Annotated in this window: 50 protein-coding genes (1 of these 50 running past the window's edge); 20 read left to right on the top strand and 30 right to left on the bottom strand. The window is 67.2% G+C overall.

From position 1 onward, the window contains the following. The first annotated feature begins 149 nt into the window (after positions 1-149). Positions 150-704 (top strand): heme NO-binding domain-containing protein, encoded by a 555-nt coding sequence (locus ACO06P_RS14130; RefSeq protein WP_420345875.1) that lies wholly within the window; start codon positions 150-152, stop codon positions 702-704. 16 nt (positions 705-720) lie between these two features. Next, positions 721-2,040: a sigma-54 interaction domain-containing protein gene (locus tag ACO06P_RS14125; protein ID WP_420345874.1), complete on the top strand. Its 1,320-nt coding sequence runs from the start codon at positions 721-723 to the stop codon at positions 2,038-2,040. Between the two features lie 42 nt (positions 2,041-2,082). Here ACO06P_RS14125 and ACO06P_RS14120 read toward each other — a convergent pair whose 3' ends face one another. From ACO06P_RS14120 to ACO06P_RS14105, 4 genes are all read right to left on the bottom strand, one after another. Beyond that, a complete protein-coding gene (locus ACO06P_RS14120; RefSeq protein WP_420345873.1) occupies positions 2,083-3,060 on the bottom strand; it encodes a quinone oxidoreductase family protein in 978 nt (325 codons plus the stop codon). Between the two features lie 15 nt (positions 3,061-3,075). Further along, the gene (locus ACO06P_RS14115; protein WP_420345872.1) at positions 3,076-3,768 is read right to left on the bottom strand and encodes a dienelactone hydrolase family protein; all 693 of its coding nucleotides are present in this window, start codon (positions 3,766-3,768) and stop codon (positions 3,076-3,078) included. A gap of 101 nt (positions 3,769-3,869) precedes the next feature. Continuing rightward, positions 3,870-4,358: a methylated-DNA--[protein]-cysteine S-methyltransferase gene (locus tag ACO06P_RS14110; protein ID WP_420345871.1), complete on the bottom strand. Its 489-nt coding sequence runs from the start codon at positions 4,356-4,358 to the stop codon at positions 3,870-3,872. Next, positions 4,355-6,463: a thioredoxin domain-containing protein gene (locus ACO06P_RS14105; protein WP_420345870.1), complete on the bottom strand. Its 2,109-nt coding sequence runs from the start codon at positions 6,461-6,463 to the stop codon at positions 4,355-4,357. Before ACO06P_RS14105 ends, ACO06P_RS14110 begins: the two co-directional genes overlap by 4 nt. Positions 6,464-6,789: 326 nt before the next feature. On the opposite strand from ACO06P_RS14105, the gene ACO06P_RS14100 reads away from it, so the two are divergent. From ACO06P_RS14100 to ACO06P_RS14075, 6 genes are all read left to right on the top strand, one after another. Next, positions 6,790-7,047 carry a DUF6489 family protein gene (locus tag ACO06P_RS14100; RefSeq protein ID WP_420345869.1) on the top strand — a complete coding sequence of 86 codons (258 nt, stop codon included), beginning with the start codon at positions 6,790-6,792 and terminating at the stop codon, positions 7,045-7,047. A 67-nt stretch (positions 7,048-7,114) separates the two neighbouring features. After that, positions 7,115-8,623 (top strand): tRNA uridine-5-carboxymethylaminomethyl(34) synthesis GTPase MnmE, encoded by a 1,509-nt coding sequence (mnmE, locus tag ACO06P_RS14095; protein ID WP_420345868.1) that lies wholly within the window; start codon positions 7,115-7,117, stop codon positions 8,621-8,623. Between the two features lie 129 nt (positions 8,624-8,752). Further along, positions 8,753-10,669: a tRNA uridine-5-carboxymethylaminomethyl(34) synthesis enzyme MnmG gene (mnmG, locus tag ACO06P_RS14090; protein ID WP_420345867.1), complete on the top strand. Its 1,917-nt coding sequence runs from the start codon at positions 8,753-8,755 to the stop codon at positions 10,667-10,669. A 43-nt stretch (positions 10,670-10,712) separates the two neighbouring features. After that, positions 10,713-11,357: a 16S rRNA (guanine(527)-N(7))-methyltransferase RsmG gene (rsmG, locus tag ACO06P_RS14085; protein ID WP_420349642.1), complete on the top strand. Its 645-nt coding sequence runs from the start codon at positions 10,713-10,715 to the stop codon at positions 11,355-11,357. Between the two features lie 38 nt (positions 11,358-11,395). Then, the gene (locus tag ACO06P_RS14080) at positions 11,396-12,208 is read left to right on the top strand and encodes a ParA family protein (protein WP_420349641.1); all 813 of its coding nucleotides are present in this window, start codon (positions 11,396-11,398) and stop codon (positions 12,206-12,208) included. A gap of 165 nt (positions 12,209-12,373) precedes the next feature. Next, complete coding sequence (locus ACO06P_RS14075; protein ID WP_420345866.1) at positions 12,374-13,303, top strand: ParB/RepB/Spo0J family partition protein; 930 nt, start codon at positions 12,374-12,376, stop codon at positions 13,301-13,303. A 233-nt stretch (positions 13,304-13,536) separates the two neighbouring features. Here the strand turns inward: ACO06P_RS14075 and holA are convergent, their stop codons facing one another. From holA to ACO06P_RS14050, 5 genes are all read right to left on the bottom strand, one after another. Beyond that, the gene (gene holA / locus ACO06P_RS14070; protein ID WP_420345865.1) at positions 13,537-14,577 is read right to left on the bottom strand and encodes a DNA polymerase III subunit delta; all 1,041 of its coding nucleotides are present in this window, start codon (positions 14,575-14,577) and stop codon (positions 13,537-13,539) included. A 33-nt stretch (positions 14,578-14,610) separates the two neighbouring features. Next, a complete protein-coding gene (lptE, locus tag ACO06P_RS14065) occupies positions 14,611-15,135 on the bottom strand; it encodes an LPS assembly lipoprotein LptE (protein ID WP_420345864.1) in 525 nt (174 codons plus the stop codon). Positions 15,136-15,138: 3 nt separating this feature from the next. Further along, positions 15,139-17,703, bottom strand: a complete 2,565-nt coding sequence (gene leuS, locus ACO06P_RS14060) for a leucine--tRNA ligase (RefSeq protein ID WP_420345863.1) — start codon at positions 17,701-17,703, stop codon at positions 15,139-15,141. Positions 17,704-17,888: 185 nt separating this feature from the next. Then, entirely contained in the window at positions 17,889-18,458 is a 570-nt protein-coding gene (locus ACO06P_RS14055) for a DUF3576 domain-containing protein (RefSeq protein WP_420345862.1), read from the bottom strand. A gap of 169 nt (positions 18,459-18,627) precedes the next feature. Further along, positions 18,628-19,677, bottom strand: a complete 1,050-nt coding sequence (locus tag ACO06P_RS14050) for a porin (RefSeq protein WP_420345861.1) — start codon at positions 19,675-19,677, stop codon at positions 18,628-18,630. Positions 19,678-20,214: 537 nt separating this feature from the next. Here ACO06P_RS14050 and ACO06P_RS14045 point away from each other — a divergent pair. The 3 genes from ACO06P_RS14045 to ACO06P_RS14035 all read left to right on the top strand — a co-directional run bounded on the left by ACO06P_RS14045 (position 20,215) and on the right by ACO06P_RS14035 (position 22,695). Next, positions 20,215-21,042 carry a sulfotransferase domain-containing protein gene (locus tag ACO06P_RS14045; RefSeq protein WP_420345860.1) on the top strand — a complete coding sequence of 276 codons (828 nt, stop codon included), beginning with the start codon at positions 20,215-20,217 and terminating at the stop codon, positions 21,040-21,042. 76 nt (positions 21,043-21,118) lie between these two features. Further along, entirely contained in the window at positions 21,119-21,946 is an 828-nt protein-coding gene (locus ACO06P_RS14040) for a sulfotransferase domain-containing protein (protein WP_420345859.1), read from the top strand. A gap of 68 nt (positions 21,947-22,014) precedes the next feature. Next, positions 22,015-22,695, top strand: coding sequence for a YggS family pyridoxal phosphate-dependent enzyme (locus ACO06P_RS14035; RefSeq protein ID WP_420345858.1), 681 nt, complete (start codon positions 22,015-22,017; stop codon positions 22,693-22,695). A 71-nt stretch (positions 22,696-22,766) separates the two neighbouring features. On the opposite strand, the gene ACO06P_RS14030 is transcribed toward ACO06P_RS14035, so the two are convergent. From ACO06P_RS14030 to ribA, 4 genes are all read right to left on the bottom strand, one after another. After that, positions 22,767-23,387 carry a hypothetical protein gene (locus ACO06P_RS14030; protein WP_420345857.1) on the bottom strand — a complete coding sequence of 207 codons (621 nt, stop codon included), beginning with the start codon at positions 23,385-23,387 and terminating at the stop codon, positions 22,767-22,769. 116 nt (positions 23,388-23,503) lie between these two features. Further along, complete coding sequence (locus ACO06P_RS14025; RefSeq protein WP_420345856.1) at positions 23,504-24,022, bottom strand: L,D-transpeptidase family protein; 519 nt, start codon at positions 24,020-24,022, stop codon at positions 23,504-23,506. A gap of 110 nt (positions 24,023-24,132) precedes the next feature. Continuing rightward, on the bottom strand, positions 24,133-25,284 hold the full coding sequence (locus tag ACO06P_RS14020) for a hypothetical protein (RefSeq protein WP_420345855.1): 1,152 nt from the start codon (positions 25,282-25,284) through the stop codon (positions 24,133-24,135). A gap of 216 nt (positions 25,285-25,500) precedes the next feature. Continuing rightward, entirely contained in the window at positions 25,501-26,670 is a 1,170-nt protein-coding gene (ribA, locus tag ACO06P_RS14015; RefSeq protein ID WP_420345854.1) for a GTP cyclohydrolase II, read from the bottom strand. Positions 26,671-26,880: 210 nt separating this feature from the next. Between ribA and ACO06P_RS14010 the strand changes: the two genes are divergently transcribed. Together ACO06P_RS14010 and ACO06P_RS14005 are read left to right on the top strand one after the other, a co-directional pair. Then, on the top strand, positions 26,881-27,789 hold the full coding sequence (locus tag ACO06P_RS14010) for an alpha/beta hydrolase (RefSeq protein ID WP_420345853.1): 909 nt from the start codon (positions 26,881-26,883) through the stop codon (positions 27,787-27,789). Between the two features lie 71 nt (positions 27,790-27,860). Continuing rightward, the gene (locus ACO06P_RS14005; protein ID WP_299395485.1) at positions 27,861-28,556 is read left to right on the top strand and encodes a response regulator transcription factor; all 696 of its coding nucleotides are present in this window, start codon (positions 27,861-27,863) and stop codon (positions 28,554-28,556) included. On the opposite strand, the gene ACO06P_RS14000 is transcribed toward ACO06P_RS14005, so the two are convergent. Next, on the bottom strand, positions 28,553-29,887 hold the full coding sequence (locus ACO06P_RS14000; RefSeq protein ID WP_420345852.1) for an MFS transporter: 1,335 nt from the start codon (positions 29,885-29,887) through the stop codon (positions 28,553-28,555). The genes ACO06P_RS14005 and ACO06P_RS14000 overlap by 4 nt on opposite strands. 154 nt (positions 29,888-30,041) lie before the next feature. Between ACO06P_RS14000 and ACO06P_RS13995 the strand changes: the two genes are divergently transcribed. Next, positions 30,042-30,875, top strand: coding sequence for an MBL fold metallo-hydrolase (locus tag ACO06P_RS13995; RefSeq protein WP_420345851.1), 834 nt, complete (start codon positions 30,042-30,044; stop codon positions 30,873-30,875). 560 nt (positions 30,876-31,435) lie between these two features. Beyond that, positions 31,436-32,761 carry an adenylate/guanylate cyclase domain-containing protein gene (locus ACO06P_RS13990; protein WP_420345850.1) on the top strand — a complete coding sequence of 442 codons (1,326 nt, stop codon included), beginning with the start codon at positions 31,436-31,438 and terminating at the stop codon, positions 32,759-32,761. A gap of 12 nt (positions 32,762-32,773) precedes the next feature. Here the strand turns inward: ACO06P_RS13990 and ACO06P_RS13985 are convergent, their stop codons facing one another. The 10 genes from ACO06P_RS13985 to ACO06P_RS13940 form a co-directional block, all read right to left on the bottom strand. Then, positions 32,774-33,949 (bottom strand): ABC transporter permease, encoded by a 1,176-nt coding sequence (locus tag ACO06P_RS13985; protein WP_420345849.1) that lies wholly within the window; start codon positions 33,947-33,949, stop codon positions 32,774-32,776. Then, the gene (locus ACO06P_RS13980; protein WP_420345848.1) at positions 33,946-34,944 is read right to left on the bottom strand and encodes an ABC transporter permease; all 999 of its coding nucleotides are present in this window, start codon (positions 34,942-34,944) and stop codon (positions 33,946-33,948) included. The genes ACO06P_RS13985 and ACO06P_RS13980 overlap by 4 nt, the downstream gene beginning before the upstream one ends. After that, the gene (locus ACO06P_RS13975; RefSeq protein ID WP_420345847.1) at positions 34,938-36,890 is read right to left on the bottom strand and encodes a dipeptide ABC transporter ATP-binding protein; all 1,953 of its coding nucleotides are present in this window, start codon (positions 36,888-36,890) and stop codon (positions 34,938-34,940) included. The genes ACO06P_RS13980 and ACO06P_RS13975 overlap by 7 nt, the downstream gene beginning before the upstream one ends. Before the next feature lie 34 nt (positions 36,891-36,924). Further along, the gene (locus ACO06P_RS13970; protein WP_420345846.1) at positions 36,925-37,449 is read right to left on the bottom strand and encodes a hypothetical protein; all 525 of its coding nucleotides are present in this window, start codon (positions 37,447-37,449) and stop codon (positions 36,925-36,927) included. Next, a complete protein-coding gene (locus ACO06P_RS13965; protein WP_420345845.1) occupies positions 37,446-38,261 on the bottom strand; it encodes a polysaccharide deacetylase family protein in 816 nt (271 codons plus the stop codon). Before ACO06P_RS13965 ends, ACO06P_RS13970 begins: the two co-directional genes overlap by 4 nt. Continuing rightward, complete coding sequence (locus ACO06P_RS13960) at positions 38,258-39,511, bottom strand: glycosyltransferase family protein (protein WP_420345844.1); 1,254 nt, start codon at positions 39,509-39,511, stop codon at positions 38,258-38,260. Before ACO06P_RS13960 ends, ACO06P_RS13965 begins: the two co-directional genes overlap by 4 nt. Positions 39,512-39,533: 22 nt before the next feature. Next, the gene (locus tag ACO06P_RS13955; RefSeq protein ID WP_420345843.1) at positions 39,534-40,151 is read right to left on the bottom strand and encodes a histidine phosphatase family protein; all 618 of its coding nucleotides are present in this window, start codon (positions 40,149-40,151) and stop codon (positions 39,534-39,536) included. Beyond that, positions 40,148-41,212 (bottom strand): glycosyltransferase family 4 protein, encoded by a 1,065-nt coding sequence (locus ACO06P_RS13950; RefSeq protein WP_420345842.1) that lies wholly within the window; start codon positions 41,210-41,212, stop codon positions 40,148-40,150. The genes ACO06P_RS13955 and ACO06P_RS13950 overlap by 4 nt, the downstream gene beginning before the upstream one ends. A gap of 85 nt (positions 41,213-41,297) precedes the next feature. Continuing rightward, a complete protein-coding gene (locus tag ACO06P_RS13945; protein WP_420345841.1) occupies positions 41,298-42,632 on the bottom strand; it encodes a glycosyltransferase family 4 protein in 1,335 nt (444 codons plus the stop codon). After that, positions 42,629-43,855, bottom strand: coding sequence for a glycosyltransferase family protein (locus ACO06P_RS13940; protein WP_420345840.1), 1,227 nt, complete (start codon positions 43,853-43,855; stop codon positions 42,629-42,631). Before ACO06P_RS13940 ends, ACO06P_RS13945 begins: the two co-directional genes overlap by 4 nt. Positions 43,856-44,118: 263 nt before the next feature. Here ACO06P_RS13940 and ACO06P_RS13935 point away from each other — a divergent pair, with 263 nt between their 5' ends. From ACO06P_RS13935 to ACO06P_RS13925, 3 genes are all read left to right on the top strand, one after another. Then, positions 44,119-46,827, top strand: a complete 2,709-nt coding sequence (locus ACO06P_RS13935; protein WP_420345839.1) for an ATP-binding cassette domain-containing protein — start codon at positions 44,119-44,121, stop codon at positions 46,825-46,827. A 70-nt stretch (positions 46,828-46,897) separates the two neighbouring features. After that, complete coding sequence (locus tag ACO06P_RS13930; protein ID WP_420345838.1) at positions 46,898-47,347, top strand: cyclic nucleotide-binding domain-containing protein; 450 nt, start codon at positions 46,898-46,900, stop codon at positions 47,345-47,347. A 112-nt stretch (positions 47,348-47,459) separates the two neighbouring features. Continuing rightward, positions 47,460-47,948, top strand: coding sequence for a class I SAM-dependent methyltransferase (locus ACO06P_RS13925; RefSeq protein ID WP_420345837.1), 489 nt, complete (start codon positions 47,460-47,462; stop codon positions 47,946-47,948). A gap of 54 nt (positions 47,949-48,002) precedes the next feature. On the opposite strand, the gene xth is transcribed toward ACO06P_RS13925, so the two are convergent. After that, positions 48,003-48,794: an exodeoxyribonuclease III gene (gene xth, locus ACO06P_RS13920; RefSeq protein ID WP_420345836.1), complete on the bottom strand. Its 792-nt coding sequence runs from the start codon at positions 48,792-48,794 to the stop codon at positions 48,003-48,005. A gap of 492 nt (positions 48,795-49,286) precedes the next feature. Beyond that, on the bottom strand, positions 49,287-50,096 hold the full coding sequence (locus ACO06P_RS13915; RefSeq protein ID WP_420345835.1) for a gamma-glutamyl-gamma-aminobutyrate hydrolase family protein: 810 nt from the start codon (positions 50,094-50,096) through the stop codon (positions 49,287-49,289). A gap of 160 nt (positions 50,097-50,256) precedes the next feature. Between ACO06P_RS13915 and ACO06P_RS13910 the strand changes: the two genes are divergently transcribed. Further along, complete coding sequence (locus tag ACO06P_RS13910; RefSeq protein WP_420345834.1) at positions 50,257-51,087, top strand: sterol desaturase family protein; 831 nt, start codon at positions 50,257-50,259, stop codon at positions 51,085-51,087. Positions 51,088-51,283: 196 nt separating this feature from the next. Next, on the top strand, positions 51,284-51,733 hold the full coding sequence (locus ACO06P_RS13905) for a CARDB domain-containing protein (protein ID WP_420345833.1): 450 nt from the start codon (positions 51,284-51,286) through the stop codon (positions 51,731-51,733). An 81-nt stretch (positions 51,734-51,814) separates the two neighbouring features. On the opposite strand, the gene ACO06P_RS13900 is transcribed toward ACO06P_RS13905, so the two are convergent. The 4 genes from ACO06P_RS13900 to amt all read right to left on the bottom strand — a co-directional run. Beyond that, complete coding sequence (locus tag ACO06P_RS13900) at positions 51,815-52,534, bottom strand: LolA family protein (protein ID WP_420345832.1); 720 nt, start codon at positions 52,532-52,534, stop codon at positions 51,815-51,817. Next, positions 52,531-55,035: a DNA translocase FtsK gene (locus ACO06P_RS13895; RefSeq protein WP_420345831.1), complete on the bottom strand. Its 2,505-nt coding sequence runs from the start codon at positions 55,033-55,035 to the stop codon at positions 52,531-52,533. Before ACO06P_RS13895 ends, ACO06P_RS13900 begins: the two co-directional genes overlap by 4 nt. A gap of 3 nt (positions 55,036-55,038) precedes the next feature. Next, a complete protein-coding gene (locus tag ACO06P_RS13890; protein WP_420345830.1) occupies positions 55,039-56,292 on the bottom strand; it encodes an aminotransferase class I/II-fold pyridoxal phosphate-dependent enzyme in 1,254 nt (417 codons plus the stop codon). 366 nt (positions 56,293-56,658) lie between these two features. Continuing rightward, positions 56,659-57,085: the 3' portion of an ammonium transporter gene (gene amt / locus ACO06P_RS13885; protein ID WP_420345829.1), read on the bottom strand. 944 nt of this gene lie beyond the right edge of the window; the window shows 427 of its 1,371 coding nt (coding positions 945-1,371); its start codon lies beyond the right edge, outside the window; the stop codon is at positions 56,659-56,661.

Raw genomic sequence — 57,085 nt, 5'->3', positions numbered from 1 at the left:
TTCCAGCGATCAGGCGCCGCCGCGGCACCGCAGGATTTTGCGGTTTCACGGAGTCTTGCGGTGAGGCCGCAAGATCCTGCGGTTTGTGATAGAGTGCAGAGGCCGCATCCGGCCTTCGCCGCAGGCTCAGACCGAAAGGAGATCCCGCCATGCTGGGATATCCCTTCAGGCCGCTGCTGCAGGCGATAGAGGCCGAGGGCGGAGCGGCCGCCGTCGCCGAGGTGAGGCGCCGGGCCGATGTGCCCGTCGATCGCCGCTATCGCATGAGCGAGATCTACGCCGACGCGGAATGCCAGCGCCTGCTGACTGCGGCCGGTGAGGTGCTCGGCCTTCACGACGAAGAGATCTGCGACCGCTGGGCGGCGGCCTTTCTCAAGGACACGCAGAAGCGGTTTCCCGCGTGGTACGCGATGTGCTCCACGGCGCGGGCGCTGCTGGAACAGCATCCCGAGATCCACAACGGCTTTGCCGCGGGCCTGTCGGACCCGGAAGCCAGCCGTGCGGTCACGCAGAAGTTCCGCATCGAAAAGCAGGGGCGGGAACTGGTCGTCCACTACCGCTCGCCCAACCGTCTCTGCCGGCTGTACCGCGCACTGGCGCGGCGCGTGATCGCCCACTACGGCGATGTGGCCGAAGTCGAGGAAACGCGCTGTCTGCACCGGGGCGACCCCGAGTGCGAATTCCACATCCACTGGACATCGTGAAGGGAGGAGCGGGTCTATGGCGACGAACATCCCGACCTCGAACATCCCGACCTCGAACATCGCGGCCTCAAACATCGCGGCTTCCACTACCCGGGCTTCCGACGAGACGGAGTTGCGCAGCCTCATAGAGCAGATCGCCGACCAGCTCTGCCTGACCGTCGGCGGCCGCTTCGATCTGCTTGTTCGGATCGACGGCGAGGACGACACCGCCGAGAAGCTGCAGATGCTGACCAACTTCGTACTCGCCACGGCGCGCCGCTCGATCGAAGAAGTCAGGCGGGTGAAGGACGCCCTGCACGAGGAACTGGAGGAACGCCGCCGCGCCGAACAGCAGATCGTCTACCTGCAGGAAGAGGTGGAGAGCGCCAAGGCGCTGGGTCCCATGGTGGGCAAGAGCCAGGCCCTCAGGAAGGTGCGCGAACAGATTGCGGTGGTGGCGCCGACAGACGCGGGCGTTCTGATCGTCGGGGAGTCAGGGACGGGAAAGGAACTGGTCGCCCGTGCCATCCATGCCGGCAGCCGGCGCGGCGACAAGCCGATGGTCAGCGTCAACTGCGCATCGATCCCGCCTGAGCTGTTCGAAAGCGAGTTCTTCGGCCACCGCAGGGGCGCCTTCACCGGCGCGGGGCAGGACCGCATGGGCCGCTTCGAACTGGCCGACGGCGGCACGCTGTTTCTCGACGAGGTGTCGGAGATTCCCCCGGCGCTGCAGAGCAAGCTTCTGCGCGCGCTGCAGGAGGGGGAGTTCGAACGGGTCGGCGAGAACCGCACCCGCCGGATCGACGTCCGCATCATCGCCGCCACCAACCGCGACCTCGGCCACGAGATGGAGGCGGGCCGCTTCCGCCCGGACCTCTACTATCGCCTCAATGTCTTTCCCATCGAGCTTGCCCCTCTACGCCACCGGAAGGACGACATTGCCCTGCTGGCAGCGCTGTTCCTGCAGCGCGCGAGCGTGCGCTTAAACGCGCCACGGGCGCGCCTGACGCCGGACAACCTTCGCAAGCTTGAGCGCTACGACTGGCCCGGCAATGTCCGCGAGCTGCAGAACATCATCGAGCGGGCGGTCATCACGGCGCGCGGCGGCGCCCTGCACTTTGCGCTCAACTCCGATGCGCCGCCCGAGCCGCTCACAGAGTCTTCGGAAGGGTCCGCGGAGGTTTTCACGGAAGAGGAAATGCTACGCCACGTACGCGACAACATGATGGCCGCGCTGGCGCGCTGCGGCGGCAGGGTCTACGGTCCCGATGGCGCCGCAGCCCTGCTCGGCATCAAGCCGACGACCCTGGCCGCGCGCCTGAAGGCCGCGGGTCTCAGAGATGCGAAAGGATCGTGAGCCGGCGGCCGTTCGTTCCTGCGCCGTCGGGCTATGCCTTCTCTACGGCAACAGCACCGTCGAGCCGGTGGTCTTGCGGGCCTCCAGGTCGCTGTGGGCCTGGGCGGTCTCGCTCAAGGGATAGGTCTGGTTCACCTCGATCTTCACCTTGCCCGAAGTCACCACCTCGAAGAGCGCGGCGGCGGAGGTCTCCAGCTCCTCGCGCTGGGCGTTGTAGGTCATCAGGCTGGGGCGGGTGAGATAGAGCGAGCCCTTCTGGCCGAGGATGGCCGGGTTGAAGGGCGGCACCGGGCCGGAGGCATTGCCGAAGCTCACCATCAGGCCGCGCGGCTTCAGGCAGTCCAGCGAGCCCTCGAAGGTGTCCTTGCCGATGGAATCGTAGACCACCGGGACGCCGGCGCCGCCGGTCAGTTCGCGCACCCGCGCGGTGAAGTCCTCTTCGCGGTAATTGATCGTATGGTGGCAGCCGTGCGCCTTGGCGAGCGCCGCCTTTTCCTCCGAGCCCACGGTGCCGATGACGGTGGCGCCCAGATGATTCAGCCACTGGCAGGCGATGAGGCCGACGCCGCCGGCGGCGGCGTGGAACAGCACCGTGTCGCCGGGCTGCACCGCGTAGGTGCGGCGGACCAGGTATTCCACGGTCATGCCCTGCAGCATCATCGCCGCAGCCTGCTGGTCGCTGATCGCATCGGGCAGTTTCACCAGGCGGTGCCAGGGCATGAGCCGCGCCTCGGCGTAGGCGCCCGGCGGGGCGTCGGCATAGGCGACGCGGTCGCCGGGCTGAAAGGCGGTGACGCCGTCGCCCACCGCGGCGACCGTCCCCGCCCCCTCCATGCCGATCACCGCCGGCAGGGCGGCCAGGGGATAGAGCCCGTTGCGGTGGTAGACGTCGATGTAGTTGAGGCCGCAGGCGGTCTGTTCGATCAGGACCTCGCCGGCGCCGGGCGCAGGCACCTCGACATCCTCATAGACCAGGGCGTCGGGACCGCCGGGTTCGTGAATGCGGACGGCTTTGGTCATGACTGCGTCCCCTTTCTAGGCCAGCGCCTGTTTGAAGAAATCGATGGTGCGCTGGTTGGCCAGCTCGGCCGATGCGGCATCGTAGTGCTGGCCGCCCTTGCGGGCGAAGGCGTGGTCCTGGCCCTCGTAGAGATGCACCGTCACCTGGTCGTTGCCGGCAAGCCCCGCCTGGACCTTCGCGATCTCCTCGGCGGAGGAGAACTGGTCTTTCTCGGCAATGTGCAGCATCAGGGGATGGCTGATGCTGCCGGCCTCGCCCAGAAGGTCCCCCAGACCGACGCCGTAGTAACCGACGTTGGCGTCGGCGTCGGAGCGTGTGGCCATGAGGTAGGCCAGCTTGCCGCCGAGACAGTATCCCAGGGTGCCGGACTTTCCGTTGGAGACCATGTGCGCATTCAACATGCCAAGGGTCGTCTTCAGGTCTTCGATGCCTTTGTCGACATCGAAGAGCCCGAAGAGTTCGAAGGCGCGGTCCCATTCCGCCTGGCTCTGGTCGGTGAGTTGGATGCCCGGTTCGATGCGCCAGAAGAGATCGGGACAGGCGGCGACGAAGCCCTGGCTTGCCAGCCAGTCACAGGTCTCGCGCATCACCTGATTGACGCCGAAGATCTCCTGCGCGACGACGATGCCCGGCGCCGGCGTGGCCTCCGGAATCGCGACATAGACCATGAAGGTACCGTCTTTGCCTTCGATGTTTACTTCCGCCATGGGATGTCCCCCTTGAAGTGATGCATCAGACTTTGGTTTTGTGCAGAGCTTATCTCTCGGCGGCGACGCCTGTCATCACGCCAGCGCGGAAGATTGAGGTCCTACGAGAACAGCAGGCTGTGCTGGATCGGCCAGGCGCCTTCGAGGGTGAGGAGCTCGGCCTTGGTGTCGCTGCCGCGGCCGCCGGAAAATCCGCCGAGGGCGCGGTCGGCGGCCAGAACCCGGTGGCAGGGAATGAGGATGGGAATGGGGTTGGCGCCGCAGGCACCGCCGACGGCACGGGCGACGCCGCCGGTCGCCGCGGCCAGATCGCCGTAGGAGCGGGTCTCGCCGTAGGGGATGCGCAGCATCTCCGCCCAGACCGCCCGCTGAAACGCGCTGCCGAAGGGTTTCAGGGGCAGCTCGAAGGCGCGCAGGTCGCCGGCGAAGTAGGCGTCGATCTGTGCCGCCGCGTCGTCGAGCAGCGGAGAGGGTTCGTTCGCCGCGCTGCTTCGGCTGGCGACCCAGGTGACCTGCACGATGGTGCCGTCCTCCTCAGTCACGCGCAGGGGGCCGGTCGGCGTGTCGAGGCCGCGGTGGCGGCGGGTCATGAGACGGCTTGGCCGCCCAAGGCGCGCGCCAGGCCCTCGGCCTCGACGATCGGCAGTGAACAGGTCGGGCCGTGGCAGACGTAGGCTGTCGCCTGGCCGTCGCTCTGGGTCTTCCCGAAGGCGGGATGGCTTTCGGGCAGTGCCGCATCGGGCTCGAGGGTCATGAGAATTCGGTTGGGCGCGGAGGTCTGCCGGGCGGCGGCGAGCAAGGCCTGTGTCGCGGCGTCCCGACGGTCGCCGATGATGACGACCTGGGCGGCGGAGCCCAGAAACTCGATACCGTTCAGCAGGCTGGCGAGCGGAAAGAAGTTGCGGTTCACCTCTCCCGCGAAGGCCTTCACGAGGGCTTCGGCCCGCGCCCGATAGGCATCCTTGCCGGTGAGATAGAAGAGCCTGGCGAGGACGGACAGCACCGTGCCGTTGCCGGATGGCACCGCGTTGTCGTGGGCGTTCTTGGTGCGGACGATCAGGCCGGGGGTGTCGTCGGCGGTGAGGAAATAGCCGCCGGCGGCCGGGTCCCAGTAATGGCGGTCGAGTACGTCGATCCAGGCTTCGGCCTGATCCAGATAGGCGCGCTTGGCCGTCGCCTCGAAAAGCGCCACGGCGGCGGCGGCCATGTTGGCATAGTCGTCCAGGGTGGCTGGATGCTTCAGGCGGCCGTGGCGCCAGCTGTGGCAAAGGCGGCCGTCGCGCACCATCTCGCGGCAGACGAAAGCGAAGGCCTCTTCAGCGGCGGCCAGCCAGTCCGCTTCGCCGAACAGCGGCCCGAGTTCTGCGAGCGCGGCGATCATCAGACCGTTCCAGTCCGCCAGCACCTTGTCGTCCCAGCCCGGCCGGATGCGCCCGCCGCGGCGCGCCAGCAGCTTGTCCCTGGCCGCCGCCAGGCGCGCTTCGGTGTCGGCATCGGCCAGTTCGGGCGCGGCGGAGCGGTTGAGGATCGTCTTGCCCTCCCAGTTGCCGTATCGGCCGACATCGTAGTGCGCCTTGAACAGGGCGGCCTCGGCGCCCAGCACCTCGTCGATCTCCGCTTCATGCCAGACGTAGAACTTGCCTTCCTCGCCCTCGCTGTCGGCGTCGAGTGTCGCAGCGAAGGCGCCGCTGGGCGACTGCCCGCTGCCGTCGGCATCGGCGATCATCTCCCGCAGGGTCCAGGCCACGGTTTCGCGGATGCGCTGTTCGTAGAGCGGGTTGCCCGTGTCCCGCCAGACCCAGGCCAGGATCTCCAGCAACTGCGCATTGTCGTAGAGCATCTTCTCGAAGTGCGGCACCAGCCAGCGCGCGTCGACCGAGTAGCGGGCGAAGCCGCCGCCGAGATGGTCGTAGATGCCGCCCTGGCACATCTGGGTGAGGGTGGTGTCGCAGGCGTTTAAGAGGCTCTTCGCCCCACCGCGTTTCCAGGCGCGCCAGAGCAGTTTCATGATCGCGGGCTGGGGAAACTTCGGCGCACCGCGGATGCCGCCCAGTTCCGGATCGAACTCGCCGGCCAGATGCTCTGCGATCTGGTCGATCATTGCCAGGCCGACCGCGGGGCCGGACTGATTCTCCGAGAGCCGGGTCAGGGCGTCCTTCAAAGCCTTGGTGTTGTTGTCGACGCGGGCGCTGTCGTTGGCGTAGATCTCGGCGATGCCCTGCAACACCTGGGGGAAACCGGGCCGGCCATAGCGCGGCGTCGGCGGGAAATAGGTGCCGCCCCAGAAGGGTTCGCCCTCCGGCGTCAGAAACATGGTCAGCGGCCAGCCGCCCTGTTCGCCGAGCAGCGCCAGCGCGGTCTGATAAATGGTGTCGACATCCGGCCGTTCTTCACGGTCGACCTTGATGTTGACGAAGAGGCGGTTCATCAGCGCCGCGATCTCCGGGTCCTCGAAGCACTCGTGGGCCATGACGTGGCACCAGTGGCAGGCCGCGTAGCCGACCGAAAGCAGGACCGGTTTGCCGCTCTTTCGGGCCTCCGCTAGAGCCTCCTCGCCCCAGGCCTGCCAGGCCACCGGGTTGTCGCGGTGCTGCAGCAGATAGGGGCTGGTCTCCTCCCCCAAACGGTTGGTCAGACCGTGATTGTCCGCTTGGCCGGTGTCGTCCTGGTCTTTCGAGGGGAGTGGTTCGGTCAAGGCGAGGTCCTTCAGCGCTGAAACAGGCGGCGGGCAGGCGGCGGACGAACGGCGGACCGGGGGATCGGCGCCAGCCCCGATCGGTGCCGGACGGGCGCGGCGGCCTCCCCCCTTGCCGGGTGCGAACACTGACCTCTATATGGGTGGCAAAGGCCCCTTGGCTCAACCATGAAATGTCTGGGGGAATCCTTGGAGGAAATCCATGGGGGAGACCTGCCTGGACGCCGCGTTCGGGCAGAGGACGTCGGCGCTCTCCGGTATCGGTGCGGGCTTCGTCCGTCAACGCCTGGACCAGCGCGCGGCAAGAAAAAAGGGATGACGCAGCCATGAAAATCCATGTCGACATCGATTGCACCCCGGAGGAGGCGCGCGCCTTTCTCGGTCTGCCGGACGTCGGGCCGATGCAGAAGGCGGTGATGGATGAAATGCAAAGGCGCATGATGGCAAACCTCGCCGCCATGGAACCGGAGCAGCTTTTCAAAACGTGGCTTCCAGCCGGCATCCAGGGCTGGGAGCAGCTGCAGAAAGCCTTTTGGTCGCAGATGACCAAGGCGGCCCGCGACAAGGCCCCTAAAGATGAGTGAGGCTAAGAGCATACTTGATATGATATTGATATCATTTAAATAAATGAACTCGAAGTTAGAATTTCTAATGGATAACGAGCGGCAGGCGGAAACGGTGTTCGCGCCCTCGACGGCGCCGGGCAGGGCCGGCGTGGCGGTGGTGCGCCTGTCCGGGCCTGAAGCGGGCGCCGCCCTGCGGGCGCTCACCGGGGCCGAACTGCCGCCGCCGCGCCGGGCTGCCCTCAGACGGCTGTGCGATCCCGCCGATCATGCACCCATCGATCAGGCGCTGGTGCTGTGGTTTCCGGGGCCCGGCAGCTTCACCGGCGAGGACATGGCGGAGCTGCAGGTCCATGGCGGGCGGGCGGTCATGGCCGCCGTACTGCAGTGTCTCGCCCGCCTGCCGGGTCTGCGGCCGGCCGAGGCGGGCGAGTTCACGCGCCGCGCCTTTGACAACGGCAAGCTGGACCTGACCGCGGTGGAAGGGCTCGCCGATCTGATCGACGCGGAGACCGAGGCCCAGCGGCGCCAGGCCTTGCGTCAGATGGAAGGGGGCCTGGCGCGGCGCACCGCCGAGTGGTCGGCGCGTCTGACGCGGGTTCTGGCCTATGCGGAAGCGGCCATCGATTTCGCCGACGAGGACCTGCCGGAGGCCATGGAAGCCGAGGCGCTGGAGGCCGCAGCCGCTGTGGCGGCGGAGATCCGCGCCGCCCTTGCCGACGGGCGCCGTGGCGAGCGGCTGCGCGACGGCCTCGCGGCGGTGATCCTTGGCCCGCCCAATGCGGGCAAGTCGTCTCTGCTGAACGCGCTGGCCGAGCGCGAGGTGGCTATCGTTTCGGAGACCGCAGGCACGACCCGCGATGTCATCGAGGTCCATCTGGACCTGGGCGGCTATCCGGTGACCCTGGCCGACACCGCCGGGCTGCGGACGCTGGCCGCGGAGCGGCCGCGGGTTGCGGCGGGTGGCTCCGGCCCGGCGGTGGGCGTTGCGGAGGCCCCCTGGGATCGGGCCCCCTTGGATCCGGCCCCCTTGGATCCGGCCCCCTTGGATTCGGCACAGGGGGACATCGAGCGCGAAGGCATGGCCCGCGCGCGGCAGCGGGCCGAAGCGGCCGATCTGAAGGTGCTGGTGTTCGATCTGGCAGCGGAACGATCTCCGCGCCGGGGTATGGCCATGGCGGAAGCGGACCTGCTGGGCTTTGCCGATCACCGCAGCCTGCTGGTGCTCAACAAGGCGGACCTGGTCTCGCCGGCGGCGGCAGACGCGGCGGCAGAACGGATGACGGCGGTGGCGGGGGCCGCGCCGATTGTGGTTTCGGCCCGCAGCGGGGCAGGTCTCGATGCGCTGCTTGCCGCGCTGATTCGCCAGGCCGAAGACTGTTTCGCAGGCGGAACGGCGGAGATCACGCGGGCGCGTCAAAGGCGTGCTCTGGAGGACGGGCTGGCGGCGCTGGAGCGGGTGGGGACGGCGGGCCTGCCGGAGCTGCGCGCCGAAGACCTGCGCCTGGCGGTGCGGGCCCTCGGACGGGTGACAGGGCGTGTCGACGTCGAAGACCTACTAGATATTGTGTTTCAGGACTTCTGCATTGGCAAATGATGTAGGTCTCGGGGTGTTTCACGTGAAACATGGTAAACTTCCGATCCTGAAGCGCTTTGTGTCCGCCGGCTGGCTTGCCTCCTGCTGCAGGCCTGATATAACCCGCGCCGACACGGGAGAAGAGAGCGAATGACGCAGGATTTCTCGGTGCAGGATTTCTCGGTGGACGTGATCGTGGTCGGCGGCGGCCACGCCGGCTGCGAGGCGGCCGCGGCGTCGGCGCGCCTGGGCGCCCGCACCCTCCTGGTCACGCATCGCAGCGACAGCATCGGTGTGATGTCCTGCAACCCGGCCATCGGGGGTCTGGGCAAGGGCCATCTGGTCCGGGAGATCGATGCGCTGGACGGCGTCATGGGGCAGGTGGCCGATGCCGGCGGGATCCAGTTCCGTGTCCTGAATGCCAGCAAGGGGCCGGCGGTGCGGGGGCCGCGCGCTCAGGCCGACCGCAAGCTCTACCGTCAGGCCATGCAGGCGCGGCTTGCCGCGCAGCCGGGGCTGAGGATTCACGAGGCGGCGGTCGAGGACCTGCTTCTCGATGCCGACGGGCGCTGCAGCGGCGTGATCACCGAAGCCGGGGAGGAGATCCGGGCCGCGGCGGTGGTGCTGACCACCGGGACCTTTCTGCGCGGCCTCATTCATATCGGCGAGCAGCGCATTCCGGCCGGGCGGGTCGGCGAGGCGCCGGCGGTCGGCCTGGCCGCGACCTTGGAGCGGGCCGGCTTTCAGCTCGGCCGCCTGAAGACCGGGACGCCGCCGCGCCTCGATGGCCGGACCATCGACTACGGCGGGCTGACGGTCCAGCCCGGCGACGACCCGCCGGAGCCTTTCTCCACCCTGACGGCGGCCATCACGCAGCCGCAGATCGCCTGCCATATCACGCACACCTCCGAAGCGGGCCACGCGTTGATCCGCGACAACCTGCACCGGGCGCCGCTCTATTCCGGCCAGATCGATTCTGTCGGTCCGCGGTACTGCCCGTCCATCGAGGACAAGGTGGTCCGCTTTGCCGACAAGGGGCGGCATCAGATCTTCCTGGAGCCGGAGGGGCTGGACGATCCGACGGTCTACCCCAACGGAATCTCGACCTCGCTGCCCGAGGACGTGCAACGGGCCCTGCTGAGGACCATCCCCGGCCTGGAGCGGGCGGAGATGCTGCAGCCGGGCTACGCCATCGAATACGACTATGTGGACCCGCGGGAGCTTACTGCCGCTTTGGAAACACGCCGTCTGCCTGGCCTTTTCCTGGCCGGGCAGATCAACGGCACGACCGGGTACGAGGAAGCCGCCGCCCAGGGGCTGATGGCCGGGCTGAATGCGGCGCGGCAGGCCGGGGCAGGCGGATCGGATCGACGGACGGAGCCTTTTGTCCTCGACCGCTCCCAGGCCTATATCGGCGTGCTGATCGACGACCTGGTGACCCGCGGTGTCAGCGAACCCTATCGCATGTTCACCAGCCGGGCCGAATACCGCCTGCGTCTGCGCGCCGACAATGCGGACCAGCGCCTGACGCCCTTGGGTCTTGCCGTCGGCTGCGTCGGAACGGAGCGGCGCGCGGCTTTCGAGCGCAAGCTGGAAGCGTTGGCGCATGCCCAGGATCTGGCCGCAAGGCTGACGATCACCCCGAATGCCCTCGCAGCCCGGGGGATCGCCATCAATCAGGATGGAGTGAAGCGCAGCGCCTATGAGCTGCTGCGCTATCCGCAGCTGACGCTTTCGACGCTGGCCGAGATTTGGCCCGAGCTGCAGACGATTCCCGCGGACATCGCGCGTCAGGTCGAGATCGAGGGGCGGTACCAGGGATATATGGAACGGCAGGACGCCGATATCCGGGCGTTCCAGAAGGACGAGGCCCTGCTGCTGCCGCCGGATCTGGATTACGCGGGGGTCGGCGGGCTCTCCGCTGAGGTGCGCCAGATCCTGGGGCGGGCGCGGCCGGAAACCCTGGGCGCGGCAGCACGGATCCCGGGGGTCACGCCGGCAGCGGTGATGGCCCTGCTGCGCTATGTCCGCAAACGTCCGGGCGGCGCGCGGGTGACGGCGGCCTAGACGGGCCGGCCGGGGAGGGGCCATGGGACGGGAGCCGGAGCGGCTGACGGCGGCGGACTTCCAGCGCACCCTCGATGTTTCACGTGAAACACAAGGCAAATTTGAGCGGTATGCGGCCCTTCTGACCAAATGGACGGCGGCGATCAACCTCATCAGTCCGCGCAGCCTGCCGGATCTTTGGCGCCGCCACTTTCTTGATTCCGCGCAGCTCGCCGCCCATCTTCCCGCGCCGCCGGAAGGCCGCAAGCGGATCATCCTGGACCTGGGCTCCGGCGGCGGCTTTCCCGGCTTTGTATTGGCACTGCTGGGCTGCGGCCACGTCCATCTGGTGGAGTCGGACCAGCGCAAGGCCGTGTTTCTGCGCGAAGTTGCCCGGGAAACCGGTGCCGAGGTCACGGTGCACGCAGCGCGGATCGAGGCCTTGGAGCCCTTTCCCGTCGATGTCGTGACGTGTCGCGCCTTCGCGCCTCTGTCCCGCATTCTGGCCATTTCCGAGCCATTTCTCGCCGGCGGCTGTGGAAAAGACGGCGCTGTCGGCCTGTTTCTCAAGGGGCGCACGGCGGATCTGGAATTGACCGAGGCCTGCAAAACGTGGACACTGCGAATCGAGCGCTTTGAGAGCATGACCGATCCCGAAGGAACGATCCTGCGTCTCAGACTTCTACCTGTTGAGGATGGCGCGTCTTGAACCTACAACATGTTGATGAGGGTCCGGAGCACGGTGTGATCACGCCGGCACCGGTCGATACCCGGGTGTTGGCGGTTGCCAACCAGAAGGGTGGGGTGGGCAAGACCACCACGACGGTCAATCTGGCGACCGCGCTGGCGGCCTGCGGCAAGCGTGTCCTGATCGTGGACATGGATCCCCAGGGCAACGCCAGCACCGGCCTCGGCATCGCGCCGGAAAAGCGCAGCCAGGGAGTCTATCAGGTGCTGGTGGAGGACCTGGCGCTGGAGGAGGCCGAGACCCCGACCCTGGTGCCGGGTATGGATATCGTGCCCTCCGGGGTCGAGCTTTCCGGGGCCGAACTGGAACTGATCGCCCTGGACCGGCGGGAATACCGGATGAAGCATGCGGTCGACCAGGCGCGCGGCCGCTACGACTTCGTGCTGATCGACTGTCCCCCGGCACTGGGTCTGTTGACCTTGAATGCCCTGGTGGCCGCCGACGCGGTGCTGGTGCCGCTGCAGGCGGAATTCTATGCGCTGGAAGGGTTGAGCCACCTGATGCGCACCATCGAAAGGGTGCAGCGGGGTCTGAACCCGAGGCTGACGCTCCAAGGCGTGGTGCTGACCATGTTCGATCGCCGCAACAATCTTTGCGAGATGGTGGCCGCGGACGTGCGCGGCCATCTGGGCGAGCGGGTCTACCAGACTGTCATCCCCCGCAACGTGCGGGTATCGGAGGCGCCGTCCCACGGTAAACCGGTCCTGCTCTACGATCTTCGCTGCGCCGGTTCCCAGGCTTACGTGCGTCTGGCGCGGGAAATCCTTCAGCGCGAGGACGGCTTGGCCGGCCGCGCCGCCATGGCGTCTTGACCTCGCCGGCCACCGCGCTATCGTTTCGCAGTCGGAATGACCATGCGGGTACGGTGTCGTCTGCCAGCCGACGCGGGCGCGCGCCCTGGTGTATGAAGAACGGTACTTGAGTGGCGCAGTCGGCAGAGGGCTCGGGGGAGTCGCCGTTTCGGGGAAGTGAAAGCCATGACAGACGGAGCATCATCGGACCAAGGGAAGAAGACCAATCTGGGGCGCGGCCTGGCAGCCCTGTTCGGCGAAGAGAACGAAGACTATGCGTCGCTGGACAAGGTGCGGTCCACAAAAGCCGTGCCGGTCGAGCATCTGCATCCGGGCCGCTACCAGCCCCGGCAGGTTTTCGATAAGGACGCCGTCTCGGCCCTGGCCGAGTCGGTCAAGGCTCAGGGAATCCTGCAGCCGATCCTGGTGCGCCGCCATCCCGACCGCCCGAGCGAATTCGAGATCGTTGCGGGGGAGCGGCGCTGGCGCGCCGCGCAGATCGCGAAGCTGCACGAAGTTCCGGTGGTCATCCGCGACCTGACCGACGCGGAATCGCTGGAACTGGCGATCGTCGAGAATGTCCAAAGGCAAGACCTGACCCCAATTGAAGAAGCCGAAGGCTACCGGCGGCTTCTCGAGGAGTTTCAGCACACCCAGGATGAGCTGGCGAAGCTGCTCGGCAAGAGCCGCAGCCACATCGCCAACACGCTCCGGCTGCTGGGTCTGCCGGAATCGGTCAAGACCATGGTGATGGAGGGCAAGCTTTCGGCCGGCCATGCCCGGACGCTGGTCGGTTCTGCGGCGCCGGAGGATCTGGCGGCGGAGATCGTCAGCAAGGGGCTGAACGTGCGCCAAGCCGAACGCCTGGTCCAGGATGCCAAGGCGGGCCCGGCCCGCAAAGCCGGGAAAGGCTCCGCCGTTGCCAAGGAAGAGCCGGCCAAGGACAGCGACACCATTGCCCTGGAACGCGATCTCACTGCGCTCCTCGGCCTCAAGGTCAGCATCAAGTTCCACGGCAGCGGCGGATCGCTGACGATTCACTACAAGACGCTGGAACAGCTGGACGACGTGCTGCACCGGCTGAACCAGATGCCGCCGGCCGGCGACCGGGCCTGAGGTCTTTCCGGAGCACCCGGCCAAGCGCTAGCGCCGGATTGCGGTGACTGCGGCGCGTGCCGTCACGCACCCGGTCCGGCACCCAGGCAAACGAGCCCAGTTGAACGAACCCAAGTAAACGAGCCCCTGCAAAGCAGCGCCTCTGCGCCAGCGCCGAAGGCCCAGGCCGCATTCAGCTATCCGGCGAAATCATCCCCTGCCCATCGCCGGGATTGGCCGCAACGCGGCCCGATCTAGGCCCGCCGCCTGCGGCGCCCGGGGGCGTTGGCCGCAATCTCCAAGAGCGCGCGGGCGGCCAGGCTCTCCGCCGGTGCGCCGCTGCGCTTGCACGCGGCTTCGGCTTCCAGCAGCCTTTCCATCGCCGCGGTCAGCGCCGGCGCGGTCCAGCTTGCCGCCTGCGCCTTGAAGCCCGCGGCAGCCTTCCAGAAAACAGGCGGGCGCAGGCCTTTCATCGCCTGTTCGACACTGCTGCCGGCCGCAGCGGCACCGGCCACCTGGTGGAGTCTTTGGAAGTGCCGCGCGACGGCCCGCAGCAGGCTGACCGGGTTGCTGCCCTCCAGAAAACACCGACCGAGGCCGCGCTCCAGACCCGGCAGGTCTCCGCCGGCGGCCGCCATCGCCAGATCTTCCAGCCCCAGGAGGGCCGAATCCCCCACACAGAGCGTAACGTCCTCAAGCGTGACCGGGTCCGCGCCCGGTCCCTTGAACAGCAGAACCTTCTCGAGCTCGCGGCGGGTGAGCTGCCGGTCGCCGCCCAGGTGCGCGGCCAGGAACTCCGCCGCCTCGCGCTCGATCCCTGTACCGGCCTCCGCGAAGAAATCCCGGACAACCCCGGCGAGACTGCGCTGGTCGTCGTGATAGCAGGCGATGGCGCCCGCCGTCTTGTGCCCTTCGAAGAGTTTGCGCAGGCTGGAGCGTGCCGGCAGGTCGCCGCCATCGACCACGACGAAAGCCTCGCCGGGTCCGTTGTCGAGAAAGTCCTTTGCGATTGCGGTTACGGCATCGCCGGCATCGCGCACCAGAACGAAGCGCTTGCCGCCGCCGAAGGTCAGGGACGCAGCCTCGTCGGCCAGGCTGGCCGGATCGTCCTTGATCTGTGCGCCTGTGAGCTCGGAGACGCTGAAGGGGTCCGCCGGCTCACCGGCGACCGCCTTGCGCAGCCGGGCGATGTGTTCGCGCCGCAGCCCGGCGTCGGGCCCGAAAACCAAAACCGCGTGTCCTTCGCCCCCCGGCTCTGCCAGGAAGCGTTGCAGCGCCGCGCCGGTCAGCTTCATCCGGCTGTCTCCCGGACCTGGCCGTGCCTGTGTTCAGGTGCTTCTGAAGTAGACGGCAAGACGGGTCTGGATGTCATCGGCCACTTCGCGCAGTGCGCGTTCCCGCGCATCGCGCTCGGAGATCGTCGATGCAAAGGGGTTCTCCAGGATGTCGTAGCTTGTGGTCGACGTGGAGCGTCCGCTCAGCAACTCCCGGCCGCTGCCCTCCTCCAGCAGGAAGAACTCGGCTGTCAGCCTCAGGTTGGCGCGGGTCGCGGTTTCGTCCCGCCGCACGCCGAGTTCGCTCAAGCGCTCGCGAAGCTGCAGGCGCAGCTGGTAATTCGGCGCGGCCGGCTGGCCGTTGGGGTTGAGCCGGTCGCGCAGGAAATTGTGCATCTGCTGGCCGACCCGGTCGCGCAGCGGCGTGATGCGGATTGCCGCCAGCTCCGTGGCGACGGTCGCGCCGGCGTCGTCCTCCGCATAGAGCGGCTGAAAGCCGCAGCCGGCAAGCGGCAGCAGTCCCGCCACCGCGGCCATCCGCCCCACCGTTCCGCAAAAGCGCCTGCGTGACTTCTCCATGACTCACACTACCACGTTCACGATGCGATTCTTAACCACTATGACCTTGCGCGCGGTCTTGCCGTCCATCGCCCGCTGGACCGCCGGCTCCGCCAGGGCCACCTCCTGAGCCTGATCTTCCGGCGCGTCCATCGGCAGCGAAACGGTCGCCCGCTTCTTGCCGTTGACCTGCACCGCGAGGACCACCTGCTCGTCGGCGACCAGTGCCGCCTCGGCTTCGGGCCAGGGCTGGTCGGCCAGGAAGCCCTCGTAGCCCAGGCGCTCCCAAAGCTCCTCGGCGAGGTGCGGCATCATCGGCCCGATCAGACGCACCAGCAGCTCGCAGGCCTCGCGCAGCACGAAACGGCCGGCGTCGTCCGAGGGCTGGAAGCCCGAGAGCGTGTTGGCGATCTCATGGATCCGCGCCACCGCCCGGTTGAAGCGGAACTTCTCGATGTCGTCGCCGAAGGCCTGCACGGTTTTGTGCACGGCGCGTCGCATCTCCAAAGCCGCGCCGTCCAGCTGCTGCGGTGCCGGCGCGGCTTTCGGTGCCATATGGTCGAGGTTCTCGACCACCATGCGCCACAGCCGCTGGGTGAAGCGCCAGGCGCCTTCGACGCCGGCATCGGTCCACTCCATGTCGCGCTCCGGCGGGCTGTCGGAGAGCATGAACCAGCGCGCCGTATCGGCGCCGTAGGTTCCGATGATGGCCTCCGGATCCACCACGTTGTTCTTCGACTTGCTCATGGATTCGGAGCGGCCCACCGTGACCGGGTCCTGACCTTCGATCCGGCGGGCACTGCCGTCGGGCAGCTTTTCAACCTCTTCCGGATAGAGCCAGTTGCCGTCGTCGTCCTTGTAGGTTTCGTGGCAGACCATGCCCTGTGTGAACAGTCCGGCGAAGGGCTCCTCCACGGCCACATGGCCGACCTGCGCCAGGGCGCGGGTGAAGAAACGCGCGTAGAGCAGGTGCAGGATGGCGTGCTCGACGCCGCCGATGTACTGGTCGACCGGCAGCCAGTAGTCGACGGCCTCCCGCGTCATGGGCGCCTCGGCGCGCGGGCTGCAGAAGCGCGCGAAGTACCAGGCGGAGTCGACAAAGGTATCCATGGTGTCGGTGTCGCGTTCCGCGGCGCCGCCGCAGCGCGGACAGGTGGTGTGCTTCCAGGTCGGGTGGTGGGCCAGCGGATTGCCCGGCTTGTCGAAGGTGACATCCTCCGGCAGCACCACCGGCAGCTGGTCCTCCGGCACCGGCACCGCGCCGCAGTCCGGGCAGTGGATCACCGGGATCGGGCAGCCCCAATAGCGCTGGCGCGAAATGCCCCAGTCGCGCAGCCGGTACCGTATGGAACTCTCGCCCCGGCTTTCGGCCACCAGGCGGTCGATCGCGCCCCGCTTGGCAGCCTCGACGCCCAAGCCGTCCAGAAACTCGGAATTGATGGCGAGCCCGTCGCCGGTGTAGGCCTCGTCGCCGACCGTAAAGGTTGCCGCATCCTCGCCCTCCGGCAGCACCACCGGGATGACCGGCAGGCCGTACTTGCGGGCGAAGTCCAGGTCGCGCTGGTCGTGGGCCGGGCAGCCGAAAATCGCGCCGCTGCCGTACTCCATCAGCACGAAGTTCGCGATATAGACCGGCAAGGTCTGCTCCGGCCGGAAGGGATGGCGTACCTTCAGCCCGGTATCGAAACCCTGCTTCTCGGCCTTCTCGATGGCTTCCTCGCTGGTGCCCAGGCGATTGCAGGCGTCGATGAAGTCTCTTGCCTGCGGGTTCTGCCCGGCGATCTCGGCGGCCAGCGGATGGCCCGGCGACAGCGCGCAGAAGGAAGCGCCGTAGAGGGTGTCCGGGCGCGTCGTGAACACCGACAGAGGATCGTCGCGGCCGACGATCTCGAACTGGATGGTCGCCCCTTCCGAGCGGCCGATCCAGCGCCGCTGCATGGTGCGGACCTTTTCCGGCCAGCGCTCCAGACCGTCGAGGGCATCCAGCAGCGCGTCGGAAAAGGCGGTGATGCGGAAAAACCACTGCGACAGTTTGCGGCGTTCGATCAGCGCGCCGGAGCGCCAGCCGCGGCCGTCGATCACCTGCTCGTTGGCCAGCACGGTGTGATCCACCGGGTCCCAGTTCACCGCCGATTCCTTGCGATAGACCAGCCCTGCCTTCATGAAGGCGGCGAACAGCTTCTGCTGCTGGGCGTAGTAGCCGGGGTGGCAGGTCGCGATCTCACGGTCCCAGTCGATCGACAGACCCATCAGCTTCAGCTGGCCGCGCATGGTGGCGATGTTGTCGTAGGTCCAGCGCGCCGGGTGAATACCGCGCCGCATCGCCGCGTTCTCGGCCGGCAGCCCGAAGGCATCCCAGCCCATCGGGTGCAGCACGTTGAAGCCCATGGCCCGCTTGTAGCGGGCGATCACGTCGCCGATGGTGTAGTTGCGTACGTGCCCCATGTGGATCTTTCCCGAGGGATAGGGAAACATCTCGAGCACGTAGTACTTCTTACGCCCCGGTTCTTCCTGCACCGCGAAGCAGCCGGCGTCTTCCCAACGCTGCTGCCACTTCGCTTCAAATTCTTTCGCGTTGTATCGGCTCATATCGGGTGGTCGCGGATCGGGGGTTCAAGACCGGGGCTCTCAAGGCTGCGCAAAGGGTTGGATCCAGTGGGCTGCTGCCTTCAGATCCTGCCGCCATTGGCCGAACGTACGCGATGCGCCGCAGCGTACAGGGTTGCGTACGCCTGTTTCCGCAATCTTCTGCGCCGCCGTGGCAGCGATGCCGACTACTGAATCGAGGCGATGCGCAGCTGGCGGGCCCTGGTAAGGATGGCGTTCTCGATGTCGACCGGCGTCCGGTCCTCGACCGCTGCGTCGATCCAGGCACCGCTGCGCGGGTCCTGGAGCTGGCGGAACACCGCCGCCCGCACGCCGTCGGCGCGCAGGTCGCGGCCGAGAATGTAGACGTTGATCTTGAAGCGCTCGCCGGCGGATTCGGGCGGCGAGAACCAGTCGGTGATGATCACGCCGCCGAAGGGATCCGCGGACGCCAGGGGCATGAACGACACCGTGTCCAGCGACGCGCGCCACAGATAGGAATTCACGCCAATGCCGGCGTCGCCCCCGCTGAGGCTTTCCGGCTGGCCGTTGTTCACGCCGATCTGGTCGTTGCCAAGGATCGAACCGCGCGTTTCGGCCAGCTTCTCCTCGGTTTCGTCATAGTACTTGGCTTCACCCTGAAGGCCGCAAGCGGAGACGGCCAGCATCATGGCCGCGGCGGCCAGGCGCAGACCCAGCATCCTGCCGGTCGGGGTGCTGCCGTTCCCGGCAGGCTTGGTTGTCGCTTTCAAGCTCATCGGTCCTTGCGTTCCTGCGTGCGTTTTCCGTCTTTTGCGCCCGCATTTCCGGGGCGGCAGCGGCGCGAACTCCCGGCAGAGTAGATATCACAGGCCCTCAGAGCGGGCAAAAGAAATGGGCGGCACCCGAAGGCGCCGCCCATAACCGAACTACGATGTCACGCTGGTCTTAGAAAGAAACGCCAAGACCGCTGGTGACTGCAACGATGTCGTTGGTGCCGCCGGAACCGAGATCTTCTTCACCGATATAGCCGGTCAGGAAGACACGAACACCGGGCGCAACGCTGTAGCCGACGTTGGCAGAACCGGCCACCAGCTCGTCCGAAGTGTCATCGTCCTCGGAGATGAGGCCGTTGACCGAGAACGACCAGGGGCCAGTGGCGTAGCCGATACCGGCATCCACCGCCCAGGCTTCTCCGCCGTTGTCCTCGGCGTCTTCCCAGAACGCACCGGCTGCGAAAGTGAAGCCGGCAAAGCTGATGGCGGCGCCACCACCGATGTTGAACAGGCTGTCCTCGGGCTCGGCATCGAACTCGCCGAAGCCGGCGACCAGACCAAGCTCAACGCCAACACCGTTGAACTCACCGTCGAAGCCCAGACCGACACCGATGTGGTCGTGGATACCTTCGGAGTCCTCAGCGTTGAAGCTGTTGCCATCATCACCGTCAGCGGTGTCCGGCGTGTAGCTCAGACCTGCGCTGAAGCCGTTGAAGTTCGGCGTGGTGTAGGTGATCTTGGTCGAGTCGCTCGAGTCAGTCATGTCGACAGACGTCGGTGCATCGCCACCGAACGCGGTGTCGAGGAAGTTCGACGTCGGGTTACCGATGCCGCCATAGTCGACGCCGGAGTTCGAGCCGTTCACCATGAAGGTGTCTTCGGCGCCATCGTTGTTGCCGAATTCCAGCTTACCGAAGCTGCCCTGAGCGTAGATGCTGTTTTCGTCGATGTCCGAGTCGGTCCCATCTTCGTTCGGGTCAGCCTCGATCTCAACCCGGAAGCCGAAGGTGATGCCATTGTCGGCCATGATCTCGCCCTTGACGTGCACTTCCGTGTTCGTCGAGAAGGCAAAACCACGATCAGAGCTGTCCTCGTCGGAGTCACCGCCCGAAACAATAAAGAACTGGAACGCATTGAATTCCAGCGTCTGGGCGGCAGCAGGCGAGGCAGCCAGGACCGCGGCCCCGACAATGGCACTGCTTGCCATCAAAACTTTTTTCATTTCCGAAAAGCTCCAAATACGGTGTCTATTGTGGGTACCCCAAGCCACGGGATATCCGTTGGTACTCGCCCGGTGTGGGGATCGCAAGGGGGCGCAGGCGTGTTAAGTTGTTTTTGCGACACACTGTGCCTTTGACGCAACAGTTCGGTTTTTTGGCGTCTTGCCAGAGACTTCCGCGTGGCATTTGGAACGGTGAGAGAACCCTGCGATGCTCGTTTCGAGCTTTGATCCTTCATAAATCTCTCCTCTTGCGTGTATTTCCACTGGTTTTGTCCGGCACCGCCTCGACAGGCTGCCGCCGGGGCTTGCGCCCGGGCGGCCTTTTGCCTAGAGCAGAAGGGGCCGCAGCTTCGCGCGATCGGCCTTCACCGTGTCATCCGCGGCTCCTGGCGCCTTCTGGCGCGGCCCCCAGAACCGGGTGTCGGTTCCGGCGTCAGTCTCCGCTGAAGCTCTCTCCGGGTCCTCTCTGCCTGGTTGTATCCTGCCTGGTTGTATCCTGCCGGGTTGTATCCTGATCGTCCTGTAAGGGTCCCGTTGATGCCCGGAATCTTGTGGCTCGCCTCCTACCCCAAATCCGGAAACACCTGGATGCGGGTTTTTCTGGCGAACCTCATCCTCAACGAACCGGAGCCCCTGCCGCTGGCGCGGATCAACGAGGTTTGCTCCAGCGAGCCTAACGAGGTCTGGTTCAGGCCCTTTACCAAAGACCCGCCGGGTGCGCTGCCCAACAAGAAGATCGCGGCCTTGAGGGTGCGGGCCCAGGACCGGGCAGCCAGCATCAACACGAACATCATGCCCATGAAAACCCACAGTTTTCTCGGCAAGGACTATGGCCATCCCACGATCTCGGTGAAGGCCAGCGTCGGGGTGATCTACATCGTCCGCGATCCCCGCGACGTTGCGATTTCGGCGGCCGACCACTATGGCCTGAGCATCGACCAGACAATCGAGATGATGGCCGACGCGTCGGCGCGGGGCCGGCCGATGGCCGGCACCACCGTCTACGAGCGCATGAGCAGCTGGTCGGACCACGTCAAATCCTGGACCAAATGGCGGCATACGCCGCTCTTCGTGCTGCGCTATGAGGACATGCTGACGGACCCGCTGGGACAGCTCGGCGGTCTCGCGCGCAAACTAGGCATCTCCAATGATGACGAGCGCATCGCCCGTGCCGTCACGTTCTCCTCCTTCAAGGCCCTGCAGGCCCAGGAGCAGGCCACCGGGTTCATCGAGAAGTCGGTGAACAGCGAGCGCTTCTTCCGCTCCGGGCGGGCCGGATCCTGGCGCGAAACCCTGACCGCGAACCAGGCCGCGGCTATCGAGCGGCATCATGTGGTTCAGATGAAACGCTTTGGATACCTCTGATGGTCGCGCTGGCACATTCGATCCCCTCCCCTGGCCTGACTTTCCCGCTGCCCCGCGGCGGCGCAGGACGCTAGACATGCCGGGCATTCTCTGGCTGGCGTCCTATCCGAAGTCCGGCAACACCTGGATGCGCGCCTTTCTGTCCAATCTCATCCTCGATCCGCCGGAGCCTCTGCCCCTGAGTCGTCTCGGAGAGATCTGCCCGTCCGAACCTGCGGAACGCTGGTTCCAGCCCTTCTGCAAGGGGGCCGTGTCCGAACTTGGCGCTGCCCAGGTCGCCGCGCTGCGCGCCAGGGCCCAGGACCGTGCCGTGAGCCTGAACAAGAACGTCATTCCCATGAAAACCCACAGCTACCTGGGCGAGGACCATGGGCATCCGATCTTCTCAATGAAGGCCACCTTCGGCGCCATTTACATCATCCGCGACCCGCGCGATGTCGTCCTCTCGGCGGCGGACCATTTCGGCAAGACCATGGATGAGATGATCGAAAAGCTGAGCGATCCCGGCGCCATGGCGGCGGCCATGGCCGGCACGATCGTGCATGAGATGCAGAGCAGCTGGTCGAACCACGTCGAATCCTGGACGAGATGGAGCTACCCCGGCATCTATACGCTGCGGTACGAAGACATGGTGGCCGATCCCGTGGATCAGTTCTCACGCGTTGCCCGGCGGTTCGGGATCTCGAACGATCGCCGCAGGATCGAAAAGGCGATCGAATTTTCGTCCTTCGATCAGCTGCGCAAACAGGAGGATCGGGAGGGCTTTTCGGAACGCTCGGTGCATAGTGAGAAGTTCTTCCGCTCCGGACGCTCAGGGGGCTGGCAGGATGCCCTGACCGCCAAGCAGGTGGAGCGGATCGAGCGCGACCACGCGGTCCAGATGCGCCGCTTCAACTACCTTTGAAGCGCGGGCTGCAGAGCGCGGGCGATAGAGACCAGGCGAAAGAGGGCCTGGGGCGAGGATCGGAGGATATGGCCGACATCAGCGAGAATCTGGCGGAGGTCCGGCGCCGCATGGCGGCGGCGGCACGGGACGCGGGCCGCGATCCGCAGTCGGTCGAGCTGGTCGCGGTGAGCAAGGTCCAACCCGCCGAGGCCGTCCGCGCGGCGCTTGCGGCGGGCCAGCGCCTGTTCGGGGAAAACCGCGTGCAGGAGGCCAAGAGCAAGTTCCCGCCCCTGCGCGACGACTACCCGGACCTGCGGCTCCATCTCATCGGGCCGTTGCAGACCAACAAGGTCAAGGATGCGCTCGCGCTCTTCGACGTCATCGAGACCGTGGACCGTCCGAAGCTGGCGCGCGCCCTGGCGCAGGAGGGCGACAAGCGCGGCCGCCACCCCGACTGCTTCGTTCAGGTCAACACCGGTGAGGAACCGCAGAAGGCGGGCGTTGCGCCCGCAGAGGCGGATGCCTTCATTGCCGAGTGCCGCGGCCTGGGGCTCAAGGTCACCGGCCTCATGTGCATTCCGCCGCTCGACGAGGAACCGGCCCTGCACTTCGCCCTGCTGCGGGAGATCGCGCGGCGCAACGGCGACGCCGCGCCGCTGGCCTTGTCGATGGGGATGAGCGCCGACTTCGAAACGGCAATCCGTTTCGGCGCCGATCTGGTGCGTGTCGGCACCGGCGTTTTCGGCCCGCGCCCTGCGACGGCCTGAAAGGGATCAAGGCCGGGCCGGCGGCCACCGCTCAACCCCCCGTCTCAACCCCCCGTCTCAACCCCTCGCCGTCAGCCGCAGAAGCGGAACTGGCACTCGTCGTCGAGCACGGGGTTCTCGCGCGGCATCACCTGCCGGCCGATCGCCCCGACGAAGTTGGAGAACCGCTCGGAGCTGATATCCGCGCCGAGACCGGGCGAGCCCTCGGCAATGCTCACGAAGCGTTCGCCGCGGCAGAGCGCGACCACCGTGCGGCCGCTGCTGCCGTCAGTGCTAAGATTGCCGGGCTCGCGGTCGGTCTTGCAGAAATCCTGACGCGAGAAGCCCTTCTCGGCGCCGTAGGCAAAGCGCAGCCTGAAGGGCGGGTTCGGCGCGTCGCCGGGGTTGCCGCTGTAGCCGATGCGCGCCCACCGCGGCCCCGACGCCCGCAAGCCGTCCACCGTCGAGGCTGTGACCGCGGCCTGCGAAACCCCGGCCGCCGGCGCGCCGAAGGTTTCGACCAGCAGGGGCGTGCGCATGGCCGCCAGGCTGTCCGGAGAATAGCCGGCGGTGAAGTTCTTGTTGTAGACCACGCCCTGATTGCCGGCACAGGCCCCCAGGACGGTCAGGCCGGCCATCGCGGCGCAAAGGAGAACGCTGCGCCGCCGCGGCGTGCCTTTGTCTGCGGCGGTCTCACTGCGAGGTGGTGTCATGATCCGGGCTCCCGAAATCGTTGGTTGTGCCCTAGGAACTACGTAGGCGGAGTCGTTGGCGTTTCCAGCTTTCCCGGCCGTCGCACTCACAATGCGTTGATCGGACTTGCCGGCTGTCACGCCGGACCGCCGTCGACGACCCGAACGGCATCGCCGGGCTCCGCATCGGCCAGAAGGTGCAAAAGGTCTGCCCGCGCCAGGGCCACGCAGCCTTCCGTTCCCCGGTAGTCGTCCTGCGCAACGTGCAGGAAAATGGCCGAGCCCAGCCCGGCCACCACCGGATCGTCGTTGTAGCCCAGCACCACCACCAAGTCGTAGAGGCCGTCGCTGCGCTGCATGACCTCGTGGCTGGCCGGATATGGGAGCCGGACCGGTTGATTGTAGGCGGGATCGTCGGGGGCATCGCACCAGCCGTCCTCCGCTGCAATCGGCGCCGCCGGCAAGGCGGTGCGCGGCTGCGGCAGGCGGTCGGCGCGATAGAGAAGACGTCTGAGCGGCCAGCGTCCCACGGGCGTGGCGCCGTCCCCCTCACACTTCGCCGTTGTGAAACCGCTGCGTCCGACGGCACAGCGCCACTGCCGTTCGCCCCAGCGCGCCTGATATCCGTTTCCGTCTCGCGTCACCACCAGATCCATGAGCGCCAGTCTATCCCCGGCGGCTCGGATCTCAATGCGGGGATCTCAAGGCGGGGATCTCAAGACGGGGATCTCAGGGACGGCGGCGGCGCCGACGCTGGAGGGGATCGCTAGCGGTTCGCCGGGTGTGCGGGAAGCGGCCCGGACGGCTGTCCGTCGTCGGTCCTGCGCTGCTGCCCGGCCATGGCCCTGTACTTGTCCAGGGCCATCAGCATCTGCTCGGCCAGGGCCGCATCGGGCGCATCGGCCCCTTGCAGCAGAGGATGGGTTGTGGGCTCGGCGGCCTGCGGCGGCAATGATGCAGCCGTGTACTTGATATCCTCGCCAGCGGCGCGGCCGCGACTGCTGATTTCATTGGCGCCGCCTGCTGCTGGCGGCGGGGCGCTGCCCGGCGCCGTCCCGGCCTCGACGGTCGGATCCGCAGGAGCAGGGTCCGGGGGCACCGGCGCTCCCACCGGGCGCAGGTCGTTGAACAGGGCATCCAGGGCGGCCTGGCCGGTCAGCAAGCCGTCGTGTTCTTCGACCCAACGCTCCGCGTCCGCGTGTCCGTCACGCCCCGGGTCTATCCCCCTGTCATGGGCGCCGCCACGCTCGGGGCTGCCACGCTCGGGACTGCCACGCTCGGGACTGGCTGAGGGCGCCGCGGGCGTCAGGCTGTAGAGGGGTGCTCCGGTGGGCGTTCCCGTGGGCGTTCCGGTGGGCGTTCCGATGGGCGTTCCGGGGGCCATCGCCGGCCCTGCCGCCGGGGCGGCATCCGCAGCGGTGATCAACGGCGGGGCGTTAAAGATGCCAGGGGGCAGCGGGAAGCCTGCCGGCACGACTGCCTCCGGCGCTCCTGTCCCCGGCGTTACTGTCTGGGGCGCGGCCGCCACCGCCTCCGCATCCTCTGCACCGCCGTCGAACAGGGCCAGCACGCTGGCGCCGGCATCCTGGCCGGCCATCTCGTCGACCAGCAGGTTGGCGACCGCGCCGACGAAGCCGGTGGGACCGCCGTAGAGCGTGCCGCCGAAAACCCGGGCCGGCGGCGAAATCTCGTCGCCGGTGATGGCGCGGTAAAGGGTGGAGACCAGAGGAATGTGCTGCAGCGGGTTTATGACGTCGAGGAAGTCGGCAAAGGAGAACTCGCTCTCCTCTGTTTCGGCATCGGCTCCGGCGGCGCCGGAGGCGGACGTGGCCTCGGGTGCCTTGGCCGTCGCACCGAAGCGCCCGGCCGCAGCCTCCTGTGCATTAACGTAACCGCGGTAAAACTGAATGTCGCCCATTGGTCCTCCAACGAACCAATCAGCAAGATGCGGGCCAGGATTAAAGATCAATTATATCAATATTTTAGCCTGGAGAGTGGACAACGGCGCGGGCGCCCGGCGGCAAGTTCTGCCCGGAAACTCTGTCCACCCCGGCCCGGCTGGCCGGCGGTTTTGCCGGGCCGGCACCCTGCCGCAGGGGCCCGGGCCCGCGGGGCCGTGGCTCTGGAAGAGGCTCTAGAACAGATGCCCGAAGCGCTCCGCCTTGGTGGCGAGATAGGCCTCGTTGTGGCCGTTGGAGGGAAAGCTGTGCGCCACCCGCTCCTCGACGGCGATCCCGAAACGGCTGAGGGCGGCCACCTTCTGCGGGTTGTTGGTCAGCAGGCGCACTCTGCGAAAGCCCAGGCGGTGCAGCATCTGGGCGGCAGGCAGGTAGACCCGCTCGTCGGCGTCGAAGCCGAGCTGCTCGTTGGCGTCGAGGGTGTCGGCGCCGAGGTCCTGCAGGGTATAGGCCCGCAGCTTGTTGACCAGGCCGATGCCGCGGCCCTCCTGCGCCAGGTAAAGCAGGATGCCGGCCCCGTCCTCGGCGATCGCCTGGATGGCGCCGCGCAGCTGTTCGCCGCAGTCGCAGCGCAGCGAGGACAGCAGGTCGCCGGTGAAACACTCCGAATGCAGGCGCAGCAGCAGGGGGGCTTCCGGTTTGGGGTCGCCGATGATGATGGCCAGATGCTCGGTGCCGCCGTCGTCAGGGCGGAAGGCGACGATCCGCGCGTCTTCCGCATCGGCAAGGGGCACGGCGGCTTCGGCCACGGGGGTCAGGTTACGTGCCGCGGCGAAGCGGTACTCGGCGACATTTGCGGCGGTGACCGCCATCAGATCGCGCGCATCCGCCCAGGCCCTGGGGCTTTGCACCGGGGTGCCGGGCAGCGGCGCCAGCAGGGCCGCCGGCAGAAGCCGGGCCAGCTTGACCAGTTCCACCGCTGCGACGTCCAGTCCCGCCGGCGCCGTAACCACCCGGCGGGCGCGCCCGACGGCGACCTCGGGCGCGCCAGCGTCGGCGACCCAGGTCGCGGTGGGATCGGCAAGCGCGCGGATACGCTCCGCCTCGCGGTCCTCGACAGCCAGCGCCAGAACCCCGCCGCTGGCGATCAGCCCCGCAGCCTCGGGCATGCCCAGGGCCTCCGCCCGACGGGCGGTCAGCAGCAGCAAGGCTTCGGTGCCGGTCAGGGCCGCCAGGTCGGCCAGGCCCTCCGGGCTTGCCTGCTCGGCCGCCTGCACCAGAGCACCTTGGCCCGACCAGTCGTGCAGCACGACGGTGGCGCCGCGGCGCAGTTCCGCCAGGGCGCGCTCGACCGTCTGCAAAACGGCAGAATCCGGGGCTTTTTGTTGTCGCGCGGGCTTTTCCATATCCACTGGTCACTTTACGGCTGCGGGCGGGCCATGTCACGTTGGCTGCCGCCGGGGTCTTGCGCCCAGGACATAGGCCGCCAGCGCGCGCTTGACCAGCCGGATTTCGTCAACCGGTCGCAGTGAGGCCAAACAGGCCCCCAAACAGGGCCGCAAACGAAGAGGGCCGGCCAAGCGGCTAAGGCCCAGCGGGGGGAGAACGACAAGGTCATGACCAGTCAGCCAGAGACCGGCATCGCCGCGTCCGCGCCGGTGTTCCGCGACTATGATCAGGCGGCCCTGGATGCCCAGCTCAACCTGCGCGCCCGCTGGCCGGAGCATCCGCAGTTCTTTGAGCGCTGGGCGGCTGACTCGGCGGCGGTGCGGTCGGCCCGCGGCGGAGAACTGGATCTGTCATACGGCAGCGGGCCCGAGGAGACGCTGGATCTGTTCCCGGCATCCGGCGAGGGTCCGGTCCCCCTGCTGGCCTTCATCCATGGCGGCTACTGGCAGGCGTTGGACAAGAGCGACTACAGCTATCTGGCACCGCCTTTCGCCGACCGCGGCATTGCCTTTGCCAGTCTGAACTACAGCCTGGCGCCGGCGGCGGCCATCGGCACCATGATCGACCAGATCCGCCGCGCGCTTGTCTGGCTGCACAAAAACGCCGGGGCTTATGGCATCGACCCGGGGCGCATCGTCGTCGCCGGGCATTCCGCCGGTGGTCATCTGGCCGCGATGGCCCTCTCGACCGACTGGCCGGCCTTCGAGGCGGGGCTGCCGGCGGGTCTTCTGGCCGGCGGCTGCTCGATTTCGGGGGTCTACGATCTGGAGCCTGTGCGCCTCAGCTACCACAACGCGGTCCTGAAGATCGCGGCGGAGCGGGCTGCCGGGTGGAGCCCCCTGCACGTCCTGCCGGCCGCGGCCCCGCAGATGATCGTTGCGGTGGGCGCCGAGGAAACCGCGGAGTTTCGCCGTCAGCACGCCGAGTACGCGACCGCCTGGCAGCACCGCGGACTGCCCCTGCTTGACGTGGCGCTGCCCGACCGCCACCACTTCAGCGCGGTGGATGCGCTTGGCGAAGCGGACCATCCGCTTTGTGTTGCAGTGCAGCAATTGCTGCACGGGCAGGTTTCTTGAACAGTGCGGCGCGCGATGGTATCTGAGAATTTACAGGGGTTGGTGGTGGATTTGGGAGTTGGATGTCGGCCATGAACGGCGCCGCCGGAAAGAAGATCCTGCTCGTCGATGATGATTCGGCGCTTCGTCAATCGCTTAGCGAACAGCTGCGGCTGCACGAGGAATTCGATACCGCCGAGGCGGAAACTGCGGCTGCCGGGTTGGAAATGGCCAAGGCGGACTACTACGACCTCATCCTGCTCGACCTCGGTCTGCCGGATATGGACGGACGCGATGTCTGCCGGCTGATGCGCCGCGGCGGCGTCAAGTCGCCGATCATCATGCTGACCGCCGCGGAGTCGGACGCCGATACCATCCTGGCGCTCGATGCCGGGGCGAACGACTATGTCACCAAGCCCTTTCGCCTCGGTGTTCTCCTGGCGCGCATGCGCGCGCAGCTGCGCCAGCACGAACAGAGCGAGGACGCCGTCTTCACCATCGGGCCCTACACCTTCCGGCCCAGCGCCAAGCTGCTGACGCATGGCGAGTCGAAGAAGAAGGTGCGTCTGACCGAGAAGGAAACCTCGATCCTGAAGTACCTCTACCGCAGCGGAGACACCGTCGTCGGGCGCGACAAGCTGCTCGGCGAGGTCTGGGGCTACAACGCCGGGGTGACGACCCACACCCTGGAGACCCACGTCTATCGCCTGCGCCAGAAGATCGAGAGCGACCCCTCGGCGGCGGAGATTCTGGTCACGGAGCCGGGCGGCTACCGGCTGGTTCCCTAAATCGCTCCCGGTTTCGGCGCCGCCAGGTCGGCCCGCCCGGCGCTGCGCAGGCGCGGCATCACCATCAGCAGCAGCAGACTGAGGACCGCCGCCAGGCTGGTCAGGGCTGCGAAAGCCGTGCTGCTGGCAACCCAGTCGCCGGACCACTTCACCAGCTGCGCCAGCAGCAGCGGGCCCAGGAAGACGCCGAGATTGCGGCCGGTCATCACGCCGCCGAAGGCGCGTGCCCGTTGCCCGGCGTCGCGGACTGCCTCGGTGGGCAGCGTGAACAGGCAGGTCGGCACGATGCCGGCAGTGATGCCGTAAAGGCAGAGGGACAGCAGGCCGGCAACGCCGCTGCTGCTGACCGGCAACAGCCACCACAGAAGCGCCTGTACAACGACCGCAGCCAGCAGCAGGCGTTCCACGGCCAGTCCCCGGCGCAGCACGAGGCCGGTCAGAACGTTGAAGACGCCGACCAGGATAACGGGAATCAGGTAGACCCAGAGGGCCGCCTCCACGGTGAGGCCGAGGGCGCCGACCAGATATTCCGGCAACCAGGTCATATAGGCCAGATACTGGCCCGACCACAGCATGAAGACCCCGGCGGTCAGCCACAGAGCCCGCTTCTGCCCAAGGGTCCAGGAGAGGCCCTCTGCATTGCCGGCGTCAGGCCCGCCGGTCTGGCCCGAGAAGGGTGCAGAGGAGGGGCCAGAGGAGGGGCCGGAGGAGGGGGCTGAGGAGGCGGCGGCCGCCACCTGCCCCTTGCCGCGCAGGTGCCAGGTCCACGCAATCAGGCCCAGGGCTATCGCAACGCTGGCCAGCCACAGTCCGGCCCAGCCGGTTGTGGCGAGGGCCAGGGGCGCCAGCACCGTGGCGAGCAACTGGCCCGCCGGCATCCAGGCGGCGACGAGGCCGACGACCAGATTGCGGTGCCGCTCGGAAACCAGGGACGTCGCCAGAACCGGGCCGGCCACGGCGAGGATGGCAAAGGCCGCGCCTTCAAGGGCGCGCCCCAGCAGCACGACACCCCCAAGCTGGGGCGCGGCGAGGCTGACCAGGGTGCCGCCGGCCATCAGCGGCAAGGCCAGCAGGATCAGGTTCAGCGGGCCCTGCGCCTCCACGCGCCGGCCGATCCAGACCGACAGCACAATTCCCAGCACCGCATAGACCGACATGAAGCCGCCGGCCAGCACGGGGTCGTAAGCATAGCGATCCAGCAGCAGCGGCAGGACGACCGGCAGCTTGAACTGGGAGAAGGCGGCGAAAACCAGAACCATCAGTCCGAGGCCGATCAGCGCGCCCCTCGGCACCCCTGTCGGCGCAACACGTGGTCGGCTGCCGGATGTCAAGCTCCGCCGCCTCCAGGCCCCGAAAGATGGCGAATTTTCATTGGGGCGGGCCGCTCCTATTCGCTAGAGTGAACCAATTCTCGGCTATGCTTTTCTCGTCCGCTAGATCGGCGGGCCGTATTTTTGGCTGCCGGATCGAAGGGATAAAGGCATTTTGCAGAACGGTAGCGATTTTTTTGTTCGTTTCTGGGGCACGCGCGGCTCGATCTCCTGCCCGGGCGAGAGCCACCTTCGCTACGGTGGCAACACCGCCTGCCTGGAAGTGCGCTGCGGCGAAAAGCTGCTGATCTTCGATGCCGGCACCGGGCTCAGGCCTCTGGGCCGGGAGCTGACGGAAAACTCCCCGCTCGAAGCCGACATCTTCCTCACCCATACCCATCATGACCACATCGTCGGCCTGCCGTTCTTTGCCCCGCTTTTCGACAAGCGCAACCGGATCCGCCTCTGGGCCGGCCATCTGATCCCGGAGCTGACCCTGCACGACGTTCTGGTCCAGTTCATGAACGCACCGCTGTTCCCGGTGCCGCCGAAGATCTTCGCGGCCAACGTCTCGTTCCATGACTTCTCCGCCGGGGACGTGCTGGAACCCAAGCCCGGCGTGCGCCTGATCACCGCGCCGCTCAACCACCCCAACGGCGCGACGGGTTACCGCGTCGACTTCCGCGGCCACGCCATCTGCTACGTGACGGACACGGAGCATCTGGAAGGCCAGCCCGACCGCAACATCCTCGACCTCATTCAGGGCGCCGATCTCGTCATTTACGACAGCACCTACACCGACGAGGAGTTTCCGAAGTACCGCAACTGGGGACATTCCACCTGGCAGGAAGGGGTCAGGCTCTGCAACCAGGCCGACGCCGGCACGCTGGTCATCTTCCACCACGACCCCGGCCACGACGATGCCTTCATGGATCGCGTCGCAGAAGAGGCCGAAGCCCTGCGCCCCGGTACCGTGGTCGCCAAAGAAGGAATGGTGCTGCGGCCATGACGGCTGCCGGCCGCGCAACCGGCTTCCCGCGACTGCAGAGACACTTCGATCAAGACCGAAAAGTCTACGAGCGTTGCGCCGGCTTTGCTGCTGGGGCGCGGAGGGCGGTTGCGAAGCCCGCGCAAGCTCGGCACGGAAGCGGTCTGCCACCGACAGGCCGGGCCGGCCAGAAACGAACCGGCCAGAAGCGAACCGGCCAGAAGCGAACCGGCCAGAAGCGAACCGGCCAGAAGCGAACCGGTCAGAACCGGATCAGACGGAAGCAGCGGGTACTTGCCGCAAAGGGAGCGGGCGGCGGTGCACGCGACAGTCACGCAGAAGTTATGCGCCGCGAGAAGCCTCGGGGGCCCTCATCCCGTAAAATGCCGGCGGAAATCACAGAGCGGGTCCGGGCCGTGTGGAGCCCCCTGACGGGATCTCCCCGGAGATCCGGCGGCCCGGAGACCTGTTCTAACTCTTTGATCTAGGGTGGATTGTTTGCCTGGGCGCCGCCGCAGGAAGGGTGCCGACCAGGCGCGGTCCGCGTGATGGCCCCACGTGGGCGTCCGAAGGGAAAGGCCATGGTGAGCTGGTGGCGAAAAGATCTGGAGGCGGGCCTGCCGGCGCGGGTGAAGGCCGCCGTGCGCGAGCAGGAAGACGCAACCGAGCGCCTGATTTCCTGGATTCAACTGGGCATCGTCCTCACGTTCGGTTCGCTTTACATCATCTCGCCCAAGCCGGAAGTCGATATCGCACCGGTACCCTGGGCGCTTTCCGTCTACCTGGTGCTGACCATCATTCGCGTCGTCTGGTCACACGTCGGCCGCCTGCCGGACTGGTCGCTGGCGGTTTCCGTGTTCTTCGACATCACGCTCCTGATGGTGTTGATCTGGAGTTTTCACATCCAGTACATGCAGCCCGCCTCCTTCTACCTGAAGGCGCCGACGCTCCTCTATGTCTTCATCTTCATTGCATTGCGCGCCCTGCGGTTCGATGCGCGCTTCGTTCTGCTGGCCGGGGCGGTTGCGGCGCTCGGCTGGGGTCTGATGATTCTCTACGTCATCTCCAACGACCCGGCCGACAACATGATCACGCGCGACTACGTCGCCTATATGACATCCAACTCGGTGCTGCTGGGTGCGGAGTTCGACAAGATCCTCTCGATCCTCGTGGTCACCGGCCTCATCGCCTTTGCAATCTATCGCGCCAAGAGCCTCTTGGTGCGCTCCGTCTCCGAACAGGCGGCGGCGCGGGAGCTGTCGCGCTTCTTCGCGCCGGAGATTGCCGAGCGCATCAAGGGCTCCGAAGACCAGATCCGCGCCGGCACCGGCGAGTTGCGTCAGGCCGCGATCCTGAACCTCGACATGCGCGGCTTCACCCGCCTCGCCGGCGAGGCGCCGCCGGACCAGGTGATGACCCTCCTGGCCGAGTACCAGCAGCAGATGGTGCCCATCATCCGCCGCCATGGCGGCTCCATCGACAAGTTTCTCGGTGACGGGATCATGGCCACCTTCGGGGCGGCCGAGCCTTCGGAGAGCTATGCCGCCGACGCCCTGCGCGCGCTGGACGAGGCGATGGCCGCCGCGGCGGTCTGGCAGGACGCTTCCCGCGCGGCAGGGCGAAGCTGTCCTGCGGTCAACGGTGCGGTGGCGGCGGGCACCATTCTTTTCGGTGCGGTGGGGGACGACACCCGGCTGGAGTACACGGTCATCGGCGATGCGGTGAACCTCTCGGCCAAGCTGGAAAAGCACAACAAGGAGCTGGGGGTGCGCGCCGTCTGCGACCGGGAGACCTACGAGACCGCGTTGACCCAGGGCTACAGCCCGCCGGAGCAGACCAGGCTGCTGGAAGCGGTGCCCGTCGGCGGCGTTCGGGACTCTCTCGGTCTGGTCGTGCTGGCGGCTTAGAGCGGCAGCGCCCTACCTGTAGGGATCGGCTGCGTCGCGCAGCCCGTCGCCCAGGAAGTTGAAGGCCAGCACCACGAGGAACAACGGCACCACCGGCAGCATCAGCCAGGGATAGAGTTCGACGATGTTGAGGTCCTGCGCCTCGTTCAGCAGAACGCCCCAGGAGGTCACCGGGGGCCGGAGGCCGATACCGAGGAAGGACAGCGCCGTCTCGCCCAGGATGGCGGTCGGGATCGAAAGGGTGACGGAAGCGATGAGATGGCTGGTGAAGCTGGGCAGCAGGTGGCGGCCGATGATCCGTCGCGGCGAGGCGCCCATGAGCTGAGCCGCGGTTGTGAAGTCCTCCTCGCGCAGGGAGAGGATCTTGGCGCGCACCGCGCGGCCGAGCCCCGGCCAGTCGAGGAAGCCGATGATCACCGAGATACCGACGAAGACCCCGATGGGACTCCAGGTCACCGGCAGCAGGGCCGAGAGTGTCATGAACAGCGGCAGTTCCGGGAAGGAACGGATCAGCTCGATCAGGCGCAGCACGATGGCATCCACCCAGCCGCCGTAGTAGCCGGCGGCGCCGCCGATGATCACGCCCAGTACGAAGGAGATGGCGACGGCGATGAAACCGAGGCTCAACGAGATGCGCGCGCCGTAGAGAATGCGGCTCAGCATGTCGCGTCCCAGGCGGTCGGTGCCGAAGAGGAACAGCGTTCCTCCTTCGGCGGGACAGAAGAGGTGGAGGTCGCCGGGGATCACACCCCAGAACTCGTAGGCATCGCCGCGGCAGAAGAAACGGACTCTCTGAATCTTCTCCGGATTGGGCACGTATTCGCGCGCCAGGGTTTCCATGTTCAGCTTGAAGTCGAAGCCGTAGACGAAGGGCCCGATGAACTCGCCCTCATGAAACAGGTGCAGCGTCTGCGGCGGGGCGTAGATGTGCTGCGTGTCCCGGCTGTGCAGGTTGTAGGGCGCCAGGAATTCGCAGATGACGATGGCGAAATAGATCGCCAGCAGGAAGGCGCCGGACCATACGGCGACGCGGTGACGGCGGAACTTCCACCACATGATGCGCCACTCGGAGGCCTGGTAGTAGCGCTCCTGCTGCGGCGTCAGCGTATCGGCGCGATAGGGATCGAAGGGCGCTTCGTTGACATAGTGGGGCAGGGGTTCGCCCGGCCTGAGGTTGCGGTCGGTCATTTCGACGAGGCCCCTCCCAGGCGGATGCGCGGATCGAGCATGGCGAGCAGGATGTCGGAAATGAAGACGCCGACCACCACCAGCGTCGCCTCGAACATCAGGAAGGCGCCGGCCAGGTACATGTCCTGGCTCTGCAGGGAGCGCAGCAGCAAGGGCCCGTTGGTCGGCAGATCCATCACCACCGAGACCAGCGCGGCGCCGGAGACGACCTGCGGCAGGATCATGCCGATGTCGGCGATGAAGGGATTGAGCGCCAGGCGCAGCGGATACTTCAGGATGATCTTCAGCGGCGAGAGCCCCTTGGCCCGCGCGGTGATGACGTACTGGCGCTGCAGCTCGTCGAGCATGTTGGCGCGCAGGCGGCGGATCATCGCGGCGGTGCCGGAGGTGCCGATGACGAGCATCGGAATCCAGAGGTGGTTGATGACCGAAATCAGCTTGTCGACGGTCCAGGGCGCGTCGATGTACTGCGGGTCCATCAGTCCGCCGATGGATAACCCGAACCAGACGTTGGCGTAGTAGAGCAGCACCAGGGCGAAGAGGAAGTTCGGCATCGCGAGGCCGAAATAGCCGACGAAGGTCGCCGCATAGTCGCCGACCGAGTACTGGCGTACGGCGGAGTAGATGCCGATGGGGAAGGAGACGATATAGGTGAACAGCGTGGTGGCCAGCGCCAGGACGACGGTGAACCAGAAGCGGTCGCCGATCACGTCCACGACCGGCAGTTCGAACTCGAAGGAATAGCCGAGGTCGCCCTGCAGCAGGCCGAGCAGCCAGATCCAGTACTGCTCGATCATCGGCTTGTCGAGGCCGTACTGCTCGCGCAGAAAGGCGATGCGCGCCTGATCGACGGTCTCGCCGCGGGCCTGCTCCTCGGCGATCAGGGTTTCCAGATAGTCGCCGGGCGGCAGCTGGATGATGAAGAAGACCACCAGACTGATCACCAGCAGGGTCGGAATCATCACCAGAAGGCGGCGGGCGAAGTAGCTCAGCATGGGCCCTGAACCTTCGACTCCTGCTGGCCTACCGGATGCGGCCGGCAGCTGAGCATCGCGGGGTCGCTGTCGACGCGCGCGCGCACCCAATGACCGTCGCCAAGGTCGATCATGGTCATCGGCTGGCCGTCCCCATTAGGTGCAATGGTGAAGGGCTGGGGCCAGGCCGTCGGGTCGGAGGCGCGCCCCTCCATCAGCGCCGTGAGGTCGAGGCGCTGGCCGGGGTCGGGTTCGGGGACTGCGGAGAGCAGGGCTTGCGTGTAAGGGTGGACCGGGTTGCGGAACAGGCTCTCGCGCGGCGCCAGTTCCACGAGACCGCCCCGGCACATCACCGCGATGCGGTCGGCGATGTAATCGACCACGGCCAGGTTGTGGCTGATGAAGATATAGGTCAGACCCAGATCCTCCTTCAGGTCCTTCAGCAGGTTCAGCACCTGGGCCTGGATGGAGACGTCCAGCGCGGAGACCGGTTCGTCGCAGATCAGCAGTTGCGGGCGCAGGGCCAGGGCGCGGGCGATACCGATGCGCTGGCGCTGGCCGCCGGAAAAGCTGTGTGGATAGCGTCTTATGTGCTGGCGGTTGAGGCCGACGACGCCCATCAGTTCCTCGACCGCCTGGCGCCGGCTGGCGGCGGTGCCGATACCGTGGATCACCAGGGGCTCGGCGATGATCTCGCCCACGGTCATGCGCGGGTTCAACGAGGAGAAGGGGTCCTGAAAGACGAACTGGATCTGCTTGCGAAAATCCATCAGCGCCTTGTTCTCAAGGGTCAGGACGTTGGTCTCCCGGTCACCCGGGCGGCCGCCGGTGAAGGTGATGCTGCCACTGTCGGGGGTGAGCGCGCGCATGATCATCTTGGAAAGCGTCGTTTTGCCGCAACCGCTCTCGCCCACCAGGCCCAGACACTCGCCCCGGCGCACCGTCAGCGTCACGTCGTCGACCGCCAGCACCTGACTGCTGCTGCCGCCGCCGAAGAGGCCGGACTTGCGGATGGAGAAACGCTTGGTCAGCCCCTCGATCTTCAGGATCGTGCCGTCGGCGTCTTGGGAGCGTTCGATTTTCTCGCCCAGGAAGGCGCCGTCCTCCTGTTTCTTGATCTCGCGGATCGGCACCAGCCGCTCCCCCGGCGCCATGTGAAAGCGCGGCACGGCGCGCAGCAGCGCCGAGAGATAGGGATGCGCAGGCGCGCGGAAGATGTCTTCCAAGGTGCCGCTTTCCATGATCTCGCCGTGATACATGACCACCACCTCGTCGGCGACGTTGGCGACCACGCCCAGGTCGTGGGTGATCATCAGCACCGCCATGCCGAGCTCCGACTGCAGATCCTTGATCAGCTTCAGAATCTGCGCCTGGATCGTCACGTCCAGGGCGGTGGTCGGCTCGTCTGCGATCAGAAGCGCCGGGCGGCAGACCAGCGCCATGGCGATCATGGCGCGCTGGCGCAGGCCGCCGGAGAGCTCGAAGGGATAGGTCTTGATCGCCTTGGCCGGATCGGGAAAGCCCACCAGGCGCAGCATCTCCGTCGCCAGCGCCAGGCCTTCGCTGGCGGAGACCTCCCGGTGCAGGTGCAGGGCTTCCAGGATCTGGTTGCCGACGGTGTGCACCGGCGACAGCGAGGTCATGGGTTCCTGGAAGATGATCGAGATGCGGCTGCCGCGGATGGCGCGCATCGCCTCGCTGTCGGCGTGCAGGCTGGCGATGTCGATAATGTCGCTGGAGCTGGCCGGGTCGTTGAACAGGATCCGTCCGCTGTCGATCTTGGCGCTGCGCGGCAGGATGCCCATGATTGCCTGGCTGACCACCGACTTGCCGGAGCCGGACTCGCCGACCAGGGCGACGGTGCGCCCGGCCGGCACGCGGAAGCTTACGCCGCGCACCGCTTCAAGGCGCCCCTCCGGCAGATCGAAACTGATCCGCAGGTCCTTGATCTGCAAAAGGTTCCGCACAGTGGCTCCCCGGTCCCCAGGCAATACCGCAGGGTTATAGGACGTTTGGCGGGGAATCGCACCCCACCGCCGCATCGCTGTCGATGCCCAGGTCGATCAGGTTGCTGGCCGTCGCGGGATCGAGACTGAGGCCATTGTTCTTGTACGAACGCGCGGCCATCTCCGCGACCTTCTCAAAGCCCTCCAGGCTGGATTCGAAGGTGAGGGCGGTGCCCGCCCCTTTCAGCTTCAGCTCCATGAACCCGGCGCCGAAGACGCTGCGCTTACCGCGCCGGCCGAAGTATCGCAGGCGCATGAAGTCCAGGTCGGACCAGGCCAGAACCTTGGTGGCGAGGCCGCGGCAGGCGATTTCGTTTTCGGTCAGAGCCACCTCCAGCTTGTGGCGCTGCAGGGTCCGCAGGCCGAACACGCCAAAAAGCACGGCGATCCCGCCGAAGATCAGCACCACCGGGATGTTCGGCGGAACCACGGCCAGGACGCCGAGGCCGACCACAAGGCCGGCACCGGAGCGCAGATAATCCCCGACCAGCGCGCGGGACGGGTAGCGGAGCACGATCATGCCACCCCCGAAGCGGATAGAGGCGAAGACGCCGGCACGCTGGCGTTCTGGGCGGCAAAGAGCGCCTCGGCCGTCACAAAGCGGCAGGCCGGGTGGCCGGCGAGGCGCGTCAACAGATCCTCCAGAAACCGCCAGGCGTCCTCGTCGTGGACCGCGTGGTGGGTCAGGATGCCGGTGGCCTCCTCCGGATCGGCGGTCCCCGTGCGGCGTGCTTCCAGGTGGTCGACGAGAAGGCGCAGGGCTGCCGCTGTTCCCAGGAAGCGGCGTTGCGGGCGCCACTGCATGATATCGACGTGACAGTTGATCTGCCGAAGCCCGGGCACCGGCTCCGCAGAACTGCGGGCCTTGTAGGTTGAAAGGCCGGCGAAGCCGAGGGCCGGCAGTTCGGCCACCAGACCGGCGTCGATGCGGTTCCAGGGCGGGACCAGCGCCGCCACCATGCGCCCGCCGCAGAGCTCGGCCAGAAGGGCCAGGCCCTGGCGCAGCTCGTCGGCGATCTCTGGGCGCTGCGCCGTGGCCACCAGTTCGCATTTCTTGGCGTCGGGCTGGGCGTTGTTGCGGTGGGCGAAGCCGTGCTGCAGCACGCGGATGCCTGGGGAGCGGTCCGCCAGGCGGTCTGCGAGGCCGGCCTCGGCGGCCTGCGGGATCACCGCAAGGGCCAGCGGCAGGGCCGCGCGTTCGGCGAGGGCGAGCAGGCGGTCGAGGGCGGGGGTCCGGGCGGCGGCGTCATCATCGCGCCACCACAGGGTTGCCGTCCTTGCGGTCTCCGACCAGCGGTCCAGCTCCCGCTCCACGGCCGCCCAATCGCTCACGCGTCCTGCTCCAGGGCCCTGGCCGGGTCCGCGCCGGGCGCGGCAAGCAGCTTTCGCAGGTGATGGGCGGTCTCTTCGGCGCCTTCCATGCGAAAGGGCTCCCGCGCCTGGGCCGGCGGCTTCTCGAGGGCACGGGCGATGCCCGCCGCCAGGGTCGCGCCGCTCAATCCCTGCTCGTCGACCACGGTCAGGTAGCCCTGTTCGGCCAGGCGTCCGGCGCGCAGGGTCTGCTCGGTTTCGGTGCCGCCGGCAAAGGGCACGACCACGCCGGGCAGGCCGGCGGCCAGCACCTCCATGATGGTGTTGTAGCCGGCCTGGCTGATGGAAAGGCGCGCGCGGGTCAGCAGCAGGGCGAAGTCGCTGCGCGCCCGCTCCACGACGACGCCCTGCGGGGCGCTTGCGGCAAGCGCGCGGTACCCTGCCTCGGGCATGTTCGGGCCGATCAGAATGCGCCAGGGGACATCGGCCAGGGCCGACAGCGGCCGCGCCGCCAGGGCCGCTTCGACAAGATGGCGCCCGACCGCGCCGCCGCCGACGGAAACCACCACCTCGCCATGGCCGGCCTCCGGATCGTCGCTCTGCGGGGCCGGCAGCACCCGGCCCGCCTCGGTGACGTAGCCGGTGTAATGCAGGCGGTCGGCCAGGGCTGCGGCCTCGGGAAAGCTGGTTTCGATGCGAAAGAAGGCCGGATCGCCGTGGACATAGAGCAGATCGAAGTCGCGGCGAAAGGTCTCCAGCATCCAGGTGGCCTTTTCCGGGCGCTCCGGGCGGTTGACGATATCGCGCAGCGAACAGGCGATCAGCGCCGACGGATCGCTGCGGCGCGCCTCGGCGACCAGCGGTTCCAGTTCGAAGCGCATCTTGCGCCGGCCGAAGGGGTAGAGCTCGATCATCACCACCCGCGGGCGGCGGCGGCGGTAAAGATCCAGAAGCTGTTCGCGCCGCGCCGTCATCCAGGCCTCGTCGATGGGCCGGTCCTGTTCGTCGACAATGACGGCGAAGGTTTCGTCCTGGGCGCGGGCCGGGGGCAGCTGCACCACCTCCACGCTGGGCAAGCCCTCCACGCTGGGCAGTCCCAGATCGCCGATCGGCAGGCCGCCGGTGACGAAAACCACCTTCAGCCCGGCTTTCTGGAATGCCCGCGCCAGAACCGCGCCGCGCCGGATGTGCCCGATCCCCAAGAGATGCTGGACATAGAGCATCACGTCGCAGCGCTCCTCCGCCATGCCTTCGATTGCCTCCCGGTTCATCGGTTACACCTTGCTGGGGCGGTCACGCGCCGTCGAGGGCGATGTTCAGGGCCGAAACCGATGGCCGCCCGTCCGCCGCCAGGGCGAAGCGGTGCGCGGTGGCGGGTTTCAGCTTCACCGGCGGCCTGTCACGCATATCCCATCCGCTGGCTAGGGCATAGACGGCTCTGATCACACCTTTGTGCGTCACTGCAACGACATCGCGCGCTTCGCCCGCCTGTTCGCGCAGCCACGGCAGGACCCTGTTCTGAACGGCTCTCGGACTCTCGCCGTTCGGGGGCCGAAAGTCCAACCCCCGCGCTTCGTTGGCGGCCATCGCCGCTCCACCGGCGGCGCGCAGCGCCTCCAGGCGGTGCCCTTCCCAGTCGCCCCAATCGGCCTCGACCAGCCGTGCGTCCTGGGTCAGGGGCTGCGCCAGCGGGCCGCCTGACGCCAGCTGGCTGCGCAGGATTTCGGCGGTTTCGCGGGCCCGTTTCAGGGGGCTGCAGATCCAGGCCGCCGCCGCGGCCCCGTCCGGCAGGCGCCAGCCCGCAACGGCGGTGCGTCCCGCGGCCGACAGCGGTTGATCGCTGCGGCCCTGCAGGCGCCCCTCTTCGTTCCAGGCGGTCGGGCCGTGGCGGACCAGCAGCAGCGCCGTCACCGGCGGCTCGCTTCTTCCAGGATCGTGTTGAGCCGCCGGGCGGCCGCCAGCAGGCTGTGGTTCTCGGCGACGACCTTCGGGGCCGCTTCGCCCATGGCGCTGCGGCTGGCGGTCTGGGTCAGGATTTCGCGGACGCTGGCGGCGAAGGTCGCCAGCCCGGGGTCGCAGAGATAGCCGGTCACCCCTTCCTCGACCAGGGTCTCCACCCCCGGGTTGCGCCCGGCGACCACCGGCAGGCCGGCGGCCTGTGCCTCCAGCAGGGCCATGCCGAAAGCCTCGTTCACCGCCGGCCAGACCAGCAGGTCGCAGGCTGCATAGAGCGCCGGCATGACCTCCGGCTGGACCCGGCCGAGGAAGCGCACCCGCTCCGGCTGGGCCCAGGCAAAGGCCTGACGCACCTCTTCATAGGCGCTGCCGTCGCCGGCCACCACCAACTGCCAGGGCATGTCGGGAATGGCGCGCAGCGCCTGGGCCAGAAGCTGGTAGGACGCCAGCTTGTCGCCCGGCCGGGTCATGGCCGCGGCCAGCAGCCAGGGCAGTTCCGGGTTCAGGTGCTGTTCCTTGGCCAGGGCCTGGCGGTACTCGGCGCGCAGCGGGCGCACGGCATCATAGGGGGCGGTGTCGAGAAAGGCCTTCAGCGGGCGCACCTTGTCCTGGTCCGGGATCAGCTTGGCGTCCAGCGGATTGAAGGTGACGACCGCGGCGGCCTGTTCCAGCGCCTGCAGGACCGCACGGTGACTGGCCGCCCAGGGGCCGCTGGCGCGCTTGTGGGCGACCGAGGCCTCGGCCACCACGTAGGGAATCTTCAGCGCCGCGGCGACCGCCGGCCCGATCCAGTCGGGCGCTTTGTAATAGAGGTGATAGGTGAACCAGAGCTGCGGGCGCTGGCGGGCCGGCAGCGCCTTGTAGCGCCGGATCAGGCGCTGCGCCAGACCGCCCCCCACTTTCTGCAGGCGGGTCTGGCGCTCCGGGTCTCCGGCGGCTTCGCGGCTGCGGAAGCGGCTGGCCAGGGTGACGTCGTGTCCGGCCTGCTCGAGCGCCTGCATCAGCAGCCGCGCCATCAGCCGGTCACCGGACGGATTCACGTGTGTCGGAGGTTTCAGTGGAGCATAAAAAGCAATACGCATAGCGCCGAATACACAAATCCTATAACGATCCGGCCAGGCTTTTCGCCCCGCCGGCCCTGAACAAACTGTCTAGCGCATCGATTCCGCGCTTCATATCAAATTCGCCCCGGACGCGGGCCTGGCCGGCCCCGCCCAGGCGCCTGCGCGCCTCAGGGTCGGCGATGAGCCCGGCCAGTGCCGTGGCCAGGCTGGCCGGGTCGTCGGGCGGGACCAGGGCGCCGCTGACGCCGTCCTCGATCAGCTCCGGAATGGCGGCCACGGCGGTGGAAAGGCAGGCCAAACCCTGACTCTGAGCCTCCATGAGGACATTGGGCAGCCCGTCGCGGTCGCCGCTCCCGGCGATCCGGCTGGCGAGCACGAAAAGCTCGGCATCGCGGTAAAGGCCCAGGATCTCCTCCTGCGCAAGGGGGCCGCGCCAGTCAATCCGCGAGTCCAGGCCGAGCGCCCTGGCCTGTTGCTGCAGGGGCGCCGCCAGGGGGCCGCCGCCGACATGGATGAGGTCCCAGTGCAGGTCCTTCGGCAGCTGCGCAAGCGCTGCAAGGAGGTCGTCGTAGCCCTTTTTCTCGACCAGGCGCCCGACCGAAAGCAGGCGCACCCGGCGGTCCGGCGCGCCGCCGTCGCGCGGGGTCGTTCCGGCCCTCGGCGGGGCGGGGGCCGCAAAACGGGTGAGGTCGAGCCCGTGGTAGACCAGCGACACGCGTCCCGGCTCCGGCGCCAGGTCGCGCAGGTGCCGGGCGCCATAGGCGGTGCAGGTGACCAGCCAGTCCGCCTCGGCCAGTTTCTCGCGCTTCTCCCAGTCGGGGGTGGTCCAGATGTCCTTGGCGTGGGCCGATACGCTCCACGGCAGGCCGCGCAGCAGGCTGGTGTAGCGCGCCACCGAGGCCGGTGTGTGCAGGAAGTGGGCGTAGAGTCTCTCGACGTCCGTCGGCAACTCCGCGGCCAGCACGCAGGCCTGGCCGAAGCGGCGGACCCGGTTGGGCGTCAGATCGCGCCACAGGTCCTTCACGAAGGCGCGCCACGCCGCGCCGTAGCCGGGCAGGCGCCGGGCGCGCCGCCAGCCGGCGAACACCCGCAGCGGTTCCTGATAGAGGTATTCGGGCAGGTAGCAGACCGGCGCCGTGATCTCGTCGTGAATAGGGTGGCGCTTGCGGTCCGTCGGATGACGCAGCGAAATCAGGCGCAAGCCGAAGCCGCGCTGCTGCAGGGCCAGAAGCTCCTGGGCGATGAAGGTCTCCGACAGGCGCGGATAGCCTTTCAGCACCACGCCCAGCACGGGAGCGTCTGCAGAGGGGGTGTCTGCAGAGGGAGCATCGGCGGGGGGCGTTGCCGGGCTGCGGAACGCGGCTTCCGTCACGCCTGCCCCTGTGTTGCTTCGGCCAGGCTCAACCCGCTGCCGCCTTGCTCAAGCCAATGGTCGGCAAGGCGCACGACGTTTCTGGCGCCGTCGAGCAGGCCGGGTATTACGACCTCCGAGGGGCGGCTCTGCTGCGGCAGGTTGCGCAGCGCCGTCGCCATGAGCCTGGCATCGCGCACGCCGTCGTCGCGCAGCATGCGGATCAGGCCCAGGTCCTGCGCGCGCGAGGCACGGATGTGCTGTTCCATGCGCGGTTCGGTGCGCGGCACCACCAGCGCCCGCTTGTCGAAGGACAACACCTCGCAGAAGGTGTTGTAGCCGCCCATGCAGACCATGCCGACCGCCCGGTCGACCAGGTTCTCGATCCGCGCCTCGAAGGTGATGGCTTCGACGTTGGGCAGTCTCGCCACCCGCGCCTGCAGGTCCGCCTGAACCTCGCTGTTCATGAAAGGCCCGAGAACCAGCAGGGCCGGATAGGGCATCTCCGCATCGCCCTCATAGGCGCGCAGCACCCAGTCGATGATGGCTTCGCCATCGCCGCCGCCGCCGGCCGTCACCAGGATGTAGGGTTCGCCGATCTTCTCCAGGGTCACCTGGGCGCCCGCCTCCGGCATGCTGCGGCGCAGGTAGCCGGTGTAGGTCATCTTTTTACGAACGGAATCCGGCAGATCGATCCCTTCCAGCGGGTCGCAGACCTGCGGCAGGCCATAGACCCAGATGTCGTCGTAGTAGCGCGCCAGCGCCGGGACAACCTGCTTGCGCTCCCACTCCGGTGCCAGCAGCCCGGGCTCGTCCATGACGTCGCGCAGGCCCAGCACGCAGGGCGTGCCCCGCTGATGCAGCATGGCGAGGGTGCCCTCCACCTCGCCGCGCAGGCCGAGCGGTTCCTTGTCGACGATGAAGAGGTGCGGGTCGAAGGCCTTGGCGGTGTGTTCGATGATGGAGGCGCGCATCTCCATGGTCTGCTCGATGTCGATGTGCAGCGCCAGCGAGGTGTAGTCGCCGTTGCGCAGCTTGATGACGCCGGGCACCCGCACGAAATCGACCCGGGCCCGGAAATCGAAGGAGCCGATGATGGGAGATCCTGAGAGGATCAGGACCGACAGCGCCTTGTGGGCCTCCGCCAGGGTATGGGCAATCTCGCGGCAGCGCCGCAGATGGCCGAGGCCGAAGCTGTCGTGACTGTAGATGAGGACACGCTTGCCCTTCCGGCTGTCTTTCACGCGGCCTCCTCTCTTCTCACGATAAAAAGCGCCGGAACAATGCACCGGGCGCCGGCGGGACTATGACATAGGCCCCGCCGACCCGGAAGCCCGCTCAATCCTGCCCGCTCGAAGCTCACAAGTCCGCGATCCGGCTTTCCCGGCACCCGGGGGCAGCCGTTTACCCGCTGCGGACCATGGGCTAAGTTGCGAGACGGAAAACGGTGGGAGCAAAGCGGAAGCTGGCCGAAGGATCAAACGGTTAGCCCGGGTCCGTGACGGGTATGGAACCTAATATCTTCAGATACGTCTGGCACCACAGCCGACCGGAGCAGCTCTTCATTCTGCTTCTGGTGATCGTATCCCTGCCCTTTTACTACTTCTCCCTGAACCTGCCCAAGCAGATCGTCAATCAGGGCATCCAGGGCCAGGGCTTCGACGGCCCCGGCGCCACCCAGCCGTTTTTCCGGCTGCATATGCCCTTCGGCGAGAGCCTTTTCGGGGAGCCTGTTCTGCTGTTCGACGGCCTGTCCCTCGCTCAGGCCGACATGCTGACCGCCCTCAGCCTGGTGTTCCTCAGCCTTGTCATCGTCAACGGCCTCTTCAAGTTCGTCATCAACACCCGCAAGGGGCGTTTGGGCGAACGGCTGCTCCGGCGCCTGCGTTACGAACTGAGCGACCGCATCCTGCGCTTTCCGCTGCCGCAAATCCGCCGGGTCAAGCCGTCCGAAATGGCGACGATGATCAAGGACGAGGTGGAACCGCTGGGCGGTTTCATCGGCGATGCCTTCGCAACGCCGATTTTTCTTGGCGGACAGGCGCTGACCGCGCTGGCCTTTATCATGGTGCAGTCGATCTGGCTCGGCCTCGTCGCGGCCGCGGTGGTGCTGTTCCAGGCCTTTCTGATTCCGCGGCTGCGGCGGCGCATTCTTGTGCTGGGGCGGGAGCGCCAGCTGACGGCGCGGATGCTGGCCGGGCGGATCGGCGAGCTGATCGACGGCGCCATCGAGATCCACGCCAACGATACCACCAACTACGAGCGGGCCGACCTGACCTCGCGCCTGGGCCGCATTTTCAGGATTCGCTACGAGATCTATCAGCGCAAGTTCTTCGTCAAGTTCCTGAACAACCTGCTGGCCCAGATCACGCCGTTCATGTTCTACCTCGGCGGCGGTCTGCTGGCGATCACCGGCCACCTCGACATCGGCGCCCTGGTGGCGGTCATCGCCGCCTACAAGGACCTGCCGGCGCCGATCAAGGAACTGATCAACTGGGACCAGCAACGCCTGGACGTGCAGATCAAGTACGAGCAGGTGATCGAGCAGTTCCAGCCGCCGGCGCTGATCGATCCCGAGCGCCAGGCCGTCGAGAACGATCCGGGTGCGCCGCTGGAGGGTCCTCTGGTCGCTTCCGCTCTCTCGCTCCTGGACGAGAACGACATCCCGCTGCTGCGGTCGGTCAGCTTCACCGCGGAGTCGACCCAGCACATCGCCGTCGTGGGTCAGAGCGGAAGCGGAATGGAGCAGTTGAGCCTGCTGCTCGCCGGATTGCTGGAGCCGAGCTCCGGGTCGTTGCGTATCGGCGGCCGTGACGTCGATGCACTGCCCGCAGCCGTGACCGGCCGGCGCATCTCCTACGTCGGTCAGAACGCCTATCACTTCACAGGCTCGCTGCGGAACAACCTGCTCTACGGCCTCAAGCACCGGCCGGTGATCGCGGCCGACCCGGAGCGTTCCACCTCCGCCTTCGACAAGGCCGAGAGCCGCAGGTCCGGCAACCCGGACCTCGATATCCATGACGACTGGATCGACTATCACGCCGCCGGTGCCGAGGGGGAGGCGGACATCACCGAGCGCATGCTCGATGTGCTTGCCACTGTGGACCTCGTCGACGACGCCTATCGCTTCGGCCTCACCGGCACCATCGATCCGGTCAGCAAGCCCGATGTGGCCGACGGAATCCTGATGGCCCGCGCCGCCATCATCGAGCGGCTGGCGACCAGCGGCAACGAAGACCTCGTCATTCGCTTCGAGGCCGATGCCTACAACTTCAACGCCAGCGTCGCCGAGAACCTGCTGTTCGGCACACCCCGGCGCCACGACTTTGTATCGGAGGAACTGGCCAGCAACGAAACGGTCAGGACGATCCTCCGCGAAGCGGAGCTTACCGACAGCTTCGTTTCCATGGGCGTGACGATTGCCAAGACCATGGTGGAGATCTTCGCCGATCTGCCGCCGGGCCATCCCTTCTTCGAGCAGTTCAGCTTCATCAGCGACGACGACCTGCCAGAGTTCCGCACCATCGTCACCCGTGTCGACAACCTGGGTGTGGAGGCGCTGGACAAGGCGGCCCGCCAGCTGCTTCTGGGTCTGCCGTTCAAGTACGTCGAGGCCCGCCACCGCCTGGGCCTGGTGGACGAAGCCATGGCCAAGCGGCTGATCGATGCCCGCCGGCGCCTTGCCGAACGCCTGGAGCGCGACTGTCCGGATGCCGTCGAGTTCTACCGCGCCGATGCCTACAACGCCGCCGCCTCGCTGCAGGACAACATCCTCTTCGGACGGCTGGCCTACGGCCAGGCGCAGGCGGAGGAAACCATCGGCCGGACCCTTCTGGAGGTGCTCGACGATCTCGGCCTGCGCCAGACCGTGATCGAGGCCGGCCTGGACTACAACGTCGGCATCGGCGGCGGCCGCCTGTCGGCGGGTCAGCGCCAGAAGCTGGCGATCGGCCGGGCGCTGCTCAAGAACCCGGACATCCTGATCGTCAACGAAGCCGCCTCGGTGCTGGACCGGTCCAGCCAGGTGCGTCTGATCGACAGCATCCTCGAACGCCGCAAGGGGCGCGGCGTTATCTGGACGCTGCAGCGCCCGGAGCTGGCCAGTCGCTTCGAGATGATTCTGGTCATGGGCAATGGCCGCCTGGTCGAACAGGGCAGCTATCAGGACCTGCAGGAAAAGGGAACGACCTTCAAAACGCTCGTCGCCGCAGAATAGGCGGCGGGCCAATAATGGGCGCACCACGGCCTGTGGGCGCCCACATAACAGAGGAACAAGGAAGCGGGCGATGAGTATTGATCAAGAAGTTGAGATCCTGCGCCGGATACCGATCTTTTCCGAGATCGACCCGGCAAAGCTGAAACTCATGGCCTTCGCCAGTGAACGCCTGACCTTCAAACCGGGCCAGCGGCTGTTCAATCAAGGCGAAATGGGCGATGCGGCCTATATTGTCCTGGACGGCAAGGCGGACATTCTGGTCGACGGCGATGACGGCCCTTTGCGCGTTGCCCAGTTGGCGGAGAACGAGATCATCGGCGAGATCGCCATTCTTTGCGACATTCCGCGCACGGCCTCTGTTGAAGCGGCATCCCAACTCACCACATTGAAGATCACGAAGGATCTTTTTTTCCGCATGATCATGGATTTCCCGGAAATGGGTGTAGAGGTAATGCGCGTCCTGGCCCACCGCCTGGAGCAGACAACCACGCAACTGCGTGTCGCCCGGGCGGCCGGATGAGGGTGAGGACAAGCAGCCGAGCGAGCGCCCTGCCGGCGCCGCGCCCCGGCCTGGCCGGCGCCCCTGCCGCGCCGGTGCCATCCGCGAGACTGTGTCGTGGGCTTGCCCACTCGTGAGCCGCCTGGACAGCTTCATACGCCGGCTGCAGGCGCAGCGGGCCTGCATCGACGCCGCCGTCGACCTGGTGACGTCGCTGCCGGGCCCCGTTTTCGAACTCGGGCTCGGTAACGGGCGCACCTACGACCACCTGCGGACCCGCTGCCCGGACCGGGAGGTGTTCGTTTTCGAACGCAAGGTGGCCGCGCATCCGGACTGCATTCCCGATGCGGACCATCTCTTCGAGGGCCCGCTGGAGGATACCCTCGAAGCGGCGGTGGCGCGTTTTCCCAACCAGGTCGCTCTGATCCATGCCGATCTCGGCAGCGGCCGGCCGGATCAGGATGCCCGGCTGTCCGCCTTCGTGGCGCGGCAACTGCCGCTCCTGCTCGCCGGCGGCGGCGTCGTCGCCTCGGATCAGGACGTGGTCTGGCCGCAGGCCGAGATCATGGCCCTGCCGGAAGGCGTGCGGCCGGGCCGCTACTACCTGTTCCGCAAGGAGTAGACGCGCGCCCCGGGCCGTACCGTCCGGCACGGCGCCCGCGGCGCGGCTGCGGGATCATTTCAGATCCAAAACGACCGGGACATGGTCGGAGGGCTTCTCCCAGGTCCGGGTCTCGCGGGCGATTGTCAGTGTCTTCAGGCGCTTGCGTAAGGGTTCGGTGGTCAGGATGTGGTCCAGCCGCCAGCCGTAGTTCTTGGCGAAGGCCTGCGGAAACCGGTAGCCCCACCAGGTGAAGAGTAGTTCCGGTTCCGGAATGAAGTGTCGCGGTACGTCGATCAGCCCGCCCGCCTTCCACAGCTTCATCATGTGCTCGCTCTCGACCGGCGTGTGGCCGACGCTGCGCCGCAAGCGCTTGTGATTCCACACATCGTTTTCCAACGGTGCGACGTTCAGATCCCCCACCAGCACCGCTTTGCGCTCGCCCAGCTTCTCCCTCTTCGCCCAGCGCGCCATCTCGCTCAGAAACTGGAGCTTGTGGGCGAACTTGTCATTCTGTTCCGGGTCCGGAACGTCACCGCCCGCCGGGACATAGAAGTTGTGGAGTTCGACGCCGCCGACCGTCACCGCTACGTGCCGGCAGTCGTCCCGTCTGCACCAGACCTGTTTGCTGGGCTTGGTGAAGCGGCGGCGGGAGACGATGGCCACCCCGTTGTATCCCTTCTGCCCGTGCACCAGGCAATGCGGATAGCCCATCGCCGCCAGGGCTTCCGTCGGGAAGATCTCCGTCGGCATCTTGATTTCCTGCAGGCAGATGACATCGGGGTTGTGGGCCTCGGCGAAGCGCGCCAGGTGGTCCAGGCGCTGACGCAGAGAGTTCACGTTCCAGGTGGCGATGCGCAAGGCCATGGGCGCTCCAAAGGGCTAGTGGGCAGGTTGTTCCGGGATCGTAACGAAATGGTCTGGTTGTTCCGCTTCCGAAACAAAGGGGCAGGCTGCGGGCTGCAGGCTAATGCAAGGCGGCGAGCGATGGAACCGCCTGCGCAACGATCGGCACCGCCGCACCATTCGCAGAGAGTGCGCACCAGGGGCATTGCGGTCCGGCCCGGCGAACCCCGAGGCCCGAAAACGGGCCCAAAAAACAGGCCCAGAAAACAGGAACGCCCGGTCGGGGGGGATCCGGGCGTTCCATTCTCTCCGCGGAGAAACGGAAGGAAGGCAGGGGAATGCATCCTTCCGCTCTTTGCCGGGACGCCTTTGCGGCACCGGCTGTTAATACTTAATTTAGGTCCGATCGACGCCATTACAATCTCACATCTGCGTGCGCAGTACGATTTTGCGCAGGCCTCCCGTGAGGTAGGAAATTCTTTTTATATCAGTGGCTTGATGTCAAAAAATCGGTCAAGAGACCGCAGAGAGCCTGTGGTCTTGAGCGCCGTTTCGGGCTGCGGCGCGCCCTGCAGCGGCGGTGCCGAAGGCCTCGAACAGGCTCTGGGAGAAAGGATTTTCCCAGGCCTTGTACTCCGGATGCCACTGCACCCCCAGGGCGAAGGCCCTTGCGCCGGACACGGATACAGCCTCCACAGTGCCGTCCTCGGCCCAGGCCTCTTCCACCAGATCGTCCGCAACCCGGTCCAGCGCCTGCCAGTGCAGGGAGTTGACCATCAGGCTCTCGGCGCCCGCCAGCGCGGCAAAGGGCCCGCCCGCGCGCAGGCGCACCGGGTGCTTGGGGCCGTATTGCACATCCAGTTCCGGATGCTTTGGCCGGCGGTGGTCCATGCGGCCCTCGAGCTCGTGCACGCGGGCGTGCAGGCTGCCGCCGAGGGCAACGTTCAGTTCCTGAAAGCCGCGGCAGATGGCCAGCAGCGGCAGACCCTCGGCCAGGGCCATGCGGATGAAGGCCAGGCTGGTGGCATCGCGTTCCAGGTCGTAGGGCTCAGCCTCCGGCGTGGCGATCTTGCCGTAGTGGTCGGGATGCACGTTGGAGGGGCTGCCGGTCAGCATCACCCCGTCCAGGCGCGCCACCAGGCCTGCCAGATCCGGCAGGTCGTCGCCCAGCGACGGCAGCATGAGGGGCGTCGCCCCGGCACAGAGCGCCAAGGCCCGCACATACTTGTCGCCGACCGTATGGAACGGCTGACCGTCCACGGCCCGCACGCAGGCCGGCACCGCCACCAGGGGCGCGAAAGGTTTGGTTGTCCCGCTGTCCATGGATCATAGGTACGCCCTGACTGCGCCCCTGACAAGGACCGCTGCCGGGCTCGCTGCCGGGACCGCTCCCTGAGATCTCCGCGGCGGCCCCGATATGGGCCGGGCGGGCCTCGCAGGGCCGTGACTTGCCGGTTCTCCACCGTCCTGCCATATCAGCGTCATGATTGCCGAACTGGAGGCCCTGCTGGGCTGGAAGACGGCTGCCGTCGGCCTGTGGATCCTGCTGTTTTTCGCAGCGGAACGCCTGCTGCCCGCTGCCCGTCCGCCGTCGGCCCTCGCCGACCGGCCCGGCGGCCTCCGGCGCCTGGGCCGCAACCTCGGCCTCTGGGCGGTCAATCTCGGCCTTTCGCCGCTGATCGTGCTGCCGGTCACCTTCTGGGCCGCCGGCCACGCCTGGGCCTGGCGTCCGGACTGGTGGCAGGGCCTGCCGGGCCTCGCCCTCGACATCCTGCTGCTCGACGTTCTGATCTACTGGTGGCACCGGGCCAACCACGAGATCCCCTTTCTCTGGCGTTTCCACGAGGTGCATCACCTCGACCGCTTCCTCGACACCACCTCTGCGTTGCGATTCCACTTCGGCGAGGTGCTGTTGTCGGCCCTGGCCCGGGCCGGCGTGATCCTGCTGCTCGGCTTTCCCTTCACCTCGGTGCTGGTCTTCGAGGCGCTGGTGCTGCTCTGCGCTATCTTCCATCATTCAAACCTGCGCCTACCGGCGGCTTTCGAAGCGCTGCTCTCGCGCCTCATCATCACGCCCTCGATCCACTGGGTGCACCACCACGCCAGGCGCCGCGACACCGACTCGAACTACGGCACGCTCTTCAGTTTCTGGGACCGGCTGTTCGGAACCCGCAGCGCCAAGCAACGCGACCCGGAGATGCCCATCGGCGTCGAGGGGCGGGCTGAAGAGCCCATCCTGTCGCTGCTGGTTCATCCCCTGCACAGCCCGGCGCCGCCGATGCCGCCGAGCCGCCGGGACCCGTCCGAGGGTTAGCGGCCGAGGCCCGCTTGGGCAGCGGATTGAGCGGCAATCGCCGCTGCCCTTCCAAGCCTGACACCCTCTCCGGCCAAGCCTTTCCGGTACTCCACGCGCATCAGACGAATTTTCTTTGAACCGTTTTCGCGGGCGTCTCGACCCAGGGCCATTACCGAGAATCACCGCCCAATAACCAAACGAAGGACTATTCGATATGCGTATTTTTGCCTCGGCGCTCCTGGGCGCCCTTGCTCTCGCCTCCATGGATACCGCCATTGCGGAGTCCCGTCTTCAGCCGAGCACACCGAAGCCGCCGAAGCCTGAGCTGCAGTTGAAAGCCCCCGCGAGCCTGCCGGACCTGGTGGTCATAAAGGCCGTCCGGGGCCCCGACTACTCGAACGGCCAGGGGCGCATCTTCCTGCAGGTCAAGAATGTCGGCACCGCAGCGGTCGGCAAGTCTCAAGGCCTTGCCACGCATGACAACAACGTCGGCTGCGGCACCTATTTCATGGTTCCGGCCCTGGCCCCCGGCGCCATCTCGTCGCACACGATCCGCTATTGCGAGGACGTAGCCAAGGGCACCCGCATCCGTGTGATCGCCGACCAAACGAAGAAGTACGCCGAGTCCAAGGAGAACAACAACCGTCTCTTCTTTAACTGGTGACGATGGGCGCGGCGCTCCCCACCACGGGGCGCCGCCGCTCGAGCGAGATGGAGCAGCGCCGCCGGCGCTGCTCCACTGCGTTCAGCGTTCGCGTCGGCGCCGGTTGTGGACTTCCAGATCGTGGTATTTGAAGAGGTCGCCGTCGATCGCCCCGCCGTACACCGGGTTGACCAGCGAGACCTGGGTTTCGATCCCCTGGGGATCGGTCAGCTCCCACTTGCGCAGGGTGAGCGGACGGTCGGAAAAGACCAGAGTGATCACGCCGCCGTCCGGCGTGTCGGGGTCGCGCAGGGAAACCCGCAAGGTGCCCAGCGCCTCTTCGATAGCGATGATCTCGACGTTGTCGTCGAAGCGCACCTCGTCGCGGATCAGGAACCATAGCGGCGTCTCCCACAGCGGCAGGAAGGTCGCTTCCTTCAGTTCCTTGTCGTAGTACAGCAGGGTCAGGCCGTTGGCGATCAGCAGCACCGGGGTCGGCGGGTCGTAGTCGAAGCGCATGTGGCCCGGCCGGTCGACGAAGAGTTCGCCCTGCGCATAGCCGCCGTTGTCGGAAACCTGCACGAAGCGCGCCTGCATCGTCTTGATGTCGTTCAGATAGCGCTCGATGCGCGACAGCGCCGCCACCTGGTCCGGCGACAAGGCCTCCAGCGGCTCCAGCGCGCCGCCCTGCAGCGCACCCTGGGGCATCGCGCCCTGGGCGCGGACCGCCGGCACGCCGCCAATCAGGCTGGCCGCGGCGACGCCGAGGCCACCGAGACCGGCGGTCAGCAGTTTTCGGCGTGGCAGGAGCCTGCGCGTCATGCGTCGCCTCCGCCCGGCGGGATCACTTCGCGCTTGCCGACGTGGTTGGCCGCGGAAATCAATCCTTCGCTCTCCATCCGTTCGATGATGCGCGCCGCCCGGTTGTATCCGATCTGCAGGTGCCGCTGCACGAAGGAGGTCGAGGCCTTGCGATGCTGCAGCACCAGGGCCACGGCGCGGTCGTAGAGGTCGTCGCCGCTGCTCTCGCCCATGCCCGTGGCGCCGCCGTCGATGTCGCCCTCGACATCCTCGGTGATGGCTTCGATGTAGGAAGGCTCCCCCTGGCGTTTCAAGAAGGCGACCACGTCTTCCACTTCCTGGTCGGTGACCAGGGGTCCGTGCACGCGGGCGATGCGCCCGCCCTGGGCCATGTAGAGCATGTCGCCCTGGCCCAGCAGCTGTTCGGCGCCCTGCTCGCCCAGGATGGTGCGGCTGTCGATCTTCGACGTCACATGGAAAGAGATGCGCGTCGGGAAGTTGGCCTTGATGGTGCCGGTGATGACGTCCACCGAGGGGCGCTGGGTTGCGACGATCAGGTGGATGCCGGCGGCGCGCGCCATCTGGGCCAGCCGCTGGATCGCCGCTTCCACGTCCTTGCCCGCCACCAGCATCAGGTCCGCCAGCTCGTCGACGATGACCACGATCAGCGGCAGCGGGTCGAGATCGAAGGGCTGTTCTTCGAAGATCGGCTGGCCGGTCTCCGGATCGAAGCCGGTCTGCACCTTGCGGGTCAGCACTTCGCCCTTGCGCTGGGCCTCTTGGACGCGGGCGTTGTAGCCCTCGACGTTGCGCACGCCCATGCGCGACATGGCGCGGTAGCGCTCCTCCATTTCGCGCACCGCCCACTTCATCGCGACCACCGCCTTCTTGGGCTCGGTGACCACAGGCGCCAGCAAGTGAGGAATGCCGTCGTAGACCGACAGCTCCAGCATCTTGGGGTCGACCATGATCAGTTTGCAGCGCTCCGGCCCCATGCGGTAGAGCAGCGAGAGGATCATGGCGTTGATCGCCACCGACTTGCCGGAGCCGGTGGTGCCGGCGACCAGCAGGTGTGGCATGCGCGCCAGGTCGACCATGGTCGGCGTACCGCCGATGTCCTTGCCCAGCACCAGCGGCAGCTTGCCGCTGCTTTTCTCATAGTCCTCGGCGGCCAGCAGCTCGCGCAGATAGACCGTATCGCGCTTGGCATTCGGCAACTCGATGCCGATCACGGAATCGCCGGGCACCACGGCGACGCGCACCGAAACCGCGCTCATTGAGCGCGCGATGTCGTCGGCCAGGCCGACCACCCGGCTGGTCTTGGTGCCGGGCGCCGGCTCGAGATCGTAGCGGGTGACCACCGGGCCGGGGCGCACCTTCACGATCTCGCCACGCACGCCGAAATCCTCCAGCACGCTTTCCAGGATGCGGGCGTTCTTCTCCAGGGAGTCGCGGTTGAGGGCCTGGCTCTTGCCGGCGTCGCGCGGCAGGTCCAGCAGGTTCAGCGGCGGCGTCTCGTAGGCGCCGGTGGCGCCGAGGTCGAGGCGCCCCTGGACGGCGGCCCTGGCGCGTTTGCCGGGGCGGGCGCGGCGCGGCTTGGGCGCCACCAGTTCCGCCTCCTCCTCGTCCAGCGCCGGCTCCTCGTAGGCGGCTTCGGCGGTTTCCACCTCATCCGGATCGAAGTCGTCCTCGTCCAGGTGCGGCTCCCTGCGCCGGCGTTCGGCCTTGCGCATCAGGGCGCGGGCTTCGCCGGGTTCCTCGCGCGGCTGGCGCTGCACGGCGCGCCGCAGGCCGCGGCTGGCGCCGCCGAAGACCCAGGCGACGCCGCCGCCGAGCACCCGCCACTCCTCGCGCGTCAGGCCGAGAGCGAAGGCCAGGGCGCTGAGGCCGAGGATGAAGGCGGCCAGTGCCAGCATCCAGAACGGCGTTCCGAGGAAAAGGCCGAGCTCGGTCAGCGTCAGGTCGCCGACGAAGCCCCCCAGCTTGTTGTCCAGCGGCCAGGAGGCCGGGCGCGGCAGCGCCTCCAGCGCCATGGCCAGGAGGATAAGACCCGCCGGATAGGCCGCCAGGCGCCACCACCAGCGGCCCGGCAGGTGGCGCTCGCGAATCAGGCGCCAGCCCCAGGCGAAAAGAACCAGCGGCGCCAGCAGGCCGGCAAGGCCCAGGGTCTGCATGACAAGGTCGGCGGTGTGGGAGCCGAACAGCCCGAGCGGGTTGCGCACCGTCGCGCCGCCGGCCGCGCTCTCCGCCGCATTGTCCAGGGGAACCGTCAATGTCCCGTCCGGCGAAACGCTGTCCGGCGCCAAGGGGCCGGGTGTGGCAGTGCTGGGGCCGACCGCGTCGTTCCAGGACGGGTCCTGCGGGTGGTAGGTCAGGCAGGCCAGGAAGACGGCGAAGGCGAAGACCGCCAGCAGCAGGCCGGCGAACTCGATCGCGCGCTTCTTGAAGAACTCTGAGGTGCCGCTGGGCAGCAGCGGCGGGCGGACTTCGCGGGTGCCGGCGTTGCTGAGCCGCATGGCCATGACCTATCTCCCTGCTGCGACGGTGGCAGCCTGCGGCGCCTGCGTGCCGCCCGGCGCCAGAACGTCGACGATGCGCTTCAGGCCCTCCGCCGTGGTCCTGGCGTCATAGACCAGGGCGACGCGGATGTAGGGCTTTCCGGGATTATCGCCCGAACCGTCGGTTTCGCTCACATAGGCGCCGGGGACGACCCGCACCCCGGCCTCGCGCCACAGCTTCACCGCCGCCGCCTCGCCGTCGCCGACGTCGAGCCAGAGGAAGAAGCCGCCGTCGGGCTTGCGGAAGCCGAAGCGGTTGCCCAGCAGGCGCTCGGCGATGGCGAAGTTCTCCCGGTAGTAGGCGCGGTTGGCCTCGACATGGCTCTCCTCGCGCCACAGACGCGTTCCGGCGGCGAGGATCGGCAGCGGCACGCCGGCGCCGCCGACCCGCAAGGCCATATCCAGGCCGTCGATCAGATCGGCCGACCCGGCGGCGAAACCGCAGCGCAGGCCGGGGGCGGAGGAGCGTTTGGAGAGCGAGTGAAACACCAGCACCCGGTCGAGGGCCACTTCGCCGCGACCGGTCAGCGCCGCCGCCTGCAGCGCCCCGGCCGGCGCATCGCGGTCGTAGATCTCGGCATAGCACTCGTCGAAGGCGACGACGAAGTCGTGACGCCGCGCCAGGTCGATCAGCCGCCCGAGAGCCTCGACGTCGGCGGCGGCGCCTTGCGGGTTGGAGGGCGAGCAGAGGAAGCAGAAGATGGCGCGGTCCAGGGTCGCTGTGTCCAGCGCCGCGAAATCCGGCAGGAAGCCGTTTGCCGCCGTGGCCGGCACGAAGACCGGCTCGGCCCCCGCCGCCACCGCCGCTCCGGCATAGACGTGATAGAAGGGATTGGGAATCAGCACCACAGGCGGCGCGTCACCCTCGTAGCCCTGCGCGGCGGCCAGCAGGGCGAAGAACAGGCCTTCGCGGCTGCCGGGCAGCGGCTGGATCGAGCGCTCCTCGGCGATCAGCCCCTCCGGCAAGGCAAAGCGCCGGTTCAGCCAGTCGACGCAGGCGCTGCGGTAGGCCTCCGTGCCGTGCGGCGGCGGATAGCGCGACCATGTGTCCGCCGCGGCGGTGATTTCCTCGGCGACGAAGGCCGGCGGCTGGTTCTTGGGTTCGCCGATCGACAGCAGAATGGGCTCGCTGCCGGGTGCACAGCCGGGGGCAATGCCGTCCAGCAGGCTGTTCAGCTTGGCGAAGGGGTGAAAGGCTTGCAGCGAACGGCGGTCGGCCAAGGTGCTTTCTGTCCTCAGGATTTGGAGACTGCTGTCGCCCATTTGTCTTCGGCGGCCCGGTGGCCCCGTCACGCGCCGATCCGGGCGGCCCTCCCGGAGGTGGTACAAAACGCAAACGAGTCTAACGGCCCGGCCGCGCCCTCACAAGCGCTCCTGCGGGGCGGCATTCCAGTCCATAGCAGAAAGCCTGCCCCGCGATTTGGGCAAAAAAAGGGCCCGGAAGCGGCGCTTCCGGGCCAGTTTGGCAGAGGAAAATCACACCCGCATCAAGGGCTGGCCCCGCAAAGAGCCGGTCTTTTTGCCGATGCAACCACCTGAGTAATCACGTTCAATCTCTCTTTCAGAGGCCGGCTTACAGAGCCCGGCTTACAAAGACTGCGAGCCGTGGCCGAACTCGGGATAGGCCTCCATCCCCAGTTCCGCCTTGTCGAGGCCCATCTCCTCGCCTTCCTCGTCGACCCGGAGGCCGATGGTGAACTTCAGGGCCAGCCAGACGATGGCGCTGGTGATGACCATGAAGGCGCCGATGGCGATGATGCCGATCACCTGCACCACGAAGTCACCGCCGCCGAAGATAGCCACCGCCAGGGTCCCCCAGACGCCGGCCACCAGGTGGGCGGAGATGGCGCCGACCACGTCGTCGACCTTCAGCTTGTCGAAGAACGGGATCGCGAAGACCACCAGCACGCCGCCGATGGCGCCGATCAGGATGGAGAGGAAGTGGTTCTGCAGATCGGGCCCGGCGGTGATCGCCACCAGGCCAGCGATGGCGCCGTTGAGGGCCATGGTCAGG

The sequence above is a fragment of the Pelagibius sp. genome, assembly GCF_965227505.1.
Taxonomy (GTDB): Bacteria; Pseudomonadota; Alphaproteobacteria; order Kiloniellales; family Kiloniellaceae; genus Pelagibius.
Note: the sequence above shows the minus strand (reverse complement) of the source record. Positions and strands in the feature narration are given on the sequence as shown.

Coding starts and splice junctions, on each gene's coding strand:
- ACO06P_RS13905 (WP_420345833.1), top strand. CDS start 51,284: ATGCGTATTTTTGCCTCGGCGCTCCTGGGCGCCCTTGCTCTCGCCTCC.
- mnmG (WP_420345867.1), top strand. CDS start 8,753: ATGACGCAGGATTTCTCGGTGCAGGATTTCTCGGTGGACGTGATCGTG.
- ACO06P_RS14055 (WP_420345862.1), bottom strand. CDS start 18,458: ATGAGCTTGAAAGCGACAACCAAGCCTGCCGGGAACGGCAGCACCCCG.
- ACO06P_RS14035 (WP_420345858.1), top strand. CDS start 22,015: ATGGCCGACATCAGCGAGAATCTGGCGGAGGTCCGGCGCCGCATGGCG.
- ACO06P_RS14125 (WP_420345874.1), top strand. CDS start 721: ATGGCGACGAACATCCCGACCTCGAACATCCCGACCTCGAACATCGCG.
- ACO06P_RS13950 (WP_420345842.1), bottom strand. CDS start 41,212: ATGGCGCGGCTGCTGATGCAGGCGCTCGAGCAGGCCGGACACGACGTC.
- ACO06P_RS14040 (WP_420345859.1), top strand. CDS start 21,119: ATGCCGGGCATTCTCTGGCTGGCGTCCTATCCGAAGTCCGGCAACACC.
- lptE (WP_420345864.1), bottom strand. CDS start 15,135: ATGGAGAAGTCACGCAGGCGCTTTTGCGGAACGGTGGGGCGGATGGCC.
- ribA (WP_420345854.1), bottom strand. CDS start 26,670: ATGGAAAAGCCCGCGCGACAACAAAAAGCCCCGGATTCTGCCGTTTTG.
- ACO06P_RS14045 (WP_420345860.1), top strand. CDS start 20,215: ATGCCCGGAATCTTGTGGCTCGCCTCCTACCCCAAATCCGGAAACACC.
- ACO06P_RS14030 (WP_420345857.1), bottom strand. CDS start 23,387: ATGACACCACCTCGCAGTGAGACCGCCGCAGACAAAGGCACGCCGCGG.
- ACO06P_RS13985 (WP_420345849.1), bottom strand. CDS start 33,949: ATGACCGACCGCAACCTCAGGCCGGGCGAACCCCTGCCCCACTATGTC.
- ACO06P_RS14115 (WP_420345872.1), bottom strand. CDS start 3,768: ATGGCGGAAGTAAACATCGAAGGCAAAGACGGTACCTTCATGGTCTAT.
- ACO06P_RS14010 (WP_420345853.1), top strand. CDS start 26,881: ATGACCAGTCAGCCAGAGACCGGCATCGCCGCGTCCGCGCCGGTGTTC.
- ACO06P_RS14020 (WP_420345855.1), bottom strand. CDS start 25,284: ATGGGCGACATTCAGTTTTACCGCGGTTACGTTAATGCACAGGAGGCT.
- ACO06P_RS14130 (WP_420345875.1), top strand. CDS start 150: ATGCTGGGATATCCCTTCAGGCCGCTGCTGCAGGCGATAGAGGCCGAG.
- ACO06P_RS14075 (WP_420345866.1), top strand. CDS start 12,374: ATGACAGACGGAGCATCATCGGACCAAGGGAAGAAGACCAATCTGGGG.
- xth (WP_420345836.1), bottom strand. CDS start 48,794: ATGGCCTTGCGCATCGCCACCTGGAACGTGAACTCTCTGCGTCAGCGC.
- ACO06P_RS14120 (WP_420345873.1), bottom strand. CDS start 3,060: ATGACCAAAGCCGTCCGCATTCACGAACCCGGCGGTCCCGACGCCCTG.
- ACO06P_RS13915 (WP_420345835.1), bottom strand. CDS start 50,096: ATGGACAGCGGGACAACCAAACCTTTCGCGCCCCTGGTGGCGGTGCCG.
- ACO06P_RS13910 (WP_420345834.1), top strand. CDS start 50,257: ATGATTGCCGAACTGGAGGCCCTGCTGGGCTGGAAGACGGCTGCCGTC.
- ACO06P_RS13935 (WP_420345839.1), top strand. CDS start 44,119: ATGGAACCTAATATCTTCAGATACGTCTGGCACCACAGCCGACCGGAG.
- ACO06P_RS13980 (WP_420345848.1), bottom strand. CDS start 34,944: ATGCTGAGCTACTTCGCCCGCCGCCTTCTGGTGATGATTCCGACCCTG.
- ACO06P_RS13970 (WP_420345846.1), bottom strand. CDS start 37,449: ATGATCGTGCTCCGCTACCCGTCCCGCGCGCTGGTCGGGGATTATCTG.
- leuS (WP_420345863.1), bottom strand. CDS start 17,703: ATGAGCCGATACAACGCGAAAGAATTTGAAGCGAAGTGGCAGCAGCGT.
- holA (WP_420345865.1), bottom strand. CDS start 14,577: ATGAAGCTGACCGGCGCGGCGCTGCAACGCTTCCTGGCAGAGCCGGGG.
- ACO06P_RS14110 (WP_420345871.1), bottom strand. CDS start 4,358: ATGACCCGCCGCCACCGCGGCCTCGACACGCCGACCGGCCCCCTGCGC.
- ACO06P_RS13990 (WP_420345850.1), top strand. CDS start 31,436: ATGGTGAGCTGGTGGCGAAAAGATCTGGAGGCGGGCCTGCCGGCGCGG.
- ACO06P_RS13900 (WP_420345832.1), bottom strand. CDS start 52,534: ATGACGCGCAGGCTCCTGCCACGCCGAAAACTGCTGACCGCCGGTCTC.
- ACO06P_RS14050 (WP_420345861.1), bottom strand. CDS start 19,677: ATGAAAAAAGTTTTGATGGCAAGCAGTGCCATTGTCGGGGCCGCGGTC.
- ACO06P_RS13895 (WP_420345831.1), bottom strand. CDS start 55,035: ATGGCCATGCGGCTCAGCAACGCCGGCACCCGCGAAGTCCGCCCGCCG.
- ACO06P_RS13960 (WP_420345844.1), bottom strand. CDS start 39,511: ATGAACCGGGAGGCAATCGAAGGCATGGCGGAGGAGCGCTGCGACGTG.
- ACO06P_RS14100 (WP_420345869.1), top strand. CDS start 6,790: ATGAAAATCCATGTCGACATCGATTGCACCCCGGAGGAGGCGCGCGCC.
- ACO06P_RS14005 (WP_299395485.1), top strand. CDS start 27,861: ATGAACGGCGCCGCCGGAAAGAAGATCCTGCTCGTCGATGATGATTCG.
- ACO06P_RS13930 (WP_420345838.1), top strand. CDS start 46,898: ATGAGTATTGATCAAGAAGTTGAGATCCTGCGCCGGATACCGATCTTT.
- ACO06P_RS14025 (WP_420345856.1), bottom strand. CDS start 24,022: ATGGATCTGGTGGTGACGCGAGACGGAAACGGATATCAGGCGCGCTGG.
- mnmE (WP_420345868.1), top strand. CDS start 7,115: ATGGATAACGAGCGGCAGGCGGAAACGGTGTTCGCGCCCTCGACGGCG.